Origin of the sequence: Paraburkholderia sp. GAS199, assembly GCF_050436585.1 — a bacterium.
Taxonomy (GTDB): domain Bacteria; phylum Pseudomonadota; class Gammaproteobacteria; order Burkholderiales; family Burkholderiaceae; genus Paraburkholderia.
The window spans coordinates 921,727-979,397 of sequence record NZ_JBNDMM010000001.1 but is presented as its reverse complement, the minus strand read 5'-3'; the positions used below and the strand labels follow the sequence as shown (position 1 = coordinate 979,397).

General features: G+C 60.2%; 57 protein-coding genes (2 of these 57 only partly in view). 28 read left to right on the top strand and 29 right to left on the bottom strand.

What is annotated here, in order from left to right:
- Together P3T18_RS04275 and P3T18_RS04270 are read right to left on the bottom strand one after the other, a co-directional pair.
- Window positions 1-1,102 carry the 5' portion of an MFS transporter gene (locus P3T18_RS04275; protein WP_429298658.1) on the bottom strand. The gene continues 218 nt to the left of window position 1, outside the view, so only the first 1,102 of its 1,320 coding nucleotides appear in the window; its start codon is at window positions 1,100-1,102; the stop codon falls past the left edge of the window.
- Window positions 1,103-1,533: 431 nt separating this feature from the next.
- Window positions 1,534-2,586, bottom strand: coding sequence for an AraC family transcriptional regulator (locus tag P3T18_RS04270; protein ID WP_429298657.1), 1,053 nt, complete (start codon window positions 2,584-2,586; stop codon window positions 1,534-1,536).
- Between the two features lie 170 nt (window positions 2,587-2,756).
- On the opposite strand from P3T18_RS04270, the gene P3T18_RS04265 reads away from it, so the two are divergent.
- The 8 genes from P3T18_RS04265 (at window position 2,757) to P3T18_RS04230 (ending at window position 10,245) form a co-directional block, all read left to right on the top strand.
- Window positions 2,757-2,900: a hypothetical protein gene (locus P3T18_RS04265; RefSeq protein ID WP_429298656.1), complete on the top strand. Its 144-nt coding sequence runs from the start codon at window positions 2,757-2,759 to the stop codon at window positions 2,898-2,900.
- A 120-nt stretch (window positions 2,901-3,020) separates the two neighbouring features.
- A complete protein-coding gene (locus P3T18_RS04260) occupies window positions 3,021-3,791 on the top strand; it encodes an enoyl-CoA hydratase/isomerase family protein (RefSeq protein ID WP_429298655.1) in 771 nt (256 codons plus the stop codon).
- 2 nt (window positions 3,792-3,793) lie between these two features.
- On the top strand, window positions 3,794-5,023 hold the full coding sequence (locus P3T18_RS04255; RefSeq protein ID WP_429298654.1) for a CaiB/BaiF CoA transferase family protein: 1,230 nt from the start codon (window positions 3,794-3,796) through the stop codon (window positions 5,021-5,023).
- Between the two features lie 77 nt (window positions 5,024-5,100).
- Window positions 5,101-6,426 carry a fumarylacetoacetase gene (gene fahA, locus P3T18_RS04250; protein ID WP_429298653.1) on the top strand — a complete coding sequence of 442 codons (1,326 nt, stop codon included), beginning with the start codon at window positions 5,101-5,103 and terminating at the stop codon, window positions 6,424-6,426.
- A gap of 49 nt (window positions 6,427-6,475) precedes the next feature.
- Window positions 6,476-6,850 carry a DUF485 domain-containing protein gene (locus tag P3T18_RS04245; RefSeq protein WP_429298652.1) on the top strand — a complete coding sequence of 125 codons (375 nt, stop codon included), beginning with the start codon at window positions 6,476-6,478 and terminating at the stop codon, window positions 6,848-6,850.
- On the top strand, window positions 6,843-8,429 hold the full coding sequence (locus P3T18_RS04240) for a solute symporter family protein (RefSeq protein ID WP_429298651.1): 1,587 nt from the start codon (window positions 6,843-6,845) through the stop codon (window positions 8,427-8,429). Before P3T18_RS04245 ends, P3T18_RS04240 begins: the two co-directional genes overlap by 8 nt.
- A gap of 55 nt (window positions 8,430-8,484) precedes the next feature.
- Window positions 8,485-9,078, top strand: a complete 594-nt coding sequence (locus P3T18_RS04235; RefSeq protein ID WP_429298650.1) for a DUF302 domain-containing protein — start codon at window positions 8,485-8,487, stop codon at window positions 9,076-9,078.
- A 141-nt stretch (window positions 9,079-9,219) separates the two neighbouring features.
- Window positions 9,220-10,245 (top strand): NADP-dependent oxidoreductase, encoded by a 1,026-nt coding sequence (locus P3T18_RS04230; protein WP_429298649.1) that lies wholly within the window; start codon window positions 9,220-9,222, stop codon window positions 10,243-10,245.
- Between the two features lie 392 nt (window positions 10,246-10,637).
- Here the strand turns inward: P3T18_RS04230 and P3T18_RS04225 are convergent, their stop codons facing one another.
- Entirely contained in the window at window positions 10,638-11,075 is a 438-nt protein-coding gene (locus tag P3T18_RS04225) for a tautomerase family protein (RefSeq protein WP_429298648.1), read from the bottom strand.
- 718 nt (window positions 11,076-11,793) lie between these two features.
- Here P3T18_RS04225 and P3T18_RS04220 point away from each other — a divergent pair.
- Window positions 11,794-12,306 carry a hypothetical protein gene (locus P3T18_RS04220; protein ID WP_429298647.1) on the top strand — a complete coding sequence of 171 codons (513 nt, stop codon included), beginning with the start codon at window positions 11,794-11,796 and terminating at the stop codon, window positions 12,304-12,306.
- A gap of 80 nt (window positions 12,307-12,386) precedes the next feature.
- On the opposite strand, the gene P3T18_RS04215 is transcribed toward P3T18_RS04220, so the two are convergent.
- The 4 genes from P3T18_RS04215 to P3T18_RS04200 form a co-directional block, all read right to left on the bottom strand.
- Complete coding sequence (locus tag P3T18_RS04215) at window positions 12,387-12,737, bottom strand: VOC family protein (RefSeq protein ID WP_429298646.1); 351 nt, start codon at window positions 12,735-12,737, stop codon at window positions 12,387-12,389.
- A 368-nt stretch (window positions 12,738-13,105) separates the two neighbouring features.
- Window positions 13,106-13,687: a VOC family protein gene (locus P3T18_RS04210; protein WP_429298645.1), complete on the bottom strand. Its 582-nt coding sequence runs from the start codon at window positions 13,685-13,687 to the stop codon at window positions 13,106-13,108.
- A gap of 115 nt (window positions 13,688-13,802) precedes the next feature.
- Entirely contained in the window at window positions 13,803-14,198 is a 396-nt protein-coding gene (locus tag P3T18_RS04205) for a nuclear transport factor 2 family protein (RefSeq protein WP_429298644.1), read from the bottom strand.
- Window positions 14,199-14,252: 54 nt separating this feature from the next.
- The gene (locus tag P3T18_RS04200; RefSeq protein ID WP_429298643.1) at window positions 14,253-15,008 is read right to left on the bottom strand and encodes an SDR family NAD(P)-dependent oxidoreductase; all 756 of its coding nucleotides are present in this window, start codon (window positions 15,006-15,008) and stop codon (window positions 14,253-14,255) included.
- Between the two features lie 142 nt (window positions 15,009-15,150).
- On the opposite strand from P3T18_RS04200, the gene P3T18_RS04195 reads away from it, so the two are divergent.
- The 3 genes from P3T18_RS04195 (at window position 15,151) to P3T18_RS04185 (ending at window position 20,576) form a co-directional block, all read left to right on the top strand.
- A complete protein-coding gene (locus P3T18_RS04195; RefSeq protein ID WP_429298642.1) occupies window positions 15,151-16,113 on the top strand; it encodes a LysR substrate-binding domain-containing protein in 963 nt (320 codons plus the stop codon).
- Between the two features lie 326 nt (window positions 16,114-16,439).
- Complete coding sequence (locus P3T18_RS04190; RefSeq protein WP_429298641.1) at window positions 16,440-17,840, top strand: ATP-binding protein; 1,401 nt, start codon at window positions 16,440-16,442, stop codon at window positions 17,838-17,840.
- Window positions 17,841-17,873: 33 nt separating this feature from the next.
- Entirely contained in the window at window positions 17,874-20,576 is a 2,703-nt protein-coding gene (locus P3T18_RS04185) for an ATP-binding protein (protein ID WP_429298640.1), read from the top strand.
- 87 nt (window positions 20,577-20,663) lie between these two features.
- On the opposite strand, the gene P3T18_RS04180 is transcribed toward P3T18_RS04185, so the two are convergent.
- A complete protein-coding gene (locus tag P3T18_RS04180; RefSeq protein WP_429298639.1) occupies window positions 20,664-21,341 on the bottom strand; it encodes a phosphohydrolase in 678 nt (225 codons plus the stop codon).
- A 638-nt stretch (window positions 21,342-21,979) separates the two neighbouring features.
- Window positions 21,980-22,801 (bottom strand): LytTR family transcriptional regulator DNA-binding domain-containing protein, encoded by an 822-nt coding sequence (locus P3T18_RS04175; protein ID WP_429298638.1) that lies wholly within the window; start codon window positions 22,799-22,801, stop codon window positions 21,980-21,982.
- A 347-nt stretch (window positions 22,802-23,148) separates the two neighbouring features.
- Between P3T18_RS04175 and P3T18_RS04170 the strand changes: the two genes are divergently transcribed.
- The 8 genes from P3T18_RS04170 to P3T18_RS04135 are packed head-to-tail and all read left to right on the top strand — an operon-like array spanning window position 23,149 to window position 31,410.
- Complete coding sequence (locus P3T18_RS04170) at window positions 23,149-24,015, top strand: FAD binding domain-containing protein (RefSeq protein WP_429298637.1); 867 nt, start codon at window positions 23,149-23,151, stop codon at window positions 24,013-24,015.
- 15 nt (window positions 24,016-24,030) lie between these two features.
- Window positions 24,031-24,555, top strand: coding sequence for a (2Fe-2S)-binding protein (locus tag P3T18_RS04165; RefSeq protein WP_429298636.1), 525 nt, complete (start codon window positions 24,031-24,033; stop codon window positions 24,553-24,555).
- A gap of 15 nt (window positions 24,556-24,570) precedes the next feature.
- Window positions 24,571-26,979 carry an aerobic carbon-monoxide dehydrogenase large subunit gene (locus tag P3T18_RS04160; RefSeq protein ID WP_429298635.1) on the top strand — a complete coding sequence of 803 codons (2,409 nt, stop codon included), beginning with the start codon at window positions 24,571-24,573 and terminating at the stop codon, window positions 26,977-26,979.
- A gap of 28 nt (window positions 26,980-27,007) precedes the next feature.
- Window positions 27,008-27,649 (top strand): SRPBCC family protein, encoded by a 642-nt coding sequence (locus tag P3T18_RS04155; RefSeq protein ID WP_429298634.1) that lies wholly within the window; start codon window positions 27,008-27,010, stop codon window positions 27,647-27,649.
- A 14-nt stretch (window positions 27,650-27,663) separates the two neighbouring features.
- Window positions 27,664-28,557, top strand: a complete 894-nt coding sequence (locus P3T18_RS04150) for an AAA family ATPase (protein ID WP_429298633.1) — start codon at window positions 27,664-27,666, stop codon at window positions 28,555-28,557.
- Complete coding sequence (locus P3T18_RS04145; RefSeq protein ID WP_429298632.1) at window positions 28,551-29,735, top strand: vWA domain-containing protein; 1,185 nt, start codon at window positions 28,551-28,553, stop codon at window positions 29,733-29,735. Before P3T18_RS04150 ends, P3T18_RS04145 begins: the two co-directional genes overlap by 7 nt.
- The gene (locus P3T18_RS04140) at window positions 29,642-30,796 is read left to right on the top strand and encodes an XdhC family protein (RefSeq protein ID WP_429298631.1); all 1,155 of its coding nucleotides are present in this window, start codon (window positions 29,642-29,644) and stop codon (window positions 30,794-30,796) included. Before P3T18_RS04145 ends, P3T18_RS04140 begins: the two co-directional genes overlap by 94 nt.
- The gene (locus tag P3T18_RS04135) at window positions 30,793-31,410 is read left to right on the top strand and encodes a nucleotidyltransferase family protein (RefSeq protein ID WP_429298630.1); all 618 of its coding nucleotides are present in this window, start codon (window positions 30,793-30,795) and stop codon (window positions 31,408-31,410) included. Before P3T18_RS04140 ends, P3T18_RS04135 begins: the two co-directional genes overlap by 4 nt.
- Before the next feature lie 127 nt (window positions 31,411-31,537).
- Here P3T18_RS04135 and P3T18_RS04130 read toward each other — a convergent pair whose 3' ends face one another.
- The 10 genes from P3T18_RS04130 to P3T18_RS04085 form a co-directional block, all read right to left on the bottom strand.
- On the bottom strand, window positions 31,538-33,055 hold the full coding sequence (locus P3T18_RS04130) for an amidase (RefSeq protein WP_429298629.1): 1,518 nt from the start codon (window positions 33,053-33,055) through the stop codon (window positions 31,538-31,540).
- 28 nt (window positions 33,056-33,083) lie between these two features.
- Window positions 33,084-33,848 (bottom strand): SDR family NAD(P)-dependent oxidoreductase, encoded by a 765-nt coding sequence (locus P3T18_RS04125; RefSeq protein WP_429298628.1) that lies wholly within the window; start codon window positions 33,846-33,848, stop codon window positions 33,084-33,086.
- 43 nt (window positions 33,849-33,891) lie between these two features.
- Entirely contained in the window at window positions 33,892-34,542 is a 651-nt protein-coding gene (locus P3T18_RS04120) for an ANTAR domain-containing response regulator (protein WP_429298627.1), read from the bottom strand.
- Between the two features lies 1 nt (window position 34,543).
- Window positions 34,544-35,698 carry a transporter substrate-binding domain-containing protein gene (locus tag P3T18_RS04115; RefSeq protein WP_429298626.1) on the bottom strand — a complete coding sequence of 385 codons (1,155 nt, stop codon included), beginning with the start codon at window positions 35,696-35,698 and terminating at the stop codon, window positions 34,544-34,546.
- Window positions 35,699-35,808: 110 nt separating this feature from the next.
- Window positions 35,809-36,795, bottom strand: coding sequence for an acetamidase/formamidase family protein (locus P3T18_RS04110; RefSeq protein WP_429298625.1), 987 nt, complete (start codon window positions 36,793-36,795; stop codon window positions 35,809-35,811).
- Between the two features lie 13 nt (window positions 36,796-36,808).
- Window positions 36,809-37,516, bottom strand: a complete 708-nt coding sequence (locus P3T18_RS04105; RefSeq protein WP_429298624.1) for an ABC transporter ATP-binding protein — start codon at window positions 37,514-37,516, stop codon at window positions 36,809-36,811.
- On the bottom strand, window positions 37,513-38,223 hold the full coding sequence (locus P3T18_RS04100; protein WP_429298623.1) for an ATP-binding cassette domain-containing protein: 711 nt from the start codon (window positions 38,221-38,223) through the stop codon (window positions 37,513-37,515). The genes P3T18_RS04105 and P3T18_RS04100 overlap by 4 nt, the downstream gene beginning before the upstream one ends.
- Complete coding sequence (locus tag P3T18_RS04095; protein WP_429298622.1) at window positions 38,220-39,287, bottom strand: branched-chain amino acid ABC transporter permease; 1,068 nt, start codon at window positions 39,285-39,287, stop codon at window positions 38,220-38,222. The genes P3T18_RS04100 and P3T18_RS04095 overlap by 4 nt, the downstream gene beginning before the upstream one ends.
- 12 nt (window positions 39,288-39,299) lie before the next feature.
- Window positions 39,300-40,169, bottom strand: coding sequence for an ABC transporter permease subunit (locus tag P3T18_RS04090; RefSeq protein ID WP_429298621.1), 870 nt, complete (start codon window positions 40,167-40,169; stop codon window positions 39,300-39,302).
- A gap of 63 nt (window positions 40,170-40,232) precedes the next feature.
- Window positions 40,233-41,468 (bottom strand): urea ABC transporter substrate-binding protein, encoded by a 1,236-nt coding sequence (locus P3T18_RS04085; RefSeq protein ID WP_429298620.1) that lies wholly within the window; start codon window positions 41,466-41,468, stop codon window positions 40,233-40,235.
- Window positions 41,469-41,850: 382 nt separating this feature from the next.
- On the opposite strand from P3T18_RS04085, the gene P3T18_RS04080 reads away from it, so the two are divergent.
- Window positions 41,851-43,116, top strand: a complete 1,266-nt coding sequence (locus P3T18_RS04080) for a phospholipase D-like domain-containing protein (RefSeq protein WP_429298619.1) — start codon at window positions 41,851-41,853, stop codon at window positions 43,114-43,116.
- Between the two features lie 52 nt (window positions 43,117-43,168).
- Complete coding sequence (locus tag P3T18_RS04075; protein WP_429298618.1) at window positions 43,169-44,242, top strand: AI-2E family transporter; 1,074 nt, start codon at window positions 43,169-43,171, stop codon at window positions 44,240-44,242.
- A gap of 110 nt (window positions 44,243-44,352) precedes the next feature.
- Here P3T18_RS04075 and P3T18_RS04070 read toward each other — a convergent pair whose 3' ends face one another.
- The 4 genes from P3T18_RS04070 to P3T18_RS04055 form a co-directional block, all read right to left on the bottom strand.
- The gene (locus P3T18_RS04070; RefSeq protein ID WP_429298617.1) at window positions 44,353-44,703 is read right to left on the bottom strand and encodes a VOC family protein; all 351 of its coding nucleotides are present in this window, start codon (window positions 44,701-44,703) and stop codon (window positions 44,353-44,355) included.
- Between the two features lie 284 nt (window positions 44,704-44,987).
- The gene (locus P3T18_RS04065; RefSeq protein ID WP_429298616.1) at window positions 44,988-46,499 is read right to left on the bottom strand and encodes an aldehyde dehydrogenase; all 1,512 of its coding nucleotides are present in this window, start codon (window positions 46,497-46,499) and stop codon (window positions 44,988-44,990) included.
- A gap of 18 nt (window positions 46,500-46,517) precedes the next feature.
- On the bottom strand, window positions 46,518-47,918 hold the full coding sequence (locus P3T18_RS04060) for an MFS transporter (RefSeq protein ID WP_429298615.1): 1,401 nt from the start codon (window positions 47,916-47,918) through the stop codon (window positions 46,518-46,520).
- Between the two features lie 96 nt (window positions 47,919-48,014).
- Window positions 48,015-48,746 (bottom strand): enoyl-CoA hydratase/isomerase family protein, encoded by a 732-nt coding sequence (locus P3T18_RS04055; RefSeq protein WP_429298614.1) that lies wholly within the window; start codon window positions 48,744-48,746, stop codon window positions 48,015-48,017.
- A gap of 56 nt (window positions 48,747-48,802) precedes the next feature.
- On the opposite strand from P3T18_RS04055, the gene P3T18_RS04050 reads away from it, so the two are divergent.
- A complete protein-coding gene (locus tag P3T18_RS04050) occupies window positions 48,803-49,576 on the top strand; it encodes a GntR family transcriptional regulator (RefSeq protein ID WP_429299036.1) in 774 nt (257 codons plus the stop codon).
- Window positions 49,577-50,075: 499 nt separating this feature from the next.
- Here the strand turns inward: P3T18_RS04050 and P3T18_RS04045 are convergent, their stop codons facing one another.
- From P3T18_RS04045 to P3T18_RS04035, 3 genes are all read right to left on the bottom strand, one after another.
- On the bottom strand, window positions 50,076-50,708 hold the full coding sequence (locus tag P3T18_RS04045; RefSeq protein WP_429298613.1) for an NAD(P)H-binding protein: 633 nt from the start codon (window positions 50,706-50,708) through the stop codon (window positions 50,076-50,078).
- 68 nt (window positions 50,709-50,776) lie between these two features.
- The gene (locus P3T18_RS04040; protein ID WP_429298612.1) at window positions 50,777-51,349 is read right to left on the bottom strand and encodes a YceI family protein; all 573 of its coding nucleotides are present in this window, start codon (window positions 51,347-51,349) and stop codon (window positions 50,777-50,779) included.
- An 89-nt stretch (window positions 51,350-51,438) separates the two neighbouring features.
- Window positions 51,439-52,269 (bottom strand): SDR family NAD(P)-dependent oxidoreductase, encoded by an 831-nt coding sequence (locus P3T18_RS04035; protein ID WP_429298611.1) that lies wholly within the window; start codon window positions 52,267-52,269, stop codon window positions 51,439-51,441.
- 87 nt (window positions 52,270-52,356) lie between these two features.
- Between P3T18_RS04035 and P3T18_RS04030 the strand changes: the two genes are divergently transcribed.
- Window positions 52,357-52,959, top strand: a complete 603-nt coding sequence (locus P3T18_RS04030) for a TetR/AcrR family transcriptional regulator (protein WP_429298610.1) — start codon at window positions 52,357-52,359, stop codon at window positions 52,957-52,959.
- A 33-nt stretch (window positions 52,960-52,992) separates the two neighbouring features.
- On the opposite strand, the gene P3T18_RS04025 is transcribed toward P3T18_RS04030, so the two are convergent.
- A complete protein-coding gene (locus P3T18_RS04025; RefSeq protein WP_429299035.1) occupies window positions 52,993-53,532 on the bottom strand; it encodes a helix-turn-helix domain-containing protein in 540 nt (179 codons plus the stop codon).
- Between P3T18_RS04025 and P3T18_RS04020 the strand changes: the two genes are divergently transcribed.
- The 4 genes from P3T18_RS04020 (at window position 53,455) to P3T18_RS04005 (ending at window position 56,627) form a co-directional block, all read left to right on the top strand.
- Complete coding sequence (locus P3T18_RS04020; protein ID WP_429299053.1) at window positions 53,455-53,715, top strand: hypothetical protein; 261 nt, start codon at window positions 53,455-53,457, stop codon at window positions 53,713-53,715. The genes P3T18_RS04025 and P3T18_RS04020 overlap by 78 nt on opposite strands.
- 116 nt (window positions 53,716-53,831) lie before the next feature.
- Window positions 53,832-55,142 (top strand): MFS transporter, encoded by a 1,311-nt coding sequence (locus P3T18_RS04015; protein WP_429298609.1) that lies wholly within the window; start codon window positions 53,832-53,834, stop codon window positions 55,140-55,142.
- A gap of 30 nt (window positions 55,143-55,172) precedes the next feature.
- Complete coding sequence (locus P3T18_RS04010) at window positions 55,173-55,793, top strand: glutathione S-transferase family protein (protein WP_429298608.1); 621 nt, start codon at window positions 55,173-55,175, stop codon at window positions 55,791-55,793.
- A 57-nt stretch (window positions 55,794-55,850) separates the two neighbouring features.
- A complete protein-coding gene (locus P3T18_RS04005) occupies window positions 55,851-56,627 on the top strand; it encodes an aldolase (RefSeq protein ID WP_429298607.1) in 777 nt (258 codons plus the stop codon).
- 136 nt (window positions 56,628-56,763) lie between these two features.
- Here P3T18_RS04005 and P3T18_RS04000 read toward each other — a convergent pair whose 3' ends face one another.
- Both P3T18_RS04000 and P3T18_RS03995 read right to left on the bottom strand, forming a co-directional pair.
- Window positions 56,764-57,345, bottom strand: a complete 582-nt coding sequence (locus P3T18_RS04000; RefSeq protein WP_429298606.1) for a cysteine hydrolase family protein — start codon at window positions 57,343-57,345, stop codon at window positions 56,764-56,766.
- A 244-nt stretch (window positions 57,346-57,589) separates the two neighbouring features.
- On the bottom strand, window positions 57,590-57,671 hold the 3' end of the coding sequence (locus P3T18_RS03995) for a LysR family transcriptional regulator (protein ID WP_429298605.1). Its footprint extends 851 nt past the window's final position; 82 of the gene's 933 nt are visible here — the last part of the coding sequence; its start codon lies off the right edge, out of view; the stop codon is at window positions 57,590-57,592.

Here is a 57,671-nt window from a genome sequence, read left to right as displayed (position 1 = left end):
GCGAGAAACCGGTGCCGCGTATGTGGGCCGGCATTAACTCAGTGAGCGCGACCACCATGCCCGCCTGCCACGAACCGTAGATCATCGCGTACCACACCTCGACCGCGAGCAGCCGCGCGAAGCTGGGCGCCTGAACTAGCCAGAGCATCAACGGATACGCCGTCAGAATCACCAGTGTCGCGCACACCAGCAGGACCGGTTGCCGACCGACACGGTCGGACAACGCGCCGACGATCGGCAACATGATGAAGTTGACGACGCCCACGGCCATTGCCACTGCGAACGAATCGAGTTCGGGAAGATGCAATACACGGGTGCCGAACGTGGGTGTATAGGCGGTGATGAGGTTGAACATCACTGCCGTCAGGGTGACCATCATGATTGCGCCCGTGATTCGACGCGCGTTGGTGCTGAGCGATGCGAAAATCTCGCGCGTCGACGGATGGCGCACACGTTTCTCGAACGCTTCCGTTTCGCGCAACCGCCGCCGGATCGTGAACAGCACCGGAATGATGAGACAGCCGATCACGAACGGAATGCGCCAGCCCCAACTGTCCATTTGCTGCGGAGAGAGTTGCCAGCGCAATGCCACGCCGAGCACGGCGGCGAACACCACGGCCGCCTGCTGGCTCGCGGACTGCCAGCTCACCCAGAAACCCCGTTTATTCGGCGGCGCGATTTCCGCCAGATAGACGCTCACGCCACCCAGTTCGGCGCCCGCCGAGAATCCTTGCAGCAGGCGTCCCAATACGACGATCACGGGCGCGGCCATGCCGATGGTCTGATAGCCCGGCACGAGTGTGATCATCAGCATGCCGATCGACATCAGCGCCAGTGTGAGCAGCAGACCTGCGCGCCGCCCTTTGCGGTCGATGTAGGCGCCGAGCACCAACGCGCCGATGGGCCGCATTAGAAAGCCGACACCGAAGGTCGCGAGCGACAGAAGCAGCGATACGAATTCGTTTCCACGTGGAAACAGCGCGTGCGAAATCGACACAGCGTAGAAGCCGTACACCGAGAAGTCGTACATCTCCAGAAAGTTGCCGCTTGTCACGCGCAAAATCGTGCGAACGGGCGCTTCCTGCTTTGCCGGCGTCTCCATGGCTGTCTCCGCTTTCGGTATGAGGTGCGCCGCGCCGGTGCGCGACGCGCCGATCCTGCGAGAACTCGTCGACCTGTGCAGACGCGTCGCCGAGTGTCTTGCTTGAACGTACTAACGAGCTATTCGAGTCCTAAATTTCAGGAAACATGTCCCGTAATTAGTTTACTTTATGATGATTTTTAGAGCGCGTCGTCATGGGGTATTCCCTGAATGGGGATGCCGGAGGGGGCGCAATGTGCATTAGCTGGAGTCGGGAAGCGGGGCGGGATTGTTGACTGACGGCCACTGGTGAACAAAGCTTGCGCCCCGATGGCAACCGGTCTCTCGCTCGGATCACTGCCGGGCTGACGGTCTCATGAACGCCGTGTAGAACCGGAGGCAATGAATAGATCGCGGCGATCCAACACACCGAGTGGGCACTGAACCGAACCTCACTCCTCGCTCGTCTTATCCCGGCGATACACACTCGGCGGATTGCCCGTCCATTTTCTGAAAGAGCGTCTAAAACTCGCGGCGTCGGAAAACCCGATTCTCTCGGCGACCTGCTCGATCGGAAGCCGCGTATTCTCCAGAAATTCGATGGCGAGCGATCGTCGCACATCGTTCAGCAGCGCCTGGTACGAGTAGTGATCGTCGGCCAAACGGCGATGCAAAGTTCTCAGCGACATACCGAGTTGCGCGGCCATTTGCTCCGCGGAGGGAAATTCTCCGGGCGCGTTCAGACACGCCATACGAATCCGCCGCGGCAACTCGGGAATGCCGTCGTGTTCCTCCAGAATACGATCGCACAATTGCTGGCAGATTTGAGCGGTAATCGGGTTGGCGTTTGGACAGGGACGGTCCAGTACGTTGACGTCGAAATGCCATTCCATGGAATCGGCGCCGAACTCGACCGGGCAATCGAACATTCTCTCGTAATTGCGCCAGTGCGGCGGCGCGGGGTACGCCATGACCATCCGCTTCGATGGGAATGGTGCTTCCAGCACCCAGCTGAATAACACCGTCATCGAACTGCGCCAGAACTCCGCGACGAATGGCAGCATATCGCCAAGCGACGCGAGCCCGTGGCTGCTCAGAATGCCCGTGTTGCCCACTGTGGAATAGCTGATCTGCAGAACCGCGCCAGCCATCCTGACATTCTCGACACTGAATTTCAGCGCATCTCCAAAGGTTGTGCTGCTGACCATCGCGTAGCCGTAGATGCCGAAGTCGCTAATCCGCTGACGTGCGCCCGCGAGCAATCCCACGTCGGCTCGTGTCGCCAACCGTTGCGCATTCCGATAAATCGCAATGCGTTGTCGATGTGAAATTCTCGCCTGGGAATCCTCCAACTGCCTCGCGCTAACGCCGGTACCGGCGAACAGTTTGTCGACGGACACGCCTTCGGCCGCAAGCTCGGCGGCCAACGCGGCCAAGCCTAAAAGACTCTGCGTGGGCGCGTCGAGATCGGGATGTAGCGGCGTGATTATTTTCGATGGTCGCACGATTCGTCTCACTCCAATGAGTGCTCATGCTCGCATATTTTCCCGTCGGACGTCGGCCACGTTTGGCACGTTTTGACACGGCAATTGGCAGGGTTGAACGTTGCTCCTTGTACGCCCCGCTGAGATAGTAAGCATCAACGGCGCGAGCCCAAAAATAGATGGAGACAGACGTGAAGCACTTAATCACCCCGCGCGCAGCACTAGTAACAACCCTGATCGGCGCACATTCGAACTATCTGGTTGGCGCGATCGACCCCGTTCATGTCGCGGCGCAGCACACCGCAACGATCCGCTCCGGCCCGGGTTTCACGTAACCCTTCGCGGTCGCCCGTTTCAGCCGACGTTCCCCCGCTAAAGCAGCGCCGCAGAAACCGCACGACGTCACATCGAGGCGGCGTCATTGACGCGCCTATTCGAACCTTGCAGAGAGAACCATGACCACAGTAAAAGTTGAAATGGATGGCGCAGTTGGTATCGTCGCCCTCGCCAAACCGCCGCACAACCTGATCGACGACGCGATGATCGGCGATCTGCTCGCTGCGTACCGCAACGTGATCGCCGACGGCGCTCGCGCGATCGTGCTCAAAAGCGAAATGCGGCACTTTTCCGCTGGCGCGGAGATGGCGACGTTCACCAACGGTAAGACCGCGATCCAGCACAGCGAGGAGCAACTCTTCGAATTCTTCGACGTGCTGGAAAACACCCCTGTTCCCACCATCGCTGCCGTTCACGGCGCCGCGTTGGGCGGTGGCCTCGAGCTGGCGTTGACGTGCGACATGATCGTCGCCGCAGACACCGCTTACTTTGGCCAGGTCGAAAATATCGTCGGACTCATTCCGCTGCTCGGCGGCACGCAACGGCTCGTGCAACGCGCGGGTGTGGTACGCGCCAAAGAGATTGCTCTTATCGGCCGCCGGCATTCGTCTGAATCGTTCGAACGCTGGGGCATCATCAATCACGTCGTGGCCGAAGCCGAACTCCCGACGGCTGCGCTGTCGTTCGCGCGCCAACTTGCCGCGGGACCGACCAAAGTACTAAACGGCATCAAGCGGCAGGCGAATCTCGCAGCGAGTCGCGGCGTGCACAGCGCCGACCTCGAACAGATCAACGCCAACAACACGATCTGGCAAACAGGTGATCGCGAACGCGGTTTCGCCGCGTTCTTTTCGACCGGCCCCGGAACCGCTGAATTCAAGGGAGACTGATCATGTCAGCACCGCTCCATGGCATTCGCGTGATCGACTTCACCCGTGTTCTTGCTGGTCCACACTGCACGAAAACACTGCTCGACCTTGGCGCAACCGTCACCAAGATCGAGCCGCCGTCCGGTGACATCGGACGCGTGAGCATGCCGCATATCGGTGACATGTCGCTGTACTACGTGCAGCAGAACGCCGGCAAACGCAACCTGAGTCTCGACCTCAACTTTCCCGAGGCACGCGAGATCATGACCGATATGTGTCGCGACGCGGACATCATCGTCGAGAACTTCCGGCCCGGCACGCTGGAGCGATTCGGTCTCGGTTACGAACAGGTGCGCGCGTTCAACCCGTCCGTGATCTATGCATCGCTGAGCGGCTATGGGCAATCCACCACCTGGCGAAACCGTCCCGCGTTCGCGCCGACCGTGCAGGCGGAATCGGGATTAACCGACATCGTTCAGCACCATTTTGGCGATGCGCTCACCGAAGTGCGTAACGACGCATGCAGTCACGCCGACATGTACACCGGCCTGCACGGCGTGATAGGCATCCTCGCCGCGCTTCAACATCGTGCGCGGACGGGCGAGGGACAGCACGTCGACGTGTCAATGGCGGCCACTATGTTGTCAGTCAACGAACGCGTGGGCGCGCAACTGTCTGAGATCGACACCGAAGGCGAACCCATCATTCTGTCGGCACCTGACTCGCACATTTTCGATCTGCCGGATGGCCGCCAACTCACTATCGCGGGCAGTCCGATCTATACGCCCATGTTCAATCGCTACTGCGCAATGATGCGTCGCAACGACTTGCTGAGCGACACGCGCTTCAGCACGGCTCTGCTGCGTCGGCAAAACATTGCGCATCTGCTTGCCGAAGTCCGCGCGTGGATTCTCACCTTCACCGATCTCGATCTGCTCCAGACGCAGGTGAGCGAAGGCGGCCTCGCGATCGGCGTGGTCCGCAGCGTCAACGAGTTCGCCGATTCCGAATGGGTGCAGGAATGGGGCGCGCTGGCCGACGTCGACGACCGGTCCGGCGGTACGACACGCATGCCCGGCGCACCCTGGCATTTTAGCGAGTCCGAATTGCCGCTGCCGGGCAGCCCCGCGTTTCAGGGCGAACACAACGCGGAATTGCTGGCCGAGCGCAAGCTCAGCGCCGCGTTCATTCAGGACTTGCAGGAACGCGGCATTCTTCTCAGTCGACCAAGCCCCTCGAAGCCGTTCGACTGATAACGATGCTAGCCGCGCGAACGAGCCGGCCATTCATTGGCCGACTCGCGCCACCATCCGACAAACACGAGACGAACATGCAATCGACTTTGAATCAGACTCACGATCCCTCCGTGCGCAGTTGGATCGAATCCGCGAATGCGCCTGCGGCCGACTTTCCCATCCAGAATCTGCCGTTCGCGGTACTCCGCAGAAAAAGCACCGACGAAGCGTTTCGCGGCGCGGTGGCCATCGGCGATCAGGCGCTCGATATCGCCGCGTGGGCGTCCCGCGCGCGTCTGAACGGCATCGCCGCCGACGCCTCGCAAGCATGCGGCCAGCCCGCGCTCAACGCCTTCTTCGCGATGGGGCCGTCCGCGTGGCGTGCCTTGCGGCATGCGCTATTCGCCGCGCTTCAAGAACATGCGCCATCCGACGATCGTGCGGCGGTCGAGTCGTGTCTGATTCCGCTAACGGAAGTGGAATACAGCATACCTGCGCAAATCGGCGACTATACGGATTTCTACACCTCGCTATATCACGCGACCAACATCAGCAAGTTGCTCGGTCTGAGCGGCGTGGGCGCCAACTTCAAATCGATACCCATTGCGTATCACGGCCGGGTGTCGAGCATTGGATTGAGCGGTCAGAAGTTTGTGCGCCCAGCAGGGCAGATCCTGCCTCCAGGCAGCGATACGCCGACCTTCTCGCCGTCGCTCAAGCTCGACTACGAACTCGAACTCGGCATCTACATCGGACAAGGCAACGCCAGCGGAGAACCCATCGAACTCGATCAGGCAGACAGCCGCGTGTTTGGCTTATGCCTGCTCAACGACTGGTCCGCACGCGACCTCCAGGCGTGGGAAATGCAGCCGTTGGGTCCGTTTCTCGCCAAGAACTTTGCCACCACCATTTCACCGTGGATCGTGACGATGGAAGCACTGGCGCCATTCAGGCTGCCCCTGCCGCGCCCCGACACCGACGTCAGACCCCTTCCCTACTTGGACTCCGATCGCAACAGCACATCAGGCGCGATCGATATTCAACTGGAAGTCTGGATGGAGACCGCACGTCATCGAGACGACAAGCTTCCCGCCTCACAACTGTCGCGCACCAGTTTCAGGCATCAGTACTGGAGTGTCGCCCAGATGGTCGCGCATCACACCGTAAACGGCTGCAATCTGCGCGCGGGTGACCTGCTCGGCAGTGGCACGGTGTCTGGTCCGCAGAGATCGGAAGCCGGCGCGTTGATGGAACTGGCGCGCAACGCGAGCGAACCGGTCACGCTCAGTACAGGCGAAAGGCGCAGCTACGTGGAAGACGGCGACGCCATCATTCTGCGCGGCTACTGCGAGAAACCCGGCTTCGCGCGGATCGGCTTCGGCGAAAGCCGCGGCGAGGTGCTGCCGGCCAAGGTCTGGTGATTGACCATTCAGATGTCCGTAACGGACACCATAACGGAGGAGACCCGACATGCAATCGATGGAATCAATCAATGCAGAATTCGAAAGGCAGAACGTGAAGAGAATCGGATCGTCCAGTCTGCCTCTCGTCGAAAGAACACAGATACTTGCGCGCTTCCGCAACCGTTTCGTCTGGTCCCTGCTCTATGCGTCACTGGGAATCTATTTCGGCCTGTTGATCGTCGTGCTGGAATTTCCCGACGTCATGTCGCAATCCGTCTACGGTGAACTCAACCTTGGACTGCTTGCAGTTATCGCTCAGTTCGTGCTCGTCATCGCGACTTTTTGGGGATATTGCTCCTGGGCGGAGCGTGCCTACGATCCGAAAGCGTCCGAACTTCTCCGCAACGCTTTCGCACAATCGAATGGTGACCGGCATGAATAATTTCATCAGTCATGGTGGACTCAGAATCGTAGCCTTCGTGGGATTTATCGGGCTCAGTCTCGTGCTGACCGCGTGGAGTACACGACGCTCACGCGGAACGTCCGGGTTCTTCGTGGCGGGGCGCAATCTGTCGCCGTTCCAGAACGGACTCGCGCTATCCGGAGATTTCATGTCGGCCGGATCCTTTCTCGGCGTGACGGGCCTCGTGTCGCTGTTCGGATTCGATGGCATCGTTTATCAGGTCGGCTTTATCGCCGGATGGATCATGATCATGCTGATCGTCGCCGAGCCGGTCAGGAATTGCGGCAAGTACACGCTATCCGACGTCGTCGCGCTTCGGTTGCGCAGCCGCAAAGTGCGCGCGGCCACGTCGGGCTCCTCGCTACTTATTTCACTGGCCTATTTGCTCGCGCAACTGGTCGGCGGCGGCGCGCTGGCCAGTCTGCTGCTGCCGATCGGCGCCAATGCCGCGATCGTGCTGATCGGTGTGCTCATGATCGCGTACGTGCTGTTCGGCGGCATGGTGGCGGCCACTTACGTGCAGATCGTCAAGGCCATTCTCGTGTGGTGTGCAGGTGCCGTGCTCGTCGTGCTTGCGCTCGCGTATTTTTCCTTCGACGTCGGCGCGCTGTTCCACAAGGCACGCATGTCGTCACTGCATCCCGCGCAGTATTTCGTACCGGGCGGCTACTTCAAGGATCCGCTGGATACGGTCTCACTCGCCCTGGCTCTCGTGCTTGGCACGGCTGGCCTGCCGCATGTGATGACGCGCTTCTATACGGTGCCGTCCGCCGTTGCCGCTCGAAAATCGGCGAAGATCGGACTGATGGTTATGGTGTCTTTCGCGGCCATGATGATCCTGCTCGGCTTTTCCGCCACGGCAATCGTCGGACCTGCGGCGATTCTCGCGACCAAAAGTTCGGGCAATAGCGCCATCACCTTACTCGCTACCACGCTTGGCGGCGGCGCTGGGTCGGCCGGTGGCGAACTCCTGCTCGCCTGCGTGTCGGCGATAGCATTCGCCACGATTCTCGCGGTGGTATCGGGCATCATGATCTCGTCGGCCTCGACCATCTCGCACGATATCTTCGGCCATCTCTTCGCAAGTTCCCGTGACAAGGAGCGTCGTCAGGTGGTGATTGCGAAGATTGCCACGATCGTTTTTGGCGTCGCGGCGATGGGACTCGCTTTGCTGGTCAAGACATTCAATGTCGCGTTTCTCGTCGGGCTCGCGTTCGCCATCGCAGCCAGTGCCAATCTCCCCGTGATTCTATTTTCGATGTACTGGCGGCGCTTTACGGATCGCGGCGCAGTAGCAGCGGTGCTGGCCGGCACGCTGTCCTCAATCGGCCTGGTATTGATCGGGCCTGCGGTCATCGGCGCGAAGGGCATCATTTTCAAGGACACGACGCCGCCGTTCTGGCTCTCGAATCCAGGTCTGTTCAGCATTCCCTTGGGCTTTTTCGCCGGCTGGCTCGGATCGATCACGACCCGCCGCATAGCCAGCGACGAATCTTTCGACGCCCAGCAACTGCGCATGCTGAGCGGTCTCGGCGCAGAAGCCGCATCTCAACACTGACTAAAAAAACACCACCGATTACTTACCTATCCCGTCAATCAAAGGAGACACCAGGGTGATTAACTCACGTACCGCCGTTTCGCGCATTGCATTGTCGATGGCTGGCGCCGTCGTGGTCGGCGTCAACTTGTTCTGCGCACCGGCAACGGCGGCGACAGTCGACGTGTCGGAGACGAAGATGATTGTGGATCACGTCACCCTCTCTTCCAGCAAACCCTATGCTGCGGTCAAACAGGACCTGGAGAGCCGTCTTGGCCGCCTCGACGAGCATATCCGCGCGTTGCTGAAAGAAAACCGGGTGGATGAATTGCACGCCGCACTCCAGAAAGCCGCCGGCAAGGATGGCCTCGTCATTCATTACATCGGCGTGCACGGAGACTGGCTCGTTCTGAAAGGACAGCATAAGAACGGCACGGAGTATTTCACGGGCAACATTCTGACCGCCACCGAGATGACCAGCGTCAACATGGCGGCGGGACTCTACGCGCCGCTGCGCATCATGGTCTATGAGAACGATCAGGGTGGCACGACGATTGAGTACGATAAACCGTCTACTCAACTGAGCCAGTTCCACAGCGCGGCGATCGATGTTCAGGGGCGTTCGCTTGACGAGCGGCTCGCGAAACTGTGCGCTTCAGTGTTGCAATAAGCGCATCGGCACACAATAGGACCACGCGCGCAGACAGACCGTCCGCAGCGTCGAATTGCGATTTGCGCTAAGGTATGGCGATAGTGCATTCGCGGCTGCACTCCGGGATTTCTCCATCATGTTTCGTCAAATCGACTGACTATGACCATCGCCACTTCCACGCAGGTCGTTCTGGCCTCACGTCCGACCGGACGACCCACGGTCGACAACTTCCGCATCGAGCAAGCCGCTTTGCCTGCCACGCCACCGAACGGCGTGCTGCTGCGCGTGTTGTATCTGTCGCTCGATCCGTACATGCGCGGTCGGATGGACGCGCGCAAATCGTACGCGCCTGCAGTCGAAATCGATCAGAAGATGACTGGAGAGGCTGTGGCCGAAGTCGTAGAATCCAGGCACCCTGATTATCGGGTCGGTGAACTCGTGCTGGCGCCGACCGGATGGTGCGACTACGCGGTCATCGACGCGACCGGATTGCGCAAGGTCGATCCCGCACTGTCGTCGCCCTCGGCAAGACTCGGCGTCCTCGGCATGCCCGGATTCACCGCGTATTCTGGCCTGATGTTGATCGGCCAGCCCAAGGCTGGCGACACAGTCGTGGTGGCCGCCGCAAGCGGCCCTGTTGGCTCCCTCGTCGGACAACTTGCCCAAATGGCGGGCGCACGCGCAATCGGCATCGCGGGGGGCGCGGACAAATGCCGTTACGTGAAGGACGAACTCGGCTTCGACGCCGCGATCGATCATCGTGCACCCGACATGGCCGACCAGTTGGCGGCAGCTTGTCCAGGCGGAATCGACGTGTACTTCGAGAATGTCGGCGGCAAGATCTGGCAGGCAGTGCTACCGTTGTTGAATCGCTTCGCGCGCGTCCCGGTCTGCGGGCTAATCGCTCAATACAGCGGTGCAGACGAAAACGTCGACGATCGCCTCTCCGTCACGATGCGGCAAATACTCACGAAAAGCCTGCTGGTAAGAGGTTTTATCAATTACGAATTCGCCGATGAGCACTATCCCGAGTTCCTGCGCGTCATATCGGACGGTATCCGCGCAGGACGCATTCTTCATAAGGAGGATGTTGTCGAGGGTTTGGAAAAGGCTCCGGAAGCGTTTCTGGGAATGCTGGAAGGAAAAAATTTTGGCAAGGTGGTGGTACGGGTGGCGACAGCGTGACGCGGTAGATCGTATCCGGACTGAGGCACGCTCTTACTTTAATCAACTTGACCTATCTCGCTGCCCGGTGATAACGCCAACCGTCTACAGCGTGTCTACGATTCCTACGACCGTAGATCTTTCTGACTCAACTCCTGCCACACGACACTTGGCCGCGCCTGACGTCACCGAGGCTTGGCCGAGGGTCGAGCGCCGCAGCCGGTGCGCCCTCTCCCCGGCCCAGTCCTGAAGCGTCTGCCAGGACGTCGTCACGTGCCCGCTGGAAGCCATTCTCGGCACGAACTCGCGTCTACCGACGGCACCACCCATTTCAGCAGTGGAATAAGCAATTCATCGTATCGATCGACAAATGTATTAATAATTCACCCGTCAATCCTCAGTCAGCAAACGTTTTAACCAATACCGAGCAGATAATCACGATCTTCCGACGACATAGCTTCGAGCCATTGCGACTCGGCACCCGGCTCCGGAAGCACTCGCCCAAACTCCACCATCTGCGAAGGCACGAGGTCGGAAAGGTACACCCAAACACAGCGCTTCTCCGTTTCAGCGGCCGCTCCTACCGCGTCGACAATGGCGCTCAACAATTGCTGCTTCTGTTCCGCAGTACGCCCAGCTCGAATGTGTCCATGCACGAATATCTGGTCGCATTTCAATGGCGCTCCGCCCAGGAAGTGATCCCCTTCGGGCACTTCCCGGAAAATCACCTGTGCGAAAAATTTCTGCGCTCCTGTCGCATTGCTGTGCGCTCGGGTTATGCCCGATGCAATCTGTTGCTTTGCATCCTTGCTCAAGCGGCCGGCAGCGGCTTCCACGGTATAGGTAGGCACGTCAGTCTCCTGAAACGTCGATTGTATATACATCCAAATCCACGCATCTGGCGCTTAATAAACGTTGCTCGTATCGCGCCTGATAGCCGTGATCGGGGGAAGATGTAGATGCATCTACATCTTATTTGATCCCTTGCTCATCTCATAGCACGCGTTAACCCGCAGATATCGCTTCATGCGCATGTCTGCGCCAACTTCGAGGCCGCTGCGACGATATCTGCCGCAAAGGGTCAGTTTCAGCTAACTCGATGGCAAGCGCCTCTGTTCGCCGTCCCATTTCCTGCCGGCTCCGCGTACTGAATCTAATTCGAATGACATCATGATCCTGCCCCAGGACCAAACGCCATGCGCCAAAGTCTGCCAATAACTGACCATTGGAGTGCCGCGGCCGCAAGTTGGTTGAATGAGCGGCACGGACCGCAAGCTGTCCGATGTCCGGTATGCGAACAGCACGCACATCGAGCCACTATCGACTATGTGAGCAACAGTACCGATCGCCCGTAAATGGTCGGCTAGCGTCAATGTCTTTGGGACGGCAATCGCCACGGGCGCAGCTTCTCATGCAAAAGCCACTAAGCGACCCTGAGACGACGTTAGGCTCATAAAGACGCGTGGCCTGTATTCGCATGTAGCAGTGCGCTCCAGCAACGTATTCCTCCGGTATGCTTCGAGAAAGGCTCCCTTGCCGATTCGCTGACACTAAACTCATCGATACAAAATGCAACCAGGCAAAGCGCAAACGGAAGCCTCTGCTGGACGAATACTCGTCGGCTACCTTGTGAGCGTGACAATCGGGACCGCGGTGTTCGTGCTCACGTCCATGCTGAGCAATGTCACCGGTTTTGAGAGCGCGACAAATAATTCGGTCGGGTTGAAGACGGCTCATTTCTCCGTCATGTTGTTGCTGATGTTCTTCCCAACGTGGATGTTTGCCTTCGGAGTGACTGCGCTGCCGTGTGCCGCTTTGTCCTGGATCGCCTGGACGTTCAGGATCCGTAGCTGGTTGTTTTACTTACTGGCAGGCGTTGCCATTGGAGTGCTGGCTGTTCTGGCTTACGTTAAATTCTTCAACTCATTTCACTGGTACACCGATCCACCAGACGAGAAGAATACGACCTGGTTGCAGGGTCTACTTGGCGTGGGGCGGTTTCTCGTTCCGGCCGGCGCAACCGCCGGTATGTTTTTCTGGTGGGTCGCGGGCCGATATTATCGTTCGACTGATACGAGGTAGCTTCCGAGTTGCAAGTCATCGGAGGCGCTCCAAGCCAGACGCTCAATCGCCTTCGATGCCAGAAAATCCGCGGACAACGCTCAGGTGTGCGCAAGAACATTAACCACCTTATCGAATGGGTCGCGAACGAAGAAGCGACGGACGCCCCACGGTTCGTCGATCGGACCATATTCGACGGCAAAACCCGCAGCCTTGAAGAGTTCATGTGCTGCGTCCACATCGTCCACTTCGATCGACAGGTCGGGAACGGGGGTGCCGGAGCCGCCTTCGGCGGCAAAGCTCACCTGAATTGTCATCTCGGTCTGAGAGCCGTAGGTCTGGATCCACCCATGGTCCATCAAAAGCTCGAGGCCGAGAATGTCCTGATAAAACGCCCGGGCCCGATTGAGATCGAGCGCCTTGAAGTTGGCAACGACACGTTTAACTTGCACGTTTGACTCCTTCCAGCACGGCGCTACGACGCTCGCGGCGGACGGTAATAGTGAAAGGCCGCTCACTGTCGATCTTTTGCCCGACACGGCCGCAGTCTAATTCATCGTTCCGTCAAAGCGAAGCATCTGATACCAACGTGGCTTTGAGACCAAAGTCCACAGTCAACGTAGCATGCTCCTTTGAATCGCGCCATCCTGTCCAATTGTACTTTCACGCACGCAACGCAGCTTTGAGCGGCGGAAATATCTTCTCGCCGCCCTGACTCCAGTCAATCGCACTACCTGGTTGAAACGCTCCAATTCGCCATCGTCCGAACACTTGTATTCAACGGCGTGGCCACCGCCACCCCATTTTCTTCCCGCTTCCTCTAAACGGAGTGCGGCGCGAAAACGAGTTCTAGTTGTGAGCCCCACGGCGTGAGGAAGTAAAACCAACGCTCGCCGTCGGGCAGCGTGACCGGATCGTTGAGAATCCGAAGCCCACGCGCTTTCAGAACCGCGAGGCTGTGATCGAGATCGACGGTCTTCAACGCAATATGCGTTTCCGCCGCGTCTTCCTCATGCGGTAGTGCGCGCGACACGTCCGGTCCCGAGTACTGGAACAGTTCGATCTTCGAGCCGTCGCGCAGTTGCATCATCACGATGCGATCGATCTCGCTCGTATGACGCCAGTTGAAACTGTCTTTCCACGCATCGGGAATCTTGCCGGGGCGCATGTCTGATACGACGCGAGCACCGAGCAGGTCCGCGAAAAATGCTGACGCCGCATCGACGTCCGGCACGTTGATGCCGACGTGATCGACGCCGGCTACATTGAGTTGCCGCGCCTGCGTCGTGGCCGCATTCGGATTAAGCGGCGCCTGGTCTGCCGCCCGTGCGGGCAGCGAGGCCATCGCTGTGGCAACGAACGAAGCCGCAGCAATGGCGCGATAAAGTGTGTTCTTCTTCACGACTGATTCTCTTCAAACGGATAAAAGGTACGGCATTCGACATCCGCGCAAGGCACGGCGCGCGTTCGGCCAGTCACACATGACTGCCGTGCACGCGCCGTGCGCGCGACTCCTGTCAGTCCGGGCTGAACGCCTTCTGCGCGGCGACCGTATCGAGCGATTCGCGCAGCAGCTTGATCTTGCCGTTTTCGGCGACCAGTCTGCCCGCGTACATCTGCTTGTAGACCTTGCCCGTGGACGGCACCAGCGCTTCCACTTCGTATTCGCCGAACGCCTGCTCCGGCAGGTCAATCAGAATGCGCACGTTGCGGAACGCAAAGTCGGGCACCTTGTTCAGCAGACCGGCGATGAATCGCTCGATCGCTTCCGGCCCCTGCGCGCCGGTCGTCGGTCCGAGGCTGCTCAGGTACGGCAGTTCGAGGATGCCGTCTTCGGCGAACAGCGCTGCGGCGGCGTGCGGGTCGCGGATCGATTGCAGGTACTGATTCAGTAGAGCGACTGCGGTATCCATGGTCATTTCTCCTTGTTCATTTCGGTTGCTTCGACGATGCGTGACGAGCGCGCGTCAGACCTGCGCCTGTCCGCCATCGGCGGTGATTTCCGCGCCATTGATGAAGCTCGAATCGTCCGACGCGAGGAACGTCACGACCTTGGCGATTTCCGATGGCTCGGCAAGCCGGCCTATCGGCACGAGCGAACTCAGGTAGGCGAGCAGGCCGTTCTGACCTTCCTGCGTCGCGCCGCCGAGTTCGGCCAGACCGATCGTGCGGGTCGAGCCGGGGCTAACGACGTTCACGCGAATCCCGCGATCCTTCAGATCGAGCACCCAACTGCGTGCCAGCGCGCGAACCGCGGCTTTCGACGCGCTGTAGATGCTGAACGCCTGCGTGCCCGTCGAACCGGCGATCGAGCCGGTCAGGATGATCGAACCGCCCTTCTGCATCAGCGGCAGCGCCTTCTGCACCGTGAACACAACCGCGCGCACATTGCGGTTGAACGTATCGTCGAAGTGCTGCTCCGAGATGTCGCCGAGCGGAGCCATCGTGCCGCCGCCCGCGTTGGTGTAGAGGATGTCGAGCCGCCCCTGTTCCGCGCGGATCGTGGCGAACAGCGCGTCGAGATCGCTCGCGTTCGTCACGTCGCCCTGCACGCCTTTCGCGCCGTGACCGATGACCGCCACCGCCTTCTGCAATTCGGCTTCGCGACGGCCTGTGAGATACACCATCGCGCCTTCGGCTGCCAGATCTTGTGCCGCGGCGAGACCGATGCCACTCGTACCGCCGGTCACCAGGGCTACCTTGCCTTCAAGTCGTTTGCTCATGATTGACTCCGTGTGTGTTGAGAGGTGATGTCGAGACAATAAATGTCGGTGAGACGCAGAAAAACACTGAAATCGTCAAATCATTTTCCACATGGGTGGATAATCGCTAGACTGACGGCTCATAAGCCATGGAGAACAGCCAATGGACCAGCTACTCGCATTGCGCGTCTTCGTGCGAATCGCCGATTCGGGCGGCTTCGGCAAAGCGGCCGACAGCCTGGACGTGCCGCGCGCCACGGTGTCGAAACTGATCCAGGAACTGGAGACGCATCTGCGCGTGAAGTTGTTCCAGCGCTCCACCCGCCGCGTGGTCGTGACGGACGAAGGCCAGACCTACTACCAGCACGCCGTCAAGCTGCTTGCCGATATCGACGAAATGGACGGGCTGTTCGCCGACTCGCGCGGCAATCCACGTGGCCGGGTGCGCGTCGATATCGGTTCGTCGCTCGCCAACCTGATCGTGCTGCCGCATCTGCCCGCGTTCCGCAGGCGCCATCCAGAGATCCAACTCGACATCGGCGTGAGCGACCGTCACGTCGATCTGATCGGCGAAGGCGTCGACTGCGTGATTCGTGGCGGCGAGCTGACGGATACCTCGCTGGTCGCACGCCGCATCGCGAGCCTCGAATGGGGTACGTATGCCGGCTCGGCTTATCTCGCCGAACGCGGCACGCCTGCTCACCCGGACGACCTGCTCGCCCACCATGACGTCGTGGGCTATTTCTCGTCACTGACGGGACGCGCGTTTCCTCTGTTGTTCGGCCACGGCGAAGAGCACCTTTCGCTCGACCCACGGGCAGCGCGTGGCGTGTTCGTCAACGAGAGCACCGCACATCTGACCTCGCTCGTCAGCGGGCTAGGTATCGGGCAGACGTTTTCATTCATGGCCGAGCCGTGGCTGCAAAGCGGCGATCTCGTCCAGGTGTTGCCAGAGTGGACTCGGCCCGCGCATCCACTGCACGTCGTATTCGCGAAGTCGAAATACAACAGTGCGCGACTGCGTGTGTTCGTCGACTGGCTGATCGGTATCTTCGAGCCGTTTGACAGCGCGCCGCCCGCGGCAGCCCTGACCTCACCTGTAAAGACGGGCCACACGGCCCGCTGATCCGGTTGCTGCGAGTATCCCGAGGATTCGCCTTAATTTCCTTGCCAGAATATGAATGGTTATTAAAACCGCCACGAATCCGGCAAATTGGACTTACAAAGTCACATTGGCGGGTCATAATGCGATGCCTGTCATGCGCTCCGCATGGGATGCATGGCCTTCATTAGCGTGACGGCATCCCGCAGGCGCCAGTCTTGGTCGGGCATTCTGGGCCGCCACGTGCGGTCGCTGATGCAGCGTTTTCGACGCTGTAGCACGCGAAACATGTATGCCTTCTCTCGCCCCGCGCTTGCGGGTGTTCAACGCCCATTGTCGAGATTGCCCTGATGAAAATCGGCGAACTTGAAGTCTTGCGCGAATCGCGGCAACTGCTCAGGGACGGCGTCGCGGTGCGCATGAGCAGTCGGGCCTTCGACCTGCTGCAAGTACTGCTCGACGCGGAAGGCGCAATCGTTCCGACTGAGGAAATCCTGCAAAAGGTCTGGCCCGCGACGGTCGTCGAAGAAAACAACATTCAGGTTCATATCTGCACGTTGAGGCGTGTGCTCGGTGAGCACCGGCACCTGATTCAGACCGTCTCCGGGCGCGGTTACCGGATGTCCAGGCCACGTGTGGTGGCGGCGGAAGCGGTGCTCATGGTTAATACGCCATCAGAAGCCGGCACCGCTGCGAGCTTCCCGTTGCCGCATGCACTGGGTCCGCTGGTGGGCCGCGAGCGCTGCGTGGAGAGGGTGCTGACGAGTCTCCACAACAGCGGCTCGGTCGTCACGCTGACCGGGCCGGCGGGCGTCGGCAAATCGCGGCTTGCGATCGAAGTGGCGCATCGTCTCGGCGCCTCCTCCGAGTCTTCCGCCGGCTACCTGTCGTTAGCCGAGCAGCCGGATCAAGCGAATCAGCGCTGGGCTTACAACCTGATCGGCGCGGCGCTGGAAGCCCTTGGCGACATGCTGGACGCGCGCAACGCCACCAGCGGAATGCGCGGCATGCTCGTGATCGACAATGCCGACCTGCAGGCCGAAGCCGTCGCCCAGGCGCTGTCCGACAGCACGGTGTTCCGGCTGCAGACCGGTATCGTTGTGATCGTGACGAGCCGCACGCCATTGAAGGTGTCGATGGAAACCGTGATCCAGTTGCCGTCGCTGCTCGCGGTCGCGGCACCGGGTGAAGACAGCGCAGCGTTGCAAATGTTCGTCTCGCGGGTGCGAGTGCTGGATCCGCAAATCGAGATCACCGAGAGCTTCCTGCGCAGCGCCCAGGCGCTCGTCGAAGAGATGGATGGACTGCCGCTCGCGATCGAGCTGGCGGCTTATCACACGTCGTTGCTCGGCATCGACTCGGTGAGGCATCTGCTGCAACAGAACGTCGACCTGCCGGGTCGCCGGATGCGGCGGATGGCCGAAAGCCGGCACGAGTCGCTCGGTGCCGCATTGATGTGGACGTGGCGCAATCTCGCACCGTCGCGTCAGACCATTCTGGCCGGACTGATCGACAGCGGCACCGACGCGGATCTGCGCGAACTGAGCGGCATTGCCGAACGCTCGGGTCTGTCGCTCGAAGACACGCTGGACGCGGTCAGCGGTCTGGTCGACAGTTCGTTCATTTTTCGCAAATACCGGGGCACGTCCGTCAGCTACACCATTCCCAATACCGTGCGCCGCTTTCTGCGCCAGCATAAACCGGCCAATCCTGCGAGCCGGCCGATTATTGAATCAATTTGTTCCTGCTAGGATTGCCAGCGTCATTAGTGCCCGAGATTCCGCTTGAACCGTTTCCGTGATGCCTGCACAGCCACCCTGCCCGCTTCCTGGGCGTCCGCTTCGTCGAGCGCGCCCGCCAGTCCTTCCACGAGCGACGGGGGCGACGGTAGGCACGCGGTGATCGAAGTGGGCCCGCTGAAAGTGTCGCTGCAGAGCCGCACGGTCATCCGCGCGGGCGCGCTCTACCCGCTCAGCAGCCGCGCATTCGCATTGCTCGAAGCGCTGCTCGAAGACCGCGGCTCGGTCGTATCGAAAGACACGCTGCTCGATCGTGCGTGGCCCAACACGATCGTCGAAGAGAACAATCTGCAGGTTCAGGTCGTCGCGTTGCGCCGCGCACTCGGGACCTCGCGCGATCTGCTGCGCACCGTGTCGGGACGCGGTTATATGCTGCTCCCGCAACCCGAAGCCGCGCCGGCGCGCAGTGCGGCGTTCTCGCTCGGGCTGCCATTCGTCGATACGCTGTTCGGCCGCTCCGACGCGGTCGACGACGTGCTCACGCTGTTTCACACGCAGCAGCTCGTCACGCTGACGGGCGCCGGCGGCATCGGCAAGACCAGCCTCGCGGTCGAGTTGTGCCGCGATACCGGCGACCTGTTCGTCTGCATCCGCTATATTTCGCTCGCGCCGCTGCAAAACGATCGCCAGGCACGCGAGGCCCTACTGACGATTTTCTCGGATGTGGTGCGCGGTAGCGCGATGACGGTCGAACAACTCGCGAGCGGTTTGCGTAAGGCCCGCTGCCTCGTGATCCTCGACAACTGCGAGCATCTGATCGAGACCGCGGCCAGCATCGCGCAGACGCTGACCGCCGGCAATTCCGGCGTGCGAGTGCTGGCGACGAGCCGCGAAGCCCTGCGCATCCCGGCCGAAAACGTCTATCCGGTGCCGACGCTGAACTGTCCATCCGACACCGCCGCGCATGACGAAGCCACCGGCTCGGACGCGGTCAAACTGTTTCTGCACCGGCTACGGCGACTCGCTGGCGATTTCGAAGCCGACGCGACCACCTTGCCGCTGATCGGCGAAATCTGCCGCCGGCTCGACGGCATTCCGCTCGCGATCGAACTGGCTGCCGCCCGCGCCGCCACGCTCGGGCTCGATACCGTCCGCGCGCATCTCGACGACCGCTTCGCGATCCTGACAGGCGGCTCGCGCAACGTGCTGCCCCGGCATCAGACGCTGCGTGCGGTATTCGAGTGGAGCTATCGTCTGTTGTCGCCTACCGAGCAGTTGCTGTTCCGTCAGGCGAGCATTTTTTCCGACGGCTTTGCGCTCGAAGCAATTTCCGAATTGATGGGTCGCCACGATGTCTCGCGGGCCGAAACCGTGGAGTGTCTTGCAGGCCTCGTCGGCAAATCGCTGCTCTATATCGACCGCACGCATCAGCGACGCTTCCGGCAACTGGAAAGTTCGCGCGCCTATGCGCATGCATTGCTCGATGCTCATGGCGAGACCGCCGAGGCGGCCCACGCTCACGCGGTGTATTTCCGCGAGTTCTTCGATAAAGGCCCCTACAAGGCGGAGCAGATCAGGATCGAAGATGCACATGACCTGCTCAGCGCCGAGATCGGCAACATGCGCGCCGCGATGTCATGGGCGTTCAGTCCGGCGGGCAACGTTTATCTGGGAATCGATCTTGCCAGCACCGCTGTGCCCATACTGTTCGAACTGCCGCTATTCGAGGAATGTGTGTGGTGGGCAAGCGTGACGCTCGACGCGCTCGGCAACAAGGTCAAGCCGCGAATTCCGCATACGCGGCTGCGGGTTCTGTCGGTATATGCGTCCGCGCTGGTCTATACAGAAGGGCCGACCCCGGCGGTCGAAGCCGCGTGGCGCGAAACTCTTGAACTCGCCGAGGCAAGCGACGATCGCAGCCTTCAGTTGCGCGCGATTTGGGGTTTGTGGAATCAGAAGCAGTATGCGGGCGAACCGCTGCAGGCGCTCGCCCATGCACGCTGGTTTCAACGCGCCGCGCAGGAATTCGGCTCACCGCTACAGGTTGCGCTCAGCCGGCGCATCATCGGCATCTCACTGCATTCCGCCGGTCGGCACGCCGAGGCGCGCGACGAACTACTGGCGGCGCTGGCGGCGCCCGACATGCAGGTGGTGCGCTGGTCGACCACCGGCGTGCGCACCGACATGATCGCGGCCACCCATGCCACGCTCGCGCGCATCCAGTGGTTTCTCGGCGATCGCCACGGCAGCCTGCAAAAAATCGAAGAAGCCGAAGAGTTGGCGCGCCAGGCGGGTCACGAACTGACGCTCGCTTATGTGCTGCTGGAAGCGACCATTCCGCTCGCCATCCTCAACCGCGATGCGGACGCGCTGATGCTGGCCGTCGAAAGTTTGCAAAACCAATGCCGCCGAGCCGGCATCCGCGCGTGGCTGTTGTGTTGCGATGCACTCGAATGGATCGCGCACGCGATCGCCCGGCGTCTCGATGCGTTCGAACTTGCGGACATGGAATCGGCGATCGGCCAGATGCGCGACACCGCTTATCTGTCGTTGCTGCCGATCGTGCTGGGCGAATTCGCGAAAGCGCTGCATGCCGCCGGCGACAGCGAGCGTGCACAGCAAGTGCTCGACGATGCGCTCGACCACTGCGCGCAGTGCGGCAGCGACTGGTATCGGCCGATGCTCGACGCAGAGCGCGCATCGATTGGCGAGGCGATGTCTACCTCGCCGGTCGACGATGGTCTGTGAACCGACAAAACAGCATCGATGTTTTCCGATGCGTGTTTCGTGCCGTGAACGTGGGGTCGGCGGCTTTGTTCCATGCCCATTGCGGGCCTATTCTATTTCCCAACGCGCGCCCAGTACGCGGCCGCAAAAATTGCCCCGCACGAAGGTCGGGCTGATGCGCTCCAGCACGTCGGCGCCGAGCGTCCCGAATGTCGTTTCCGGTCGATGCAGCACAGCCCGGCCGATCGCTTCGAGATACCGGTTCGCGAATTCGTGACCACGTGGAAAAGCATCCAGCAGTTGACGCTTTTCCTGCGCGGTGACGTGAGCAATGCCGTCGCCGTATAGGTCCGCGCGCACGCCGTACGCGAGGAGCCGCGGCAACGCGCTCATCCGGTCGGCGAGACCGGGAGTCGTGTGAAGCGAGATCGCATTCCACACGGCTGCGCCATGTAAGTGTCTGACGCCTTCCGCTTCGAGGAACGCTCGCGCCGCGTCGGCGCCGTCGAGTTCGTAGCGCTGCTGGGAATGCGCATAGCGAGAGCTCAGTCCCATGTTCGCAAACTGCGCGGAAACGAACAGCAGTTCGGCCTTCACCGGCATTTCCAGCCTGCGGCTTTCCAGCGATGCGAACACGAAGGCCCGGTACGCGTGCCTCACCACCGCAGCCGGTAACGACGCGCGCGCGATCTCGGCCGCGTGATGCGCGAATCGCCTGCGGGGCAGACTGACGCCCGCGACATACATCGGCACCTCCGCAGAGGTTTGCGATTTTGTCGGACTCAACAGATGCCTCCTCGGATATCGACGCCAATCGAAACATCGACGCCGGTATTCGGCGCAAACCAGTTATCGCGCGCTTACGTTAGACGGCTCGCCGCAGGTGTTGGAGCAGAAATGCGCGAGCTTGCAACAGGGCGCGCGCCAGTGGATGCGTGATGGGCGCCGACCGACAGCAGTCTGCGGCGTTTGCCGGATTCGACGGGAGGGACGGAGGGTTGGGGCATGGGCTTCAGGTTCCGGGTTGCACGGCGCCTCCCGGGAGAGGCGCTTGTCGGATTGTCGATAACGAACAATCTACCGTCGTGCTCCGTATAAAGCCTTGTGGCGGCGCTGAATGATCATGAAAAATGATGAATCGTGGCACCGCATTGTGCTGGCCGAGCCGACCCATCTAAAAATCTATCAATGCTCAAGTCAGCGATTTACCGTGGGGAATAATCTGTTTCCGGATAAGTGGTTCGAAGACTGATCGACTGATCCGACGCCCTCGCTTGTTTTGATAACCGCCATCTTCTGCCGACCGTTTCAGCCGCCAAGTCCCGCACGCATACCCATTTTTTGCGCTCAACAGCACCAGCCCCGCCCATCAACGTTCACAGCGCAACTCGCCCCCCCCTTCCCCGAACATCAACACCACGATTTCAAATCACACCAAGCACCTCCTTCAATTGCGCCACGCGAGTCCGACTAACGGGCACCGACGTCTTCTGCAGATCGCCCATGACCAGACTGACGCTCTCTTCAGCTCTGACCAGTTCCACGGCATGATGCAGACTCACAATGTGACTGCGATGGACCCGCAGATAGATGTTGCCATCCAGTCGGCGCTCCAGATCGGAGAGAGACAGGTTCGAAAGGTATTGATCGTCTTGCGTGACGATCGTCGTGTAGTGCCCATCACCCTGAAAACGCACCACGTCCTTCAAGTCGATCAAAATCAGGCGGTTCTTCTGATAGACCGGAATCTTGAACAGCCGTCGTGGCATGGGAGACTGGTTGCTTGCGGCGAGTTCGGGCGGCTCGGTCGTGATATCGGTGACGTCGTAGAAAATCATGCACGTGCCACACGTACCCTGACCGCCCATCATTTTCGACACCTTGATCATCAGAATCCGGTCGGGGATGTTGATCATCATCGCGACCGGCGCAGGCGACTTCACAGGGCACCCGCCCGGCTCCGTCGATTGAAGCAAAAACCGCAGCTTGTCGCGGCTTCTCTCCGGGTGTAGTTCGATCACGTCCATGCCCAGCAGTCTGTCCTGAGCAATACCCAGAGATTGCTCGCCTGCAGGCCCTAGCACCTGCACCGCGACGTCGTTGAAAGCCGTAATGTGTCCGTGCGCATCGAGCCAGACCATACCGGGATTGAACTGCTCCAGCTTGTGCTGAAAGGTTTCATTCTGGCGAGACTCGGGCGTCGGCGGTACAGGCGCCGGAGTCGCGATCGGGTCCTTCGAGTTCATGCGGTGTCTCCTGTCCGGGCGATCTTCCACGGGCGTCGGCTTTTTCGATGGTTTTATGCCTTTTCCGCCGTTCACGCAAGCCGTCCGGCTACTCATGCGCGCCAACCGTACCTGGAGAAAACCTGCTTGCACTCGCAAAAGCAGCGTTGTAGCCGTGGATTCGATTCGCCCGCCCGCCCGGCAGTGATATTTCCCCAATCCGACATTTACGCTCCGCAACCGGCAGTTGACGCATCCAAACCGCCGTTGACGAACTTGCCGTGAAGCGCCCTGCGATTTTGTGAAATGCTTCCGAGGACAGGCCAGCGCCGTTCGCGCGCCCGACCGACGACGAACAGGAGACCGCTGTGATTCCGCGTCCTTTCGAATACCACTCGCCTCGAAGCCTGTCCGAAGCACTTTCCTTGCTCAGTCAGCATGGCGACACGGCGAAGCTGCTGGCGGGCGGACACAGCTTTTTGCCGATGATGAAACTCCGCTTCGCGCAGCCCGATCATCTGATCGATCTGGGGAAGCTCGCAGAACTCAAGGGCATTCGCGAAACACACGATGAAATCATCATCGGTGCGATGACGACCGAGAACGAACTGATCTGGTCAGCCTTGCTCCAGCAAAAGTGTCCCCTGCTTGTCGAAGGCGCGCGGCAGATTTCCGACCCGCAAGTGCGATATCGGGGAACCATCGGCGGCGATATCTCGCATGGCGATCCTGGCAACGATCACCCGTCGCTGATGATCGCCCTGGGCGCATCGTTCGTACTCGCCGGCGAGCATGGCCAACGGGTCGTCCACGCAGACCACTTCTTTCTCGGCACCTACATGACGCAGCTGGAAGCAGGCGAAATCATGACGGAAATCCGGATCCCGATTCCGGCAGCCGATACAGGCTATTGCTACGCCAAGCTCAAGCGCAAGACGGGCGACTTCGCCACGGCTGCCACAGCGGTGACGCTGCGCATGCAAGACGGCGCGGTGAGCGATGTTCGCATCGTGCTAACCAATGTCGGGCCGACCGCGCTGCGTGCCGTCGACGCGGAACAGACACTGACAGGAAAGGCGCTGGACGACGACGCGATCGAGCAGGCGGCAAGGCTGGCGATGCTGGCGTGCGAGCCGGCGGAAGACCTTCGCGGCGACATCGACTACAAAACCGCGATGGCAGGCGAGATGACGCGACGCGCGTTGCGCACGGCGCTCGCGCGTGCAACACATTAGACGAGGAGACCTGAGATGAGCAAAAAGACCGTGGTGTCGTTCGTTCTGAACGGCACACCAACCGACGTGCTGGTTGAACCACGCGAACTGCTGATCCACACCCTGCGAGAGAAATGCTTGCATACGGGACCGCATATCGGTTGCGAGACCTCGCATTGCGGCGCCTGCACGGTCGACTTCGACGGCACTTCGGTCAAGTCCTGCACGCTGCTTACCGTGCAGGCCGAAGGAGCCGAACTGCTCACGGTCGAAGGCCTCGCCAAAGGCGGCGAACTGCACGCGCTACAGGAAGGATTCATGCAGGAACACGGTCTGCAGTGCGGCTTCTGCACGCCCGGCATGCTGACGCGAGCGTATCGGCTGCTGCAGGAAAACGCCAATCCGACCGAGCAGGAAATCCGTTACTGGATGGCGGGCAATCTATGCCGCTGTACGGGGTACCAGAACATCGTGAAGGCGGTGCAGTACGCCGCCGCAAAGCTGCGTGGTGAGGCGGTCGAAAGCTCTCATCCGCTCATGTCCGACGTGTCGGCGCACTGATACGGGAGACCGGCCATGGGAAATATCGACGCCAATCTTGATCGTCTCGCCGCGCTGGAAGGTATGGGCTGCTCGCGCAAACGCCGCGAGGACCCGCGCTTCATCCAGGGAAAAGGCACCTACGTCGACGACGTGAAAATGCCCGGCATGTTGTTCGGTGCGATGGTGCGCAGCCCCTTCGCCCACGCCCGCATTCTGAAGATCGACGCCACGCGCGCCCGCGCGCATCCGGGCGTGCACGCCGTCCTTACCGCCGACGATCTCAAACCGCTCAAGCTCCACTACATGCCTACGCTGGCCGGTGACGTGCAAGCCGTGCTGGCCGATGACAAAGTCGTGTTCCAGAATCAGGAAGTGGCATTCGTGGTCGCGGACGACCGATATATTGCCGCCGATGCCGCCGAACTCGTCGAAGTGGAATACGAAGAACTGCCGGTGGTGGTGGACCCGCATCGCGCGCTCGACGTCGATGCGCCAGTGATTCGCGAAGACATCCGCGAAAAGCAGTTCGGCGCGCATGGTGCGCGCAAGCATCCCAATCACATCTTCACATGGAACGTCGGCGACAAGGACAAGACCGCTCGCGCCTTCGAAAATGCCGATGTGACCGTGAGTCAGGAGATGCTATATCCCCGCGTCCATCCCTGCCCGCTCGAGACCTGCGGCTGCGTGGCGTCGTTCGACAAGGCGCGGGGCGATCTGACCGTGTACATCACATCGCAGGCGCCGCATGTCGTGCGAACGGTGGTGGGCATGCTCTCGTCGATTCCCGAGTCGAAGATTCGCATCATCTCGCCGGATATCGGCGGCGGATTCGGAAACAAGGTGGGCGTGTATCCAGGGTACGTGACGACTATCGTTGCATCGATCGTACTTGGCCGGCCTGTGAAGTGGATCGAATCGCGCGCGGAAAATTTAAGCTCCACGGCTTTTGCACGCGACTATCACATGACCGGAGAACTTGCGGCCGACAGCAGCGGACGCGTCAAAGCCTTACGCGTGCATGTCGTCGCCGATCACGGCGCATTCGACGCATGCGCCGATCCGACCAAATGGCCCGCCGGCATGTTCCACGTCTGTACGGGCTCTTACGACATACCGAACGCATTCGTCTCGGTCGACGGCGTGTACACCAACAAGTTTCCTGGCGGCGTAGCGTATCGCTGCTCATTCAGAGTGACGGAAGCGGTGTATCTGATCGAACGGATGATGGATGTGCTCGCGCAGAAGCTCGGCATCGACAAGGCCGAAATACGGCTGCGCAATTTCATTCGCAAGGAACGGTTTCCGTTTTCGACGCCACTCGGCCTAGACTATGACTCGGGTGACTATGAACCGGCGCTCAGAAAGGTACTCGCTGCCGTGGATTACCCCGCTCTCCGGGCCGAACAGACTTCGCGTCGCGCCGACGTCAACGCAGAGTGGCTGATGGGCATCGGCATCGTGACCTTCACGGAAATCGTCGGCGCGGGACCGTCCAAGATGTGCGACATCCTGGGCGTCGGCATGTTCGATTCGTGCGAAATTCGCGTGCATCCGGACGGTTCCGCGATTGCGCGCATGGGGACCATCACTCAGGGTCAGGGACACCAAACCACCTACGCGCAGATCATCGCGTCGGAGGCGGGAATCCCGGCGTCGGTCATCACCGTCGAGGAAGGCGATACGTCCACTGCACCGTACGGTCTCGGCACGTACGGCTCCCGTTCGACTCCGGTGGCGGGCGCGGCCATCGCCCGTGCATCGCGCAAGATTCGTGAGAAGGCCCGCATGATCGCCGCGCATCTGCTCGAGGCCGCGCCGGATGATGTCGAGTTCGATCTCGACCGGTTCGTGCTGAAAGGCTCGCCGGAGCAGTCTAAAACGCTCAAACAGATCGCATGGGCCGCCTACAACAACGTGCCTGAAGGCATGGAGATGGGACTCGAAGCGGTCGACTACTACGATCCGCCCAACTTTACTTTTCCATTCGGTGCCTATCTATGCGTGCTCGAAGTGAATCGCTATACCGGCGAAACACGCGTGCGGCGCTTCTATGCGCTCGATGACTGCGGGACGCGCATCAATCCGATGATTATCGAAGGGCAGATTCATGGCGGCCTCACCGAAGGCTTCGCGGTCGCCATGGGCCAGGAGCTGCCTTACGACGAAGCCGGCAATCTGCTCGGCGGCACGCTGATGGACTACTTCGTGCCGACCGCCGTCGAAACGCCGCACTGGGAGACGGACTTCACCGTCACGCCCTCGCCTCATCATCCGATCGGCGCGAAAGGTGTAGCGGAGTCGCCGCACGTCGGCTCCATACCGTGCTTTACGTCGGCCATGGTCGATGCGTTCGCGCACCTGGGCGTGACGCACATGAACATGCCGCATAACGCGTATCGCGTCTGGCAGCAAAGCCGCGCGCTGGGCCTGACGCGGTAGTGATGGCGGACACCGGGAGGACAATCACATGAAAGTCGTCATCGAAAAGACCTATCCGCTCGCTGCCACCGCCGACGCGGCCTGGCAATGCCTGAAGAACATCGAAACAGTCGGCAGTTGCATGCCCGGCGCGACCATCACCGAGCGCGTCGACGCCTCGCATTACAAAGGCACGGTCACGGTCAAGCTGGGACCGGCCGCCATGTCGTTCAAGGGGAACATCGAAGTGCTCGATCTCGACGAGGCGTCGCAGACCTTGCATCTCGTCGGCAAAGGATCGGACACGACTGGCACATCCGGCGCGTCAATGGACCTCACAGCGAGCATACGCACGTCAGGAGCGACGTGCGAACTCGTGGGCAAAAGCGAGGTGTCGATGAGCGGCAAGGCCGCTGCCTTTGGTGGCCGGATGATGACCACGGTTGCCGATCAGATCCTCAAGCAGTTCGTCGCCAATTTTGCGTCGATCGCGCAATCGGCCGATGTGCGGACGAACGAGCCAATAGACGACGCAACCGGCGCTTCGTTAGCGCCTGACGCTGCACAGCCGCCGCAATCGACGCAACCGTTACAAGCTCCGGAAAAGCCGTCCGAGCTGAACGGCCTGTCGCTCGCGTGGGGTGCGCTGCAGGACTGGCTGCGTCGGCTGTTCTCGCGCAAAGCTGCCTGAGCGACGAGGTTCACATGGCCAGCGACCGTATGACCGACGTTGTGGCGCTTCAGCAGCAGCTCGACCAGCACGGTTACATCGCGGATCGCAGCCTTGCTGCCACGCTGCTGCTGACGCTCGACATGCGTCGTCCATTGCTGCTCGAAGGCGAGGCGGGTGTCGGCAAGACCGAGGTGGCGAAAGCCATTTCGCGCCTGTCCGGCAACCGTTTGATCCGTCTGCAATGCCACGAGGGACTCGACGTGCACTCGGCACTGTACGAGTGGAACTACCAGCATCAGTTGCTCGCCATCAAGCTGCTCGAACAGGACGACAGGCCGCTCTCCAGCAAGGAGCAGGATATTTTCTCCGAGCGCTATCTGCTCAAACGTCCGCTGCTCGAAGCGATCACGACCACGCCTGCACCGGTTCTGCTGATCGATGAAATCGACCGCACCGACGAAGCATTCGAAGCCTATCTGCTCGAATTGTTGTCGGACTTCCAGATTTCGATTCCGGAACTCGGCGTGGTCCGCGCCGTGGAACGACCGGTGGTAATCCTGACGTCGAACGGCACGCGTGAGATTTCAGATGCACTGCGTCGGCGCTGTCTTTATCACTATGTCGATTACCCGGACTTTGCCAAAGAACTGGCTATCGTACGTTCGCAGGCACCGGACGTACCCATGAAACTCGCACAGCAGGTCGTCGAATTCGTCCACGCAGTACGAGAAATGGATCTCCAGAAAAAACCAGGCGTCGCTGAAACACTGGATTGGGCAGCAGCACTTCTTCGGCTCGATGTCACGTCGTTCGACGAGGACGGCATCGACCGCATCATGGATTCGCTTTCGACGCTCGTGAAGACGCGCGAAGATCGAGCGGGCTTCACACGTCCGGTCGTCGAGAAACTGGCGGCCGCATGTTGATCGCACCGGGTCCAACCGCCAATCTCGCGGAAGCCATGACGGCACGCTACGTGGGCTTTGCGGGATGGCTACGGGAGAACGGCTTCCACGTCACAAGTTCCGATATGACTTCGGCGCTGGAGGTCGCGCACCGTAGCGGACAATTCGACGGTCAGTTGCTTCGCTGGAGCCTTCGCGCCTGCCTGTGCTCGCGCGCGGAAGAATGGCGGCGTTTCGACGCCCTTTTCGAGGCGTGGTTCTTCGCGCCAAACCGCCATTCGCTTGTGGAAAGCACGGCAAGCGGCGCGGGCAGAAACAGTTTGACGGAGCAAGGCGCCGCGCGCGATCGCAGCGAAGGCACGCCACTTTCACTGGTCGGTCGGGGAAGCGATGCGGCCCACGCAGACGGAACAACGGTCGAGCACGGCGGGAGTCGCGACGCATCGCTCATGCACGCGGATTTTCGGCATCTTAACCAGCCGGACGAACTATTTGCCATCGACGAAGCTATCCGGCGCTTCGTGCATCGTCTGCGCGGCATGGAAATACGTCGCCAACGGCGCGCGGCGCTCGGTCGTGCTGTCGACATGGCGAGAACCATCCGCCTCAGCGTAGCGCATGGCGGCGTGCCACTCGAACTTGCCTGGCGACGCAAACAGCGCGTGCGACCCCGCATCGTCATGTTGCTGGACGTAAGCCGCTCGATGAGCCTTTATAGCTTCTTCTTTTTGCGGCTCGCGCGGGTCATGAGCGCGCGTTTGTCGGATGTGCACTGCTTTATTTTTCACACTCGCCTCGTGGGTATTGCCCAGGCTTTGCGCGATGCCGATCCGTGGCGCTCGCAGGAGCGGCTGCAGCTACTTTCGATGGGCTGGGCAGGCGGCACACGTATCGGCGACAGCCTCGCCGATTTCAATCAGCAGCACGCGGGAAAACTGCTGCATTCGCGTACCGCCGTGATGATCGTCAGCGACGGCTACGACTCCGGTGACCCCATGATTTTGCAGCAATCCCTACACCGCATTCGACAGCGTTGCCGATACGTTCTATGGCTGAATCCACTCGCGGGACGCCCCGGTTTCACCCCGAGCAGTACCGGGATGAAATGCGCCCTGCCTTACCTCGATCTCCTGACCGGTGCAAGCGATCTCGCCAGTCTCGAGCGTGTATTACCCCAGGTACTTTCGGTGCTGCAATGAACTCCAGCGAACTGCTTCAACTCGAACGACGCCTGATCGACGCGGCCGGTCTTTTCGCCGTCACCACGGTGGTCCGTGCTTTACCGCCTACCTCGACATGGGTGGGCGCTCAGGCATTAGTGGAAAGCGACGGCACGCTGCATGGCTGGATTGGCGGCGGTTGCTCCCGATCGATCGTGATTCAAGCCGCTCAGGACGCGATGCGAACGGGTCAGCCGAAGCTCATCCGGATCAGCAATTCGGAAGTCGCGCCGGAGACGGGGATGGAGCATCACGCCATGCCCTGCGCGAGTAACGGCACCATCGAATTGTTCATCCAGCCTTCGTTGCCACCGCCTGCCCTGCTCATACTCGGCGCAACACCTGCCGCGCTAGAAGCCTGTGTGCTTGCGCAACGCATGGGCTTTCGGGTTACCGCGGCGGCGAACGTGACCGAGCCATTCGGTCTGCACGTGTTGCAGGATGTGATCCACGGCTTCGATGTCGAGGCGCTGCGCGCGACGAAGCCCGACCTCGTTCTGGTCGCCACACAAGGCGACAGCGACGAAGTTGCGCTCGAATCCGCCCTTCGAACTTCGGCTGCGGCGGTGTTGTTGATCGCGAGCCGACGCAAGGCCCAGCAATTGTGCGAGTCCATGCGCACACGAGGCATCGATGAAAACCGGGTCGCCGCATTGCACGCCCCCGCCGGCCCCGATGTGCACGCCCGCACGCCTCAGGAAGTCGCGCTCGGCGCTGTAGCCGGCCTGGTCGCCATTCGACGGAAGATGGAACAGGCAAGAGCCGATTCCCCGACGCCGCCCGCCGTGGGAGCTGAAATGCTGCCGGTGCCTCCGGAACCGCCGCCTTGCGAATCGATGGCATCGGTCGAACCGGTGCCGGCGCGCTATGTCAATCCCGTCTGCGGGATGGCGGTCGATGTTGCATCGGCCCGGCATGTCGTCGAGACCGAGGGAGAACGCGTGTACTTCTGTTGCGACGGCTGCAAGCTTGAATTCGAGCGCGCACCGGGCAAATACATCGATCTTGCAAGGGAACGGAGACGTCAGGAGCTTGTATGACCGCGACAACTCAGCTTCGATTCTCGGCCGTGTTGCTCGCGGCAGGCATGTCGTCACGCATGCAGGGTCGTCACAAGCTTTTGCTGCCCATCGAAGGCGAAACCGCCGTTCGGCGCACCGCACGCGCTCTGCTCGGCGCGGGTCCCGTGGAAGTCGTCGTGGTAACCGGTTTCAACGGACGCGCTGTTATCGAAGCGCTAGATGGATTGCCGTTGAGATTTCAGTCCAATCCATACTATGAACAAGGTCAGATGACATCAGTCGCGGCAGGCGTGGCGGCGCTCGCCGAACCGTGTGATGCGGTGATGGTGTGTCTCGCGGATCAAGTGCTGCTCAAACCTGAAGACTATCGCGAGCTTGTGGATGCCTACGAGGCAATGCCGCGCGGATCGATCCTGGTGCCCTCTTTCAATGGACAGCGCGGCAATCCCGTGGTCCTCTCGTGCAATCATGCCGGGGAAATGATCGGTGGGCAGGTGAACCCCGGCTGTCGCAAACTGATTCAGGATCATCCCGAAGAGGTTTATCTCCACAACGCCACGCACGATCGTTTCGTAGTCGACATCGACACGCCCGAGGACTATACAAACATGCTCGCACGCTTAAGGGCTTGATAGTCCGAATGTCGAATCAGGCAGAGGCGACGCACGGCGGGCCAAACGCCGGCGCCTTCATGAAAGACCCGGCGCCGACATCATAAGAAGTAGCCCGCACGCACGTATAGGCGTACGCAGCTACGCTTCACCCCCTCCCGCACTCATACGCATACGCGTAACCGAGCAGCGCCGCCTCGTCCCACTGCCTGCCGACGAAGATCAGTCCAAACGGTGAGCCCGACCGATAATTTCCCGCCGGCACCGCGATACCGGGTAGCCCCGCGATGTTGATCTCGCCGACTGTCGTCTCGTGGATAACGTCCTTCCCGTGAAGCGGCGGAAGCTCATTCCGCATCTGCGGAAAGACGAGTGCATCGAGCCGATGGGCACTCATCACCGTGTCGAAGATGGTCAGATAACGCGCTTTCAGTTCGACGAACTCAGGCATCTCCGGCGGCAACGACGGATCTGCGAGCGCCGCTCTGAAGTCCGCGAGACTGGGCAGGTAGTGCAGTACGCCATTCGGTCCGAACGGATTTTCGTCCTTTGTCGCCTCGGCGAATTCCGCAAATGTTTTTAGCGCCGCATGCTTGCCAAGCCGTTGCAGATACTTTTCCAGATCGTACGGAATGGATTCCAGGCCGCGTGCGTCGAAGTGTTTTAATGGCGCGGTTGGTTGTCGAAGCTCCGCGAACCCGGAGCCTGCAAATGGGTCGTCGATCAGCACCGCGCCCAGGTCGGTCAACTCGCGTTTGACGCGCTCATAGAGCGTCGACGCTTCGTCGGAGAGCGGCTCGGCGCGCCATCCCGGTCCGTACAGGCCGATACGTTTGCCACGCAAAGCATCCGGTTTCATTGCCGACGTATAACCGCCTTCCGGTTTTCGGCCGACGCCGGCGAGCGTCTTGGGATCTTCGCTCGAATATCCCGCGAGGACGTCGAGGCACAGCGCCGCGTCCCGCACGTTGCGGGCAATCGGGCCGACCACGTCGCGGTTCCCCGAGAGCGGCACGACTCCCGCATTCGGCACGAGGCCGATGGTCGGCTTGATACCTACGAGGTCCTGCGCCGACGCCGGATTCTGGATCGACCCGCCCGTTTCTTCGGCGAGACCGAGTACCGCCATTCCCGAGGCCACCGCCGACGCCGTTCCGGCGCTGCTGCCGCCAGGTACGCGGTCGGGCATTCGTACGTTGATGGTCGGTCCGGCCCAACTGTCGTTCGCATGCGAACCCGTATGGCTCAGCACCGGCACATTGGTCTTGCCGAGCAGGATCGCGCCCGCGCTGCGCATACGGGCCACCACCGGCGCATCGCGCTCGGGCATGAGGTCGACGCCACCCGTATTGCTATACAGCTTCGTCCATCCTGCCGTGGTCGGAAAGCCGACCATGTCCATCGGGTCTTTAATGACGACGGGAACGCCCGCGAGCGGGCCCAGCGTTTCGCCGGCAGCGCGCCGTTCGTCGATTTTTCGCGCGTCGGCGATCGCCTCGGGATTCAGGAAAATCAGCGCGTTGTAAGTCGCGTTGTCGCGCTCGATCCTGTCGAAGCAGGCACGCGCGAGTTGCTCGGCCGTGAACTGTCCGGCGCGAAAACCCGCCTGCACGGTTTCGACCGTGAGCGCGTCCAGATCGATGTCCATCGCACTGCGTTGTTCCATTCGATGCTCCTCTCAGGTTGACTGTGTGTCACAGCTGGACGCCGCGGGTTAGCGCACCGTCGACGACGAAGTTTGTTCCGCTCACGAAGCTCGCTGCCGGACTCGCGATGAATGCAACCGCGTTGGCGATCTCCTGCGGCCGGCCCATGCGACCCGTGGGGTTCAGTGCAAGCGCGCGCGTGAACAGCTCCGCATTGTTATGTTCGATCCAGTCCCATACGCCGCCCTCGAAATACACATTGCCGGGCGACACGGTATTCGCGCGAATGCCCTTTGACGCGAGCTGGTTCGCCAAACCCTGCACGTAGTGAACGAGCGCGGCCTTGAATACGCCATAAGGACCTGCCGCAAAATCGATCTCACGGCCCGACACGCTCGAAATCGCGACGATCGAAGCGGCCTCGCTCGCCTCGAGAAACGGCATCGCGGCATCCACGAGATTCACGGTGCCGAGCAGATCGGTCTCGAACTCCTTGCGCCACGATTCAATGTCGTTACCGATGGCAAGCGCGCTCACGTTGGCCACGACGATATCGAGTCCGCCCCATTCCGCGCCGATACGGGCGACCCATTCCTTTAGCGCCGCACCATCCGAGACATCGACCGCCGCACCCGATGCCCGCGCGCCACTCAGCGCAGCCAGCACGGTCGCGGTCGATTCGGCAGCGGCCTGGTCGCGCGCGCAAATGGCCACGTGTGCGCCTTCAGCGGCGAATGTCCGCGCGATGGCCAGACCAATCCCTTTGGTTGCGCCGGTCACGATTACCTTCAAGCCCTTCAGTTGCAGGTCCATATTCACCGCTCCTGTGTGTCGATCAGTTACCGGATAACCGCGCTCAATCTTCGTCGTGCCCTTCCGCCGATGTCATGCCGCGCGCGATCTGCAAGACTTCTCCCGCCTGAATGACGGAGTGACAGATATCGTCGATCGTCACGCGCTTTTCCATCGCCTGAGCGCGAAGCATGTCGTACGCCTCCTGCTCGTTCACGCGATGCATGATCATCAGAATGTTCTTGGCTTCCTGCAGATGACGGCTGTCGAGCAGCTTCTGTTCGAGTTTGGCGATGCGCTGCGCGTTTTGACGCGCACGCTTCGCGTGATGCAGCGCCATGACCACGGTCGACAGCAGCCCCGACGCGCGAATCGGCGTCGTGACGATGCCGTCGGCGCCGAGCTTGATGGCCTGATCGATGAAGGTCGGATTCTCGTAGGCCACTACGCAGATGACAGGCGGCGCATCGGGCCCCGACCACTCGCCGCTGGGCGCGCGCTCCTCCGGGAGCAACGCGCGAAAAACCAGATCGACGCGTTCGGGCAGCGTCTCCGTAGGCGGCCAATATCGGTCCACCTGGAAGCCCATACGTCGCAGGTGATTCGCGAGCGTCTGGCCGTCGTCGTCGTCGGGATGAAACACGACGACGCGCGCGTGGCGCTCCAGAATCGAACTGGTGAGACTCCGCTGGCCTCTGTCTGCGCGCGTACTCACGTCAGTAATCCCGCGTGCTTAACTTCGTGACCCAGTCTCCGAGCGTTTGACGCGTCATATACGGATCGGGGCCGACGGCAAACTTCGATTCGCGCAGAATGGTGAACTGGCCGTTCGCGTTGGCTCGGCCGATGCGCGGATAAAGCGCCATATGGTGATTGACGGGATCGATGCGGACCCGGCCTTGTGGCGCGCTGAATTCGGAGCCGAGCAGATGAGGCATGATGGTGGCCAGCTCGTCCGAACCCGCTCGCGCGAATGCTTCAGCGAACATGTGCATCTGATAATACGCAGCCTCCCAGTTCATGTCCGTGGGCGTGTCCGCGCCGTATCGCGATTGATGATGCGCAACGGCACGGTGATTTTCTTCCGTGTCGATACTCTGGAAATAAGGCGCCGCCGTGATATGTCCGACCGCGGCACCGGGCTCCATCGCACGAATTTCCGTCTCCGATGTATTGAGACTGCCGATGGGCATTCTGGCCGGATCGAAATCCGCTTGCGCGAAGGCGTCGTAGAGATACGGCACGGTTGCACCGATCACCGTGCAGAAGATCCAGTCCGGCGCCTTGCGCCTGATGTCCGCGACGACCTGCCCGAACTGGTCGCGCGTGGCGTCGAGCGAGAGATAACGCTCGCCCAGAATCGCGCCCTCGGGATGCTGGAGCAGCAATTCCTGCATGGTTCGATTGCACTCGTATGGATAAACATAACTCGAGCCCACGAAATAGACGCGCGCGCCGAACGTTTCCGTCATGAAGTCCGCGAGTTGCACGCCGTTCTGATTTGGCGACGCACCGCTGTAGATGATGTTGTCCGAGTACTCGAAGCCCTCGTACATCTGCGCGTAGATCAGCAGTCGATTGTGCTTTTCGACAACCGGAAGCATCGCTTTGCGGCTGGTCGACGTATAGCCGCCGAAGATCGTGTTGACACCGTCTTTCACGATCAACCGTTCGGCGAGTTCACGAAACGAGGCCGGGTCGGAGCCCGGATCGTAATGAAGGGCGACGAGTTCGCGTCCGCCAATACCGCCGCGCGCATTGATCTCTTCGATGGCCAGGCACGCGCCGCGCCATTGAGATTGCTCGAGCAAGGCGGTCGAACCGCTCATCGAGCACAACAGACCCACCCGGATGGGATCGGATAATGCCATTTCGTAACAGGCTCTCGAATGCGTGCGGAGCAGGTTGCCCCGCACTTGGGTATTTCTGCGTCGGTGCTTCTGACTGATGCTGGCGGCAAACCTTCCGCCAATCTGCAACCTTACTTGAGGTAGTGCTTGGCGACCATCGCGCCCACCGTGTATTTTGGATCGACAAAATTGCCGAGACGAACCTTGCCCACCTGACTCAGCATCATGTACGCATCCCACTTGTCGAAGCCGTACTCGGCGGCCATCCAGAGAACCAGTTCGCGATACGCGATGCGTGTCGCGTCCTCCAGCGGACGCGCGCTGCCGATGCTCATCAGCGCATCTTCATTCTCGAGTCGCGGCCAGTCGATCCGCCAGTTCTTGATGAGATCGACGCGTACGGTCGTCGTGCTCTGATACTCGACGGCCGTGCCGCATACTTCGCCGTCGCCCTGGCAGGCATGCGCGTCGCCAATGAACAGACGACCGCCCGGCGAGCGCACCGGCAGATACGTGATACTGCCCGGCCCCATGTCGGGCACATCCATGTTGCCGCCGTGGTTGTCGGGCGTGAGGGAATTGATCGAGTCGATTTCCGGCGAAAGACTCAGCGTGCCGATATGCGGCTTGTACGGCAAGGTATTGCGTTTGCTCCAGTACACATTCTCTTCGTCGATCTTTATCTTGCGCACGATTTCCGGCAACGGTTCGTTCAGCAGCGCGGTGTAATCGGTGCCCGTGAGTCCGCCGAAGTTCGGAATCATGCAGCAGAAACCGTGCGGGTCGTCTCCGCGCGGCGCCATCTTTTCGATGTACACCGCGACCACGTCGCCCTTTTCGGCGCCCTCTATCATGATCGGTCCGTTCTGCGGATTGAGAAACGGTACCTGAAGCACCTGCGAGGGCTTGTCGGTCTCTTCCTTGATCTTGCCTTCGAACGCATCGCGCGTTTCCACTACGACCCGATCGCCTGGCTTCACGTGCAACACCGGCTGCGAATAGGGGCCAATGGTGTAGTGATAGGTGTTCTGCAACTCTTCGGTCAGATGATGTTCGACCGGCTCACGGTCGGCGCCGACACCGCGCTTCATCATGATCGATTCTTCAAGCCATTTCATGTTCCGCTCTCCGTCACAGTGCCAGATACTGGCGAATCAATTTTTCGTCACCGAGTTGCGCGGGACTCAACGTGTCGACCACTCGCCCTTTGTCCATCACGCAGCAGCGGGTTGCAATGCGTTCGACCATGCCCATGTCCTGCTCGACGAGCACCACGCCGATGCCCGTCTCGCCTGCAATTTCCTGTAGCGTCTCGCCGATCAGATCGACAATCGACGGCTGAATGCCTTCGGATGGCTCGTCGAGCAGGAGCACCTTCGGCGCGCTGATGAGCGCACGCGCGATGGCCAGTTGCTGCTGTTCGCCGCCGCTCATGGTTCCCGCCTTCTGCGTGTAACGCTTCTTCAGAATAGGAAAGTAGTTGACGACCCGTTCGCGCATCTGCGCTGCCTGCTTGCGATTCGCCTGTGCGCCGACCTGAAGGTTCTCGGCCACCGTCAGCGCGCCGAATATCTCGCGGCCCTGCGGCACGTAGCCCATGCCCTTCTGCGCACGTGCGTACGGTTTCTCATGGCCGATGGCTTCGCCGCCGAGTCGGATTTCGCCCGCGTCGAGCTTGATCAGTCCGATGAGCGCGCGCATCAACGTCGTCTTGCCGACGCCGTTGCGGCCGATCAGCGCCAGCACCTCGCCGCGTCCAACGGCAATCGACACGCCGTTCAGCACGCGTCCGCCGCCGTATCCCGCTTCCACGCCCGATACTTCAAGCAGTGCGCTCATTTCCGTTTCCCCAGATAGACTTCCGCGACGTCATCGCGCGTGAGGATCTCGTCGAGCGGGCCGTCTGCGAGCAGGCTTCCGCCATGAAGCACCGTGACGCGCGACGCAATCTGCTTGACGAAAGTCATGTCGTGCTCGACCACCATCATCGTCAGACCGGCCGCCGAGAGACGCTTGATCAGTTCACCCGTCGCATGTGTTTCCTCGATCGACATGCCCGCCACCGGTTCATCGAGGAACAGCAGTTTCGGCCGCAAAGACACCGCCATTGCGATTTCGAGCCACTGTTTCTTGCCGTGCGACAGATTGCGCGCAAGCACATGCTCCTCGTTTTCCAGCATGAAGCGGTTCAGCAATTCGTCGAGACTTTGCGGACGGTCGTCTTTCGCGCGATGCAACGACAGTTGCAGATGCTGGCGCACGCTCAGGTCTGGAAATACGCCGGGAATCTGGAACTTGATACTCATTCCCATGCGAATGCGCTCATGCGGCAGCACATGGCTCATGTCCTGACCGAGAAACGTCACGCTGCCTTCGGAAGGACGATGCTCGCCGGTGATGAGCTTGAAAAACGTGCTCTTACCCGCGCCGTTCGGTCCGATCACACAACGGATTTCTCCTTCGCCGATGCTGAAATCGATGCCGTTGATCACGTGTGCGCCACCGAAATGTTTCTTGAGTCCGCGCGTTTCCAGCAGCGTCGTCATGACTTGCCCTCCTCTCTCTTCAGGCACGCTCCACGTTGGCGCGGGCTATCGCTTACACGTCCCGGCGCACGTTTCAGTTGCCGCATGACGAAGGGCAGCAGGCCTTCAGGCGCACCCAGCACGACGATCAGAAGAATCGCTCCGAGCAGGATCAACGCGTACTGGCTACCGTACACAGCGAGATTCTGCGAGAGCCAGACGAGCAGCGCGGTACCGAGAATGGTCCCGCCAATGCTCTTTCGGCCCGACGTCGCCACCCAGATCACTGGCATGGCGGCTGCGGTGAGGCCCATGGTCGACGGCGTGATGTAGGAACCCCAGATCGTGTACAGCGCGCCCGACAAGCCGCCGAGCGTGCATCCCAGCACGAACACCATCAGTTGATGACGTCGGATATCCACGCCCAGCATCTCCGCCCGCTGCGGGTTCTCGCGGATCGCGATTAGCGTGAGGCCGAAAGTGCCGTCGAGTAGCTTGCGCATGCCGGCATAGACCACAATCAGCAGAATCAGCACGAGGTAATAGAAGCTCGCGTTTTCCAGTGTGAGCGGGCCGCCCGGCCACGGGATCGTCAGCGGGGACATGCCGCCCATGCCGTTGTAGCCGTTCAACCGCGCCTCGCCAATCGTCCATTGCGGCCCCGCTGTCTGAGACATGAACGTTTCGAGCACGAGCGTGACCGACAGCGTGACGATGCCGATAAACACGCCCTTGATACGGCCGTAGAAAATCATGTAGCCGATCAGCACCGCGGCCGCGACGGTGACGAGCAGTCCCGCGCCGAGACCGAGCCACGAATCGAACCATGTGTCGGTGTAGTTCAGCGTGAAGATGCCGTAGCTATAACCCGAGAGTCCGAAAAAAGCGGTCTGTCCAAAAGACAGAATGCCGCCATATCCCCACATCGCGGCGAGCCCGACCGCGCCGAATGCCCATAGCAGGCAGTACGCGAGGTTGCCGCTGGTGGTTGCGTCGACGATAAGCGGCAAGCACAGCGCCACCAGCCACGGGGCCACCTGCAGCGCACGCGTCGCGGCGCGGCTCGAAGGCGTTTTCGTTTGCATGACGTCTGCCTCCTAGCGCAAGCGGGTGAAGAGATTGCCGAGACCCTGCGGCATCAATCGGATCACGACGATGACCGTCACCAGCAAGCCGATCTGACCGAACAACTGGCCATACGAAGCCGTGAGCGCCGTCTGGATGATGGCGAGCACACTGGCCGCAGGCATCGTTCCCGCAATCACGTTCGCACCGCCGACAACCACCGACACGAACGCCTGGACGATAAAGTTGCTGCCCATGGTCGGGACTGCTGTCATCGTCGGGGCATAGAGTGCGCCGGTCAGGCCTGCGAGCCCCGCGCCGAGGGCGAAGGTCAGCGTGTAGAGCCGGTCCGTGCGCAAGCCGAGGCACTGCGCCACATTGGCGTTCTGGATCGTTGCACGCGCACAGACGCCGTAATTCGTCTTGAAGAACAATAGATAGAGTGCGAACAGGATGGCCAGTGCGATGAGGGGCAGCACGGCGCGATAGGTCGAGAACGAATAGTCGCCCAGCGAGAACGAACCGAACGGCGTGCCGATGCCCTCGATAGACGGACCTGCGACCAGCAGCATAGTCTGCTGCACGATAAGACTGATCGCCCAGGTGGCGACGACCGAATCGAACAGACGATCATAAAGACGGCGTATCACGAGTCGCTCGATAATGACGCCCGCCAGCGCCGCCGCGAGCGCGCCGAGCAGCATTGCGAGCGGCAGCGGCACGCCACGTTTGGCCGTGATGATCGTGACGTACGCTCCGCACATGATGAATTCGCCGTGCGCCAGATTGATGACGCCCATCATGCCGAAGATCACGGCAAGGCCGAGCGCCGCGAGCACCAGATAAGCGAAATTATCGCCAAACTGATAGATGAGCGAATAGAGGACCGATAGAGTGGCCATGCATGCTCCAGGTTCAGAAGGCCGGCGCGCGCGTCGAGTACAGCACCCGCGCGCCGCTTCGGATCAGGACTTCTTGGGCAGATTCGACGGCGTGTACTGACGGTGATCCGGCTTGTTCGGCAGATCGCAGCCGACCTTGCCGAGCCAGTACGGTTGCACGTCGTCCCAGACCTTCGGAATCTCGACCGAGTGATCCTCCTTCACGTGCACCAGGAAGATGGTATGACTCGCGTGATGGCTCTTCGGATCGATACAGACCTTGCCCTGCTCGCCTACAGTGCAGATGTTGCCGCTCTCGAGCGCTTTACGTACCGCGTCCTGATTGGTCGATCCGGCCTTTTCGGCAGCGGCCTTGTAGAGATAGATAGCGTCATACGCATTCGCTGCTTCCTGATTGATGTACGGCTCATTCGGGAATTTGGCGTGGAAGCGCTTCTTGAAGTCGTTGCTCGCGGGCGTATCGACTTCTTCCACGTAATTCGCCGTCACGTACATGTCCTTGAGCGCAGGCGGTTTGAAGCGTTTGTGCTCATACGCCTGGCCGACGTTGACCGAACTCGCCATCGGCAGATTCAGATGCGCCGACGCCTGCTGCTCGTAGTACGACGCCTGATTCGCCCCGACCAGCAGCGTGACCACGAAATCGGGCTTGGCCTTCTGGATGTTCTGGATGGTCTGGCCGAACTGCGAGACGGACAGCGGAATAAATTCTTCGCCGGCCATCGTCCCGCCGTTTTCCTTGACGATGTTGCGCACCCATTCCGCCGAAATCTGCCCGAAGTTGTAGTCGGCGGCGATGGTGTATACCTTCTTCCCGTATTTCTGCATCATCCACGGAATGAGCGTCGAGAACTGCTGCTCGGGCACCGCGCCGGTCACGAAGGTGTTCGTGTCGCAAACGCCACCTTCGTACTGATTGTCGTACCAGTACAGTTGATGCGCACGGTCCATGATCGGGCGGATCGCTTCTCGCGAAGCGCTGGAGAACGCGCCGAAAATGACATCGGGCTTGTCGGTCTGAACGAGGCGCCGCGCGAGTTCCTGGAACTTGGTGTTATCCGACTGCGTGTCATAGGCGATCAGCTTCACCGGACGTCCGAGGATGCCGCCTTTCGCGTTGATCTCGTCGACCGCGAGTTCGGTCGCGTGGATCTTCGGAATCGTTGCCAGTGCGAAGTTTCCGGAAGCATCTTCCAGCAAGCCGATTTTCACGGGATCGGCGGCGCTCGATACGAGCGAGGTCAGTGCAAGTCCTGCGGTAAGGGCGAGACGCATCCAGCCCGACAGCTTCAGCAACATGCGGGTTCTCCAGAAATAAGCACAGGGAAGGGAAATTCCGGACAAAAAAAGCCCCCTGACGAACCGGTAGTTCGTCAGGGGGCTTCTGTGCCGTGTCCTCGGGCGGACGTCTTTGTCGGGCCTCGAGGAATGGACCCAGTCTAAAGCGCTGTATTTTTACTTGTCAACTGTGATCAAAAATACCCGGACGTACGAGGCGACCGTTGAACGTACGCATCCCGAGCAGCTGGATAGCCTCGTCTCGCATCTCCAGGTACGAGATTTGCGTCAATATCCGGCTCCGCGCTTAGTCGAACGTCCAGATGGCCTGCAAACCGTCCGCTCACCGACGACCGCAGGCAGCTGATTTAAATCTAACTATTCTCCAACTTTAAGGTGAGACGTGGCCTGGATCATCCTTGCAGCCATCCTCGTGGCGTATTGTCTGTTCGTCTTTGCGATTAACTTCAAAACGCCGGAAAAGACTGTTCGTCATCAGATTTCGCACTGCCACGCGATCTCCGATCCTCAGTTCGAGCTGGAAATGGATGCGATGCTCGGCCCGGATATGCAGGAGGGCAATGCCATTTCAGCCCTGCAGAACGGAGAAGAAATTTTCCCAGCCATGCTTGCCGCGATTCGAAGCGCCACGCGCAGCATCACGTTCGAGACTTATATTTACTGGTCCGGGAAGATTGGCCGGGAGTTTGCCGACGCACTCAGGGAACGGGCAACGGCCGGCGTTCCTGTTCACGTGATGCTCGACTGGGCGGGCAGCGCCAAAATGGACCCCGCATTACTGGATGAACTGAAACAGGCCGGCGTGGAAGTCGAACGCTATCACGCGCTGAACTGGTACACCGTTGCCAGACTCAACAATCGCACTCATCGAAAACTGTTGGTGGTGGATGGCAAGATCGGCTTCACCGGAGGTGTCGGGATTGCCGATCAGTGGAGCGGCCGCGCACAAGACCCGGAGCACTGGCGCGACATTCATTTTCAGGTGACTGGACCGGTGGTCGCGCAGATGCAAGCGGCCTTCATGGACAACTGGCTGAAGACCACCGGCCGCGTGCTGCACAGCGACCGCTATTACCCCATGCTGGCTGCGAAAGGCGCGCACAAGATGCACATGTTCGTCAGTTCACCGGCCGGTGGATCGGCCAGCATGTATCTGATGTACATGCTCGCCGTTGCGGCAGCGGAGGAATCGATCGATCTCCAGGCTGCCTACTTCATTCCCGACCAGTTGATGATCGACGCACTCGTGGCCGCGCGAAAACGCGGGGTAAAGATCCGGCTGCTCGTACCCGGACGTTATATCGATTCCCGCTTGGTGCGTATGGCGTCGAAGCGCCGTTGGGGTAGTCTGCTCGCAGAGGGCGTCGAAATCTATGAGTTCAGCCGTACGATGATGCATAACAAGATGCTGATTCTCGATCGCCTGATGGTTTCCGTCGGATCGACCAACTTCGATATGCGCTCGTTCAACCTGAACGACGAAGCCAGCCTGAACGTGTATTCGCCCACTTTCGGCGAGGAAATGACCCGCGTGATGGAGGACGATCTGAAACACGCCACCCGCTACACCTACGAACGCTGGAAGCGCCGCTCCCTCAAGGAAAAATTGGGGGAATTACTCGTCTTGCCGCTCGAATCGCAGCTCTGAAAATACTATCCTAACGCCAGGCACCCAACGACGACTCATCAACGAGAAGATCATGAACAGCAACGACTCCAACGAAGACATCCATCGCCGCTTTTTTCATCTGCTGCTGCTTGTCGTGACGGTCGCGCTATTCTGGATATTGCTGCCCTACTTCAGCGCGATTTTCTGGGGCGTCATGCTCGCGCTTCTGTTTCATCCGGTGCAACGGCGGCTGGTGGTAAGGCTTAGGAATCGCCGCAATCTCGCGACGCTGATTACGCTGCTCGCCGCCATCATCCTCGTGATCGTTCCATTGCTAGTGGTCACCATGAGTGTGATCAACGATATAGGCCTTGCATATGGTCAGATCCAGTCGGGCCAGATTAATCCCGCCGAAGCCTATGGGAAGCTGATAGCGACGGCGCCTCATTGGGCTCAGTCGATCATTTCGCGCTTCGGGTTGAACGATATATCGTCATTACAGCATCGCCTGACCGAGGGCGCCGCGCAGATCAGCAGCTTCGTGGGCGCACAAGCTCTCGCTATTGGCCAGCACACGCTTGAATTCGTGGTTGGCTTCGGCGTGATGTTGTTTCTGGTCTTCTTTCTGCTTCGCGACGGCCCATACATTAGCCGGCTTATCCGTCGTGCCCTTCCGCTCGACGAAGAACACAAGTCCCTGATGATCGCGAAATTCACCACGGTGGCTCGCGCAACGATCAAGGGCAACGTCGTCGTGGCGGCCGTTCAGGGCGCGCTCGGCGGCATTATTTTCGCTATCCTCGGCATTCAGGGCGCGCTTTTGTGGGGCGTGCTGATGGCATTTCTTTCTCTGCTGCCGGCCGTTGGCGCGGCCATTGTGTGGGGGCCGGCGGCGCTTTATCTGTTTGCCACGGGCAGCATCTGGAAAGGCGCCATCCTGGTGTTCTTCTGCGTCGTCGTGATTGGTCTCGTCGATAACTTTCTACGGCCCTTGCTCGTGGGCAAAGACACTCGTATGCCCGACTGGGTCATTCTGATTTCGACCTTAGGCGGAATGTCCCTGTTCGGGATCAATGGATTTGTTATCGGGCCATTGATTGCTGCGCTTTTTCTCTCAGGCTGGAGCCTGTTTGCTCAAGAAGAAGCGGCGGACCGGCGGACGTGAATTTGAGGTTGGTGGTTGGGGATCGTGAGCGGGTTGCTGGCGGTTTTATCGCAGGCAAATCTTCTAAGCGAGCGTCGATTTTTTTGGCGCGGGAAACCCGCGGACAACGCTCAGATGTGCGCAAGAACGTTGACCAGCTTGTCGAATGGGTCGCGAACGAAGAAGCGGCGGACGCCCCACGGTTCGTCGATAGGACCATATTCGACGGCAATACCCGCAGCCTTGAAGAGTTCATGTGCTGCGTCCACATCGTCCACTTCGATCGACAGGTCAGGAACGGGGGTGCCGGAGCCGCCTTCTGCGGCGAAGCTCACCTGAATCGTCATCTCGGTCTGAGAACCGTAGGTATGGATCCACCCATGGTCCATCAAAAGCTCGAGGCCGAGAATGTCCTGATAAAACGCCCGCGCCCGATTGAGATCGAGCGCCTTGAAGTTAGCAACGACGCGTTTAACTTGCACGTTCGACTCCTTCCAGCACGTCGCTACGACGCCCGCAGCGGATGGTAAGCGTGAAGGGCCGCTCACGGTCGATCTTTTCCCCGACACTGCCGCAGTCTAATTCATCGTTCCGTCAAAGCGAAGCATCTGATACCAACATGGCTTTGAGACATCAAAGTCGACAGTCAACGTAGCAGGATCCTTTGCGTCACCTGATCCTGTCCAATTGCATTTCCACGCTTGCAACGCAGCTTCGACCGGCGAGAACCGCTTCTCACCGGCCTGCCTTCAATGAATCGCACTGCCTAGTTCAAACGCTTCAATTCGCCATCGTCCGCATACCAGTCGACCGTCTTGCCGGTCGTGTTGATCGTCACGGCACGCGGTTCGCTGAACTGGTCGAACGACTCGATGCCGGTCTCGCGCCCGACGCCGCTGTTCTTGAAACCGCCCCACGGTGACGCCGGGTCCAGCCTGTGGTGATCGTTGACCCAGACCATGCCGAATTCGAGTTTGCCCGCGACCCGATGTGCACGCGCGACGTCCGGCGTCCAGATGGAAGCAGCGAGGCCAAACTGCGTATCGTTGGCGATCCGGATCGCGTCGGCTTCGTCCTCGAACGGCATGACAACCGTTACGGGTCCGAATACTTCATCCTGGCCGATCTCCGAATGCGGATTTGCGTCATAGATGACGGTAGGCTCGAGAAAGTAGCCCGACGTCAATTCCGGTGGCACGCGCCCACCTGTCAGCACTTTTGCACCCGCCTCCTGCGCGCGTTCGAGCATGGCGAGAATGCGCTGCCGCGAGCGTTCGGAGATCACCGGACCAAGCTGGGTCTTCGCATCGGTCGGATCGCCCACACGGATTTTCTCCGCTTTTGCGCGGAACCGTTCGAGGAACTCGGCATACATCGACTTCTGCACGAGGATACGCGCCCCGCACACACAGGTCTGTCCTGCGCCAATGAACGCGGCGAACGCTGCGCCGTTCACGGCACGCTCGATATCGAAATCGTCAAAGAGAATCACGGCTCCTTTGCCACCCAGTTCCAGCGTAGTCAGCGCAAAATTTCGCGCGGCCGCCTCGCCAATCGAACGACCCACTTCCGTGCCGCCCGTGAATACGACCTTTCGTATCAACGGATGCTGTGCGAGCGCCGCACCTGCCTCGCGCCCTTCCCCGTTCACCACGTTGATAACACCTTTGGGCACACCGGCATCCTGCAGCAGCTTAACGAGGCGCACTGTCGTGAGCGGCGTCTGTTCCGATGCCTTGATGACGACGCTGTTGCCGGTCGCGAGCGCGGGCGCGAGGCTCTTCGAGAGAATCATCAAGGGATGATTGAACGACGTCATCAGCGCGACTACGCCGAGCGGCACACGCTGCGTATAACAAAGGTAAGGTCCTTCGATCGGAATCACGTCGCTACGACGTGTGAGCGCGAGTGCCGCGAAATAACGATAGAACTGCGGCAGCCGTGAAATCTGCGCGCGCGTTTCGGAAATGGGACGGCCGTTGTTCAGCGTTTCGAGCTTATAAAACTGTTCGAGATCCGCTTCGAACAGATCGGCGAAACGGTTCAGAATACGTGCGCGTTGCTGGATCGACATGTCGCGCCACGCGCCGTTCTCGAATGCGCGATGGGCCGCCTGCACGGCGCGATCCACGTCGCCAGCCGAAGCTGACGCGAGTGCGCCGAGCACTTCACCCGTGGCGGGATTCAGAATATCGAGCGTGCGGCCCTCCTCGGCGTCCGTCCATTCGCCGTCGATCAGTAATTGTGCGTCGTAATGCTGCTGGTTGGTTGTGTCCATTGCGTGATTCCTGTCGGTTCATTTGAGAGACGAAGCGTGCGCGTCGGCATGAAGCGCGTCGCGCGTGAGTGTGTCTTCCGGCTGAAGGTCTTCGAGGCGCTGTCCAGTCGGCTCGACACCCAGCCATGCAACGACGACGATCTGCACGGCGAGCAAGCCGATCATCATCGCCAGTACGCCGACGATGCCGTACTGCGCGAACAGCGACACCACGATGAATGGCGTCACGATGGTGGCCCCACGTCCGAGCGTGTTGCAGACACCGGACGCGCGTAGCCGGACTTCAGTTGGGAATAGTTCAGGCACGTAGACGGCGAAGAGCAGCGCAACCAGCACGTAGATTGGAATGGTCAGCAGCAGTCCGACGATAGGCAGAATCACCGGGCTCGTGATGAACGGATACATCGCGCCGAACAGGATCGCGGCCAGCGACGAGCCGATGATGGTCGGCTTGCGACCCCACGCATCGGCGGTGAGAGCACCGATCGCCGAACCGATAGGTGCGCCGAGCGACATCACGAGCGCAAAGCCGAACGACTTTGCGATGCTGAAACCCTGATGCACGAAGAAGGTGGGCAACCAGGTGACGAAGCCATACAACAGCGTGTTGATGACAATGAGCGTCACACAGCCGACGATCATCCGTTGCAGCATCGTGCCGCTGAATAGCGAGCCGAACGACAGCACGCGTGGTCCGCTCGCGCCCGTTTTCACGGGAACGAAAGGCGGCAATGCCTCGCCGCCTCGCGCGGCCGTGACTTCGGTTTCGATACGGCGCAAGATCGCGTCGGCTTCATCGTGCCGCCCGACGGAGTCGAGCCAGCGTGGCGATTCGGGCAACGATTTGCGCGCATACCAGACGCCCAGTGCGCCGATTCCACCCAGCACGAACATCGCGCGCCAGCCGAACGAGGGAATCAGCAGCAATCCGATCAGGCCGGCAACTGGCAATCCCGACACCACGAACACCGCCATCAACCCCTGCAACTTGCCGCGCTTTTGCGGGGGCACGAATTCGGTGAGCGTCGAGTAGCCGACGACATTTTCAGCGCCAAGTCCAAATCCCATCACGAAGCGGCACGCAATCAGCACACCCATGTTCGGCGCAAGAGCCGCGCACAGCGAGGCCAGGCCAAACACGGCGAGATTTGCCTGATAGGTAAAGCGCCGTCCGAAACGATCGCCGAGAAAGCCGGTAGCGAGCGAGCCGAGCATCATGCCGAGAAATGTCAGCGACACGAAAAGCGCGTTCTGTCCAAGCGTGGAAAAGCCGGATTTCAGGGTCGCGCCCAGCACAGTCGAGGCGACGTAGATATCGAAACCATCGAAAAACATGCCAATGCCGATCAACCACATGATGCGCCGGTGAAATCCCGACATCGGCAAACGGTCGAGCCTGGGCCCTGCGTTGACGTTCATGTCTGTCTCCTGTCGACGTGACGGTGCGCGGCGGTTCAACGCCCGCGTCGTCATCCGTACGTCGTGTTGTATCGAGCTAACGGAGCACGTTTGCGCTCAGCGGGACTGCATCAACCGCAAGGCGTTGACGGTCAGCATGTCGGTTGCGGCACGGAAGTTCTGTTCGACGCTGCCTTCCTGCGCCGCGAGGAAGAACGCCTTGCACTGTCTGGCGCCCATTTCGTCGAGCGACAGAATGCGCGCAGCGAGTGCGTCGGCTTCGGCCGGCAGACTCTCGGGCTCACATACGCGCGTAACGAGTCCCGCCTGCAGCGCGGCTGCAGGCGTAATGGTGTCGCCGAACAGGACCATTGGAAACACGGCCTTGGGCAACGCATAGCCCCCGAGGTACGCCATGATTGCGCCTGGTGGCAAGCCCGCCTTCATCTCCGGGAACGCGAGCCGCGCCGACGACGCGACGAGTGTCAGGTCACAAAGAATCGCCAGGCCGAAACCAAAGCCGAACGCATCGCCCTGCACTTCGGCAATCGAGATCAACGACGTGTCGCGCACGAGTCGTTTCAGTTCGATCAGTCGCGCGACTTCGGCGCGAATGGACACGGCGTCGCGGCCGGCTCGCTCGCGGCCGGTGCAGAACACATCACCATTTGCGCGGATGCGCAACACGCGAGCCTTCGGCTGCACGGCTTCGCTGCGCAAGGCGTCCGACATCGCGTCGAACATCGCGCCGGAGACTTCGTTACCGGCGTCTGGCCGGTTCAGCGTGAAGGTGAGTACGTCGCCGGTATGTTCGAGCAAAACGGGGGCCTGCAATGGACTACGATCCATGTCACCTCCTGTTGTATAATCTGTATACAGAGTATTCACAGAATTTCGAGGTGTCAATGCCCGCCGCAAAAACTGCTTCTCCAAAGTCCACGACAGCCGCCACCCGACAGGCACCTAGCCTCGAATCCATTGCCACGCGTTATCACGCGCGGCTGCGTACGACGGACACCACAGGCGACTCGTTGAGCGACGGCGTCGTCGTACCGGCGCTGCGCGAGGCGATCGTGGAAGGCGTGCTCGCTCCGGGCAGCCGTCTGTCCGAGGTGCAGGTCGCGAAGCAGTTGAACGTCAGCCGCACGCCCATGCGCGAGGCGTTTGCGCAACTCGAACGCGAGGGGCTGGTGACAATCTTGCCGCGCGTAGGTGCCTACGTGCGGTCAGTGACGCTGCGCGACGTGGAGGAGATCTATACGGTGCGGGCCGCGCTTGAATCTCTGGCGGTCCAGCTCGCGTCCGAGCGCATGACTGCGCTCGGCGCGGCACAGCTGGACGATGTCATCGAGGCGATGCGCACGAGCGTCGAGGCGAACGATGCGGCGGCTTATGTCGACGCGTTGGACCGCTACTACACGATCGTTATGACGATCGCCGATAACCGCACCTTGCAGCAAAACCATGCGTCGCTGATCGGTCCCGTGCGTCGGTTGCGACGTATCGCGATGGCGAGAGGCGGCCGCATGCGCGCGTCGTTTGAACAGGCGGTGCGAATTCGCGATGCCATCGTCAATGGCACGGGAGACGTGCAGGATCTGATGCGCGAACAGCTGCGAGGCGCATGTGTTGCCGCGCTCGATGTACTTGAAAATGCCGCGAACAAGTCTGCGCCGTAGTCACGTTCGGACAAAAGGCCTGCGGCCAGGCTGCGCGCCATTGAATCTGACGGACTGGTCGGAACGGGATTTCGTTCACGTCGACATCGGCGGGCTGGTCGATCGCAATTGCAACGGCACGCGCAAAGGAACCAGCCGAGATGGCATCGGACCGGTGAACGCTAACGCATCCGCTCTGTGAAGGCTTATGAAGAGCGTTACCGAACCGGAACATCGCTCAAGGTATGCGCGACGGCGAGTTTCCCTACCCAATCAATATCAGGCAACTCGCTCGTCTTGACTCTACTAAACGGCACTGCATGTGCTTCGTTCCCGGACTCAGTAGCACTAACATGTTTGGCGGACGCCAACGCAGTTGCCAGGAGAACGTAAGGCAAAATGGCGGATCGCAAACCCGTGTTCAACTGACCGCACACCAAAGAATTTAGCGCGTCGTGACAGAGATTATCAGTGAGTATGCGACGATCAACGAACTACGGTATTGTTAGCGAATCCGACCTCAGTTCATCTCTTGAGAATTGATTAAACGACACCCAGTGTTCGCAACGACGACTGCATCGAGCAATGCGGCGGCAATCGCCTCTGCTGGATTGACGCGAAACTGCTCCGGCAGGACTGGAGCCAGGAATCGCAGCAGCATCAGCGCTGCATGTTCCGCACCTCTCACTTCATTGCGCGAGCCGTCGATCAGACTGGGTCTGCAGATCGTGAGAGATCGAAATCCGATCTCGCGGACCGCCTTTTCCACCTCGCCCTTCGTCCTGTAGTAGAAACTTCTGGAACCGGAAGAAGCACCTTTGGCCGTGACAATCGCATACGTCTGCACGCCGGCGGCATACGCCGCTCTGCCCAGCGCAAGAGGCAAGTCGTAGTCAACGTGACGAAACGCTTCCTTCGAACCCGCTGCTTTCCTTGTCGTTCCGAGGGCGCAGATAACGGCATCCGGCTTGTGCGACATCAAAGCCGGAACAAGCGCCTGGATGTCAGCCCCGACCAGGTTCACCAGTTTTTCGCTTGTGGGCAGTGGTTTCCGTGTCGGAGCAATGACGTTGGAAATGATATCGCTGGAGAGCGCAAGCTCCAATGTCTTGCGCCCCACCAACCCCGTAGCGCCTAGTAATAGCAGTTTCACTCGTAGCCCGACTTTTCAAACCAGCATGTACGCACGAAAGTCCGATTCGACCGCGCGAAACCAGACGCCTATTGTTTGATGCCTTCGAAATTGATCGTAACGTGAACATCGTCGCCAACATAGGGGACATAGGCCTTCATGCCGAAGTCTGAGCGCTTGATCGTCGTCGTTGCCGTAAAGCCCACTTTATAAACGTTCGTGCCGGTCGTATCCTGCGCAGCGCGATTGAAGGTCGTTTTGAGGACCACATTCTTTGTTATTCCAAGCAAGGTGAAATCACCCTGAATATCCATTGTTCTGGCACCCGTCTTTCTGATGTGCTTGCTGGCAAACGTCATCGTCGGAAACTGCGCTACATTGAAAAACATTGGTCCCTGCAATGCTGTGTTGCGCGCCGCAAAGCCGGTGTCGACACTGTCCGCAGCCATGGTCACTTTTACTGTACTGTCTTGCAGATTCGCCGTATCGAGAATCAGCGTACCTTCCAGATCACGAACACTCCCGGTTATCGTCGAGAAGCCGAGATGGTTGATAGTAAAGATGGTCTGGGTATGAGCCGGATCCAGAGCGTAGGTGTCTGACGCAAACGCGGACGTAAGCGACGCGCTGACGATAAGGGCCGCTGCAAAAAGTGATTTCATTGAGACTTTCCCGGGTAGTGTTTTTACATGCAATTGAGAGATGGGAGTTCGCCTGCGTGGGCCCGCGAGCGGAATCCCGAACCAATGCATCAGCCGTGCTGATTGCCCTGAGCCGCGATCGACACCGGTTCCCATTTGTCCCAATTACCAAGCCGCGCCGCATAGGTCGCACGGATTTTCATGATCGTTGATGAACCCAGCGCCAGGCGAAGCGGGGGCCGATCCGCGTCGACGACTTTGAGAATCGCTTGAGCGGTTGCGGCCGGATCTCCGACGTCTTCCGGTTTGAACGACGAGCGAACGGCCTGGCGTATCGGATCGTAGGCGGCTATCGGCGAAGGGGTCTGCACAGCCGATTGAAACCCGGTCGCGAATTGCCCTGGTTCAATGATCGTGACTTTTATTCCGAACGCCGCGACTTCGCCGGCAAGCGCTTCCGACATGGCCTCGACAACAAATTTGCTCGCTGTGTAGCTGCCCCCGGTCGGAAAACCAATAACGCCGCCAATGCTCGAAACCGTCAGGATGTGCCCACTGCCTTGGGCGCGCAGGATCGGCAATGCAGCCTGTATGACGGAGAGCGTTCCGAACACGTTAGTGTCGAAATTGGCCCTTACCTGCTCTTGCGCCAATTCCTCGATCGCACCCATATAACCGTAACCGGCATTACACAGCACGACATCCAGTCGCTTGAAATGCATGTGTGCGTGTTTGACTGCATCGAACACTGCGTCGCGATCCGTCACGTCGAGCGGCATGACCAGGAGCGACTCGCCATAGGTATCGACGAGTTCGCCAAGCGATGTGGGGTTTCGCACCGCAGCAACAACCCGATCACCTCGTTTCAGCGCAGCTTCCGTCCAGATCCGGCCGAATCCTTTCGACGCACCGGTGACGAACCAAACCTTTACTGTGGACACGTCATCTCCTTTAATTTGCACTCAGTGCAATTTAAATCACTGAGTGCAAACTTGTCAAGAAGCGCGTCGATTGTCAGAATGGTCAAAATGAATAGCCAAGAGAAAATCGCAAACGGTCTGCGCGAACGCAAGCGCCAGTTGACACTCGATCTGATCACGCGAACGGGCCTGAAACTCTTCAGCGAGAACGGATATGAGGAGACGACGCTTGACGCGATCGCAGCGGCGGCCGGCATATCGCGGCGCACTTTCTTCCACTATCTGAAGTCGAAAGAAGATGTCTTGCTCGCGCATGAGAGCGGCGAATTCCCACACGCTTTGCGCCCGACTTTTCTTGAACAATCGCCGGATCAGCCGCCGCTCCAAGCCGCAAGAAAGACGTTCCTGACGCTTGCGCCGATGTACGACACAAACGAATCGCTCATCGCAGACCAGATTCTTCGATCAATCGAAGCGCTCCGGTTGCGCAAAGATGCGCTTTTTGTTCAGCTAGAGGACGTACTGGCAGACGCCATGTGCGAACTGTGGCCAGATCCGGCCCGTAAGTCTGCCCTCCGTCTGGACGCGATGATCGCCATGGGGACGCTTCGATTCGCCAAAGAGAATTGGCGGCAGGAAAACGGGGCGCATCCGTTGACGTTTTATATTGACCAGGCTTTCGAACTTTTGACGAATGCATCGGAACGATGAAACATGGTGTCGAAAGATCGACGCCTACACCCCTCACTCATCCCGCCCACCCGTCACAACAATCAGTACCTCCGCATCGCTGCCAACGCTGCGTATGCGATGCCTGACCAGACCAGGAAACTGCGCGAAATCTCCCTCTCGCAAGATGACGGACTGATCCGCCAGTTCAATCTCGATCGCACCCGAAAGCACGAAAAAGATTTCATCGCCGGAATGGAACGCCGCTTCCTTCAGATCGGCGTCCGATGAAAACCGCACCAGTAGCGCCGTTGGACCGTCGCCGCCATCGCTGCCGTTTGCGCGGCTAAGCGGCGCGAAGTCGTAGTCCGCGCCGCCTTCGCGGCTGAAGTGACGGTCGCCCGCCCGCACCATGTGCAACACGCCTTGATCGACCTTCTCGCCAAGCAGCGTCGCCGCCGACGTATGCAAGGCCTGCGCGATCCGCATCAACGCCGACACCGACACGGTTTTCTCGCCTCGCTCGAAACGCGACAGGTGTCCCTTGCTGATGCCGGTGCGATTCGCAAGTTCGTCGAGCGTGAGGCCACGCCGCTGTCTGAGCGCGCGCGCCAGTTCACCGGGCTGTTGCGGTTCGGCTTCGGCCGGGCGCGCCGTCGAACGTGCGGCGGCTCTGGAGCGCGGTTTTTCAGTCAACAAAAGTTGTCTCTCTTAGGGATGGGTGGCCCTGTCACGCCGCCCAACGGCGCGAAAAATTTATTTTTGACAGGGATTTCAATGCCGATTCTAAACGAATAGACTGGCAACACCTAAAGACAACACTGTTGCCCTATAGGCAAACACCAGACAAAGGTAAGACAAAAATCGAGGCAATTCGGATAACCCAAGGCAAGGCGACCAGACAGGGAGATGCGATGGACACGCTTGATCAGGATGCGTCAGGACTCGCGCACGTGAGCGCGCCGGCGGATCGGCGCATGATGCGCGTGGCAGCCGCTTCGATGGCCGGCACGGCGATCGAAGCATTCGATTTTCTGGCCTACGGCACGGCCGCGGCGCTGGTTTTCAACAAACTTTTCTTCCCCAGCCTCGATCCCGCAACGGGGACGCTGGCTGCGTTTGGAGCCTTCGCGGCAGGTCTGTTCGCGCGGCCGCTCGGCGGCATTATCTTCGGCCATTTCGGCGACAGGATCGGTCGCAAATCCATCCTGATCTGGAGCCTCGTATTGATGGGCATCTGCACGACGCTCATCGGCCTGCTGCCCACCTACGACTCCATCGGCATCTGGGCTGCGGTGCTGCTCGTGGCGCTGCGTATCGGCCAAGGTGTGTCGTTCGGCGGTGAACTGGGCGGTGCCGTGCTGATGGCGGTCGAGCACGCGCCCGCCGGCTCCAAATCGTTCTACGGCAGTTTGCCGCAAGCCGGCGCACCGATCGGCATTCTGTTGTCCACCGGCGCGTTCGCCCTGGTGAACATGCTTCCAAGCAAGAGCTTTATGGAATGGGGCTGGCGTCTCCCCTTTCTCGCGAGCGCGGCGCTGATTGCCATCGGCGTATTCATCCGCATGAAGGTGGAAGAAACGCCCGATTTCAATGCGGTGAAAACGCAGCGTAAAGTGGCCAGCATCCCGGCGCGCGACGTACTCGTCTCGCACATGCGCCCTCTGCTGCTGGCGATTGGCGGCAAACTCGCGGAAGTCACGCTGGTGTACACGATCATCGTTTTTTCGATTTCCTACGCCACCGCCAATCTCGGTTTCACACGCGCCAACGCGCTCAATGCAGTATTGCTGGGTTCGCTGCTGCAACTCGTCACCATTCCATTGTTCGGCTGGCTCGGCGACAAGATCGGCGCGCGGCGTCTTTACACTATCGGCACGCTGCTGCTCGCGGTAATGGCGGTCCCGCTTTTCCACGCGATGGGCACGGGTTCCCTCACGCTCTACACGCTCGCGGCAATCACGGCGCTCGCGCTGAATTACGCCATCATCTTCGGACCGCAATCGAATCTTTACGCGTCGCAGTTTCCGCCCGAATTGCGCTACTCCGGCATCTCGATCGGCATTCAGGTGGCGGCCGCGCTCGGCGGCGGACTCGCGCCGCTCATCGCGGCGTCGCTCGTCAAGCATCTCGGCGGCATCGGGTCGGTCGGTATCTATCTGAGCGTGCTGGGTCTGATCGGTGCGCTGAGTGCGTGGTTGATGAAACCGACCTCGTCCGACTAACACGCAAGCGCTCAATCGGAAATTATCGCGATGATGACTCTCTACGACCATCCGCTCTCGGGCAATTGTCACAAGGTCCGGATGCTGCTTTCCATGCTCGGGCTGCCTTATCGCAGCGAGTTCGTCGACGTGCCGAACGAAGCGCATCACGCGCCGTGGTTCGGCGAGATCAATCCGCTGCGGCAGATTCCCGCGCTGGACGACGACGGCTATCTCGTGTGCGATAGTCAGTCGATCCTCACTTATCTCGCGCAGAGTCACGCGCCGCATTGGCTTGGCGACACGCCGCAATCACACGCGCGCGTCGCGCAGTGGCTTTCGTTTGCGGCGAACGAAATCGGCAACAGTCTGCAACCCGCGCGGCTTTACTATCTGCTGGGAGAGAAAGTGGATATTGAAAGCGTCAGCGCCAAAGGTAAGCGTGTGCTCGAAGTGCTCGACGCTTATCTGGCGAAACACGAATGGCTCGCTGCCGAACGCCCGACGATTGCCGACCTTGCGTGCATGCCGTACGTCGGTTTGTCGCGCGAAGGCCATTTGCCACTCGACGATTACGCGCACGTCATGGCCTGGATCGAGCGCATCGTCGCGCTGCCGGGCTACGTCACGATGAAAGGCTTGCCGCAAGCTGCCGCCCAACTGGCGGTGTGAACTGCGTTCGGCGCACCTGATGCCGGACGCACAGCAAAACAGATACGGAGAACATCGATGTTAAGCGAAGCAAAACAGGCTGTTACCGAGCACGCTGTCAGCGAGATGGCTGCGCGGCTGGACACGGGCAACTGGACCGACAAAGAGAAAGTGGTGCTGACGTGCCGCATGCTGGCGATGGAAAACCACTCGGAAACGCTCGCCGGCCAGATCACCGTGCGCTGCGACGACGGCACCTATCTGACCACGCCGCTCGCCGTCGCGTTCGACGAAGTCGAGCCGCGTCACGTCATGCGTATCGATGAATCGCTGCGCGTGATTGAAGGCGTCGGCATGCCGAATCCGGCCGTGCGTTTTCACATGTGGGTGTACCGGCGTCGTCCGGACGTCAACAGCATCGTCCACACGCATCCGCCGTACGTGTCCACGCTTTCGATGACAGGCCGTCCGCTGCGCGTCGCGCACATGGACGCGACGCCCTTCTTCGACGATTGCGCGTTCCTCAAGGAATGGCCCGGTCTGCCGATCGCCGACGACGAAGGCGAGATCATTTCGTCCGCGCTAGGCAGCAAACGCTCGATCCTGCTCGCGCATCACGGCTTCCTCGCGGCGACGTCGACGATCGAGGAAACCGCTTACCTTTCGCTGCTGATCGAGCGCGCCGCCCGCAACCAGATTCGCGCGGAAGCGCTGGGGCCGATTACGGAACTGAATCCGGTGCTCGCCAAAGAATCGCACGATTTCCTGCTGCAATCGAACGTGGTCAAAGCGAGTTTTGCCATGTTCGCGCGCCGTGTTCTACGTCAGGATTGCGATGCGTTGAAAGCTCGTTGATATTCGTTGGACCACCGCTTTGCGCGGTGGCTGACGCGTTAAGCAGCGTGCTCCAGCCAGGCCTACGTGTCTATTCGAATGGCCTTCGAGACGCAATGGAAACACGCGCTGGCCGATCTCTCACACAGAAAATCGCCTACTGCGAAAACCTGATCATGCTGGAGCGAGTCAACGTCACGTTCTTGCTCACGCTGGCCGGCGCATTGGCCAGGATCCATGCGGTTGAGAGCTCGCCGAACGGGTCTTTGCTCGACATGCCATCGGTCGGAACCACCACTTTATAGCCGCGCACCGCGGCTTCGCTTGCGGTGTACAACACTGCGCCATGTGCCATCGTGCCGGTCACGATCACAGTTTGAATGCCCTTTTTCTTCAACGCAGCGTCAAGATCGGTGGCGAAGAACTTGTCCACGCCGGACTGCACGACTGTCTCGCCACCTTTGGCTGCGATTGACGGCGGCACCGCAGCCAGTGTGCCGGTGCTGGTCAGGCTGTAGACGACCATCAGGTTCGCCGCGCGCGACGAGCTCAGAAGATTAGCGACATACGGCAAGGAAGCCGCGCAGGTAGGACGCTCCTGCGTGTTGCAGGTACTCGTGTCGAAGTCGAGCAGCAACAGCGCAGTGTGAGCCGGATCGGTAACGGTAAATGTCTTCAACTCCGGGGGCGGAGGCATCGGGACAGACTTCCACGACGTCGTGATGTCGGTTTGCGCCATACCGCAAATGGGTAAAGCGAGCAGCAGTGCACACAATGCGTTTCGAACGTTATGCATAGACTCTCCGATATACCTTACATGATGAAGGACACTCACGGCACGTCGGCTTACCTGCGTGCGAGCATCGTACCGTCCTGGCCCCGCAATTCTATCCGCCGTAGCAATTACGCACAGGGTGGTCGAGCCGCCACGTAAGGCCTGCCTCGCCGAGGTCGACGAGGATAGCGCCAGCGATGCCCGCCTTCTACAAGCGCTCGATCAGGCGCCGGTCCCCCGAATCACAATACCCATGACATGCCGCCCGCGCCGCGTTTGCCGCGCCGTGC

Coding starts and splice junctions, on each gene's coding strand:
- P3T18_RS04260 (WP_429298655.1), top strand. CDS start 3,021: ATGACCACAGTAAAAGTTGAAATGGATGGCGCAGTTGGTATCGTCGCC.
- P3T18_RS04255 (WP_429298654.1), top strand. CDS start 3,794: ATGTCAGCACCGCTCCATGGCATTCGCGTGATCGACTTCACCCGTGTT.
- fahA (WP_429298653.1), top strand. CDS start 5,101: ATGCAATCGACTTTGAATCAGACTCACGATCCCTCCGTGCGCAGTTGG.
- P3T18_RS04245 (WP_429298652.1), top strand. CDS start 6,476: ATGCAATCGATGGAATCAATCAATGCAGAATTCGAAAGGCAGAACGTG.
- P3T18_RS04240 (WP_429298651.1), top strand. CDS start 6,843: ATGAATAATTTCATCAGTCATGGTGGACTCAGAATCGTAGCCTTCGTG.
- P3T18_RS04230 (WP_429298649.1), top strand. CDS start 9,220: ATGACCATCGCCACTTCCACGCAGGTCGTTCTGGCCTCACGTCCGACC.
- P3T18_RS04220 (WP_429298647.1), top strand. CDS start 11,794: ATGCAACCAGGCAAAGCGCAAACGGAAGCCTCTGCTGGACGAATACTC.
- P3T18_RS04205 (WP_429298644.1), bottom strand. CDS start 14,198: ATGGATACCGCAGTCGCTCTACTGAATCAGTACCTGCAATCGATCCGC.
- P3T18_RS04200 (WP_429298643.1), bottom strand. CDS start 15,008: ATGAGCAAACGACTTGAAGGCAAGGTAGCCCTGGTGACCGGCGGTACG.
- P3T18_RS04195 (WP_429298642.1), top strand. CDS start 15,151: ATGGACCAGCTACTCGCATTGCGCGTCTTCGTGCGAATCGCCGATTCG.
- P3T18_RS04190 (WP_429298641.1), top strand. CDS start 16,440: ATGAAAATCGGCGAACTTGAAGTCTTGCGCGAATCGCGGCAACTGCTC.
- P3T18_RS04175 (WP_429298638.1), bottom strand. CDS start 22,801: ATGAACTCGAAGGACCCGATCGCGACTCCGGCGCCTGTACCGCCGACG.
- P3T18_RS04165 (WP_429298636.1), top strand. CDS start 24,031: ATGAGCAAAAAGACCGTGGTGTCGTTCGTTCTGAACGGCACACCAACC.
- P3T18_RS04160 (WP_429298635.1), top strand. CDS start 24,571: ATGGGAAATATCGACGCCAATCTTGATCGTCTCGCCGCGCTGGAAGGT.
- P3T18_RS04155 (WP_429298634.1), top strand. CDS start 27,008: ATGAAAGTCGTCATCGAAAAGACCTATCCGCTCGCTGCCACCGCCGAC.
- P3T18_RS04150 (WP_429298633.1), top strand. CDS start 27,664: ATGGCCAGCGACCGTATGACCGACGTTGTGGCGCTTCAGCAGCAGCTC.
- P3T18_RS04145 (WP_429298632.1), top strand. CDS start 28,551: ATGTTGATCGCACCGGGTCCAACCGCCAATCTCGCGGAAGCCATGACG.
- P3T18_RS04140 (WP_429298631.1), top strand. CDS start 29,642: ATGCGCCCTGCCTTACCTCGATCTCCTGACCGGTGCAAGCGATCTCGC.
- P3T18_RS04135 (WP_429298630.1), top strand. CDS start 30,793: ATGACCGCGACAACTCAGCTTCGATTCTCGGCCGTGTTGCTCGCGGCA.
- P3T18_RS04130 (WP_429298629.1), bottom strand. CDS start 33,055: ATGGAACAACGCAGTGCGATGGACATCGATCTGGACGCGCTCACGGTC.
- P3T18_RS04125 (WP_429298628.1), bottom strand. CDS start 33,848: ATGGACCTGCAACTGAAGGGCTTGAAGGTAATCGTGACCGGCGCAACC.
- P3T18_RS04115 (WP_429298626.1), bottom strand. CDS start 35,698: ATGGCATTATCCGATCCCATCCGGGTGGGTCTGTTGTGCTCGATGAGC.
- P3T18_RS04110 (WP_429298625.1), bottom strand. CDS start 36,795: ATGAAATGGCTTGAAGAATCGATCATGATGAAGCGCGGTGTCGGCGCC.
- P3T18_RS04105 (WP_429298624.1), bottom strand. CDS start 37,516: ATGAGCGCACTGCTTGAAGTATCGGGCGTGGAAGCGGGATACGGCGGC.
- P3T18_RS04100 (WP_429298623.1), bottom strand. CDS start 38,223: ATGACGACGCTGCTGGAAACGCGCGGACTCAAGAAACATTTCGGTGGC.
- P3T18_RS04095 (WP_429298622.1), bottom strand. CDS start 39,287: ATGCAAACGAAAACGCCTTCGAGCCGCGCCGCGACGCGTGCGCTGCAG.
- P3T18_RS04090 (WP_429298621.1), bottom strand. CDS start 40,169: ATGGCCACTCTATCGGTCCTCTATTCGCTCATCTATCAGTTTGGCGAT.
- P3T18_RS04085 (WP_429298620.1), bottom strand. CDS start 41,468: ATGTTGCTGAAGCTGTCGGGCTGGATGCGTCTCGCCCTTACCGCAGGA.
- P3T18_RS04075 (WP_429298618.1), top strand. CDS start 43,169: ATGAACAGCAACGACTCCAACGAAGACATCCATCGCCGCTTTTTTCAT.
- P3T18_RS04065 (WP_429298616.1), bottom strand. CDS start 46,499: ATGGACACAACCAACCAGCAGCATTACGACGCACAATTACTGATCGAC.
- P3T18_RS04060 (WP_429298615.1), bottom strand. CDS start 47,918: ATGAACGTCAACGCAGGGCCCAGGCTCGACCGTTTGCCGATGTCGGGA.
- P3T18_RS04055 (WP_429298614.1), bottom strand. CDS start 48,746: ATGGATCGTAGTCCATTGCAGGCCCCCGTTTTGCTCGAACATACCGGC.
- P3T18_RS04050 (WP_429299036.1), top strand. CDS start 48,803: ATGCCCGCCGCAAAAACTGCTTCTCCAAAGTCCACGACAGCCGCCACC.
- P3T18_RS04040 (WP_429298612.1), bottom strand. CDS start 51,349: ATGAAATCACTTTTTGCAGCGGCCCTTATCGTCAGCGCGTCGCTTACG.
- P3T18_RS04030 (WP_429298610.1), top strand. CDS start 52,357: ATGAATAGCCAAGAGAAAATCGCAAACGGTCTGCGCGAACGCAAGCGC.
- P3T18_RS04015 (WP_429298609.1), top strand. CDS start 53,832: ATGGACACGCTTGATCAGGATGCGTCAGGACTCGCGCACGTGAGCGCG.
- P3T18_RS04010 (WP_429298608.1), top strand. CDS start 55,173: ATGATGACTCTCTACGACCATCCGCTCTCGGGCAATTGTCACAAGGTC.
- P3T18_RS04005 (WP_429298607.1), top strand. CDS start 55,851: ATGTTAAGCGAAGCAAAACAGGCTGTTACCGAGCACGCTGTCAGCGAG.
- P3T18_RS04000 (WP_429298606.1), bottom strand. CDS start 57,345: ATGGCGCAAACCGACATCACGACGTCGTGGAAGTCTGTCCCGATGCCT.